The sequence below is a fragment of the Streptomyces sp. NPDC101132 genome (assembly GCF_044759225.1).
In the GTDB taxonomy this organism is placed as follows: Bacteria; Actinomycetota; Actinomycetes; order Streptomycetales; family Streptomycetaceae; genus Streptomyces.
This window is the reverse complement of record NZ_JBIVYX010000008.1, coordinates 300,980-356,517: the sequence shown is the minus strand read 5'-3', so window position 1 is coordinate 356,517 and position 55,538 is coordinate 300,980. Positions and strand designations below refer to the sequence as shown.

53 protein-coding genes and 1 tRNA gene (1 of these 54 cut by a window edge) are annotated in these 55,538 nt (G+C 74.6%); 30 read left to right on the top strand and 24 right to left on the bottom strand.

What is annotated here, in order from left to right; translation table 11 throughout:
* Positions 1 to 312, bottom strand: the start of a protein-coding gene (locus ACIQUR_RS20970) for a CaiB/BaiF CoA transferase family protein (RefSeq protein WP_403666162.1). 885 nt of this gene lie to the left of the window's left edge; 312 of the gene's 1,197 nt are visible here — the first part of the coding sequence; the start codon lies at positions 310 to 312; its stop codon lies beyond the left edge, outside the window.
* A 190-nt stretch (positions 313 to 502) separates the two neighbouring features.
* Entirely contained in the window at positions 503 to 1,726 is a 1,224-nt protein-coding gene (locus ACIQUR_RS20965) for a type ISP restriction/modification enzyme (protein WP_403666160.1), read from the bottom strand.
* Positions 1,727 to 1,850: 124 nt separating this feature from the next.
* Between ACIQUR_RS20965 and ACIQUR_RS20960 the strand changes: the two genes are divergently transcribed.
* A complete protein-coding gene (locus tag ACIQUR_RS20960) occupies positions 1,851 to 2,012 on the top strand; it encodes a hypothetical protein (RefSeq protein ID WP_403666158.1) in 162 nt (53 codons plus the stop codon).
* 18 nt (positions 2,013 to 2,030) lie between these two features.
* Here the strand turns inward: ACIQUR_RS20960 and ACIQUR_RS20955 are convergent, their stop codons facing one another.
* Entirely contained in the window at positions 2,031 to 2,780 is a 750-nt protein-coding gene (locus ACIQUR_RS20955; protein ID WP_403666156.1) for a GntR family transcriptional regulator, read from the bottom strand.
* 39 nt (positions 2,781 to 2,819) lie between these two features.
* Positions 2,820 to 4,151 carry a homogentisate 1,2-dioxygenase gene (hmgA, locus tag ACIQUR_RS20950; protein ID WP_403666154.1) on the bottom strand — a complete coding sequence of 444 codons (1,332 nt, stop codon included), beginning with the start codon at positions 4,149 to 4,151 and terminating at the stop codon, positions 2,820 to 2,822.
* 170 nt (positions 4,152 to 4,321) lie between these two features.
* On the opposite strand from hmgA, the gene ACIQUR_RS20945 reads away from it, so the two are divergent.
* From ACIQUR_RS20945 to ACIQUR_RS20910, 8 genes are all read left to right on the top strand, one after another.
* Positions 4,322 to 6,427 (top strand): right-handed parallel beta-helix repeat-containing protein, encoded by a 2,106-nt coding sequence (locus ACIQUR_RS20945; protein ID WP_403666152.1) that lies wholly within the window; start codon positions 4,322 to 4,324, stop codon positions 6,425 to 6,427.
* Positions 6,424 to 7,356 (top strand): hypothetical protein, encoded by a 933-nt coding sequence (locus ACIQUR_RS20940; RefSeq protein WP_403666150.1) that lies wholly within the window; start codon positions 6,424 to 6,426, stop codon positions 7,354 to 7,356. Before ACIQUR_RS20945 ends, ACIQUR_RS20940 begins: the two co-directional genes overlap by 4 nt.
* Positions 7,353 to 8,777, top strand: coding sequence for a hypothetical protein (locus ACIQUR_RS20935; RefSeq protein WP_403666148.1), 1,425 nt, complete (start codon positions 7,353 to 7,355; stop codon positions 8,775 to 8,777). Before ACIQUR_RS20940 ends, ACIQUR_RS20935 begins: the two co-directional genes overlap by 4 nt.
* A gap of 62 nt (positions 8,778 to 8,839) precedes the next feature.
* Positions 8,840 to 9,457: a TetR family transcriptional regulator gene (locus ACIQUR_RS20930; protein ID WP_403666146.1), complete on the top strand. Its 618-nt coding sequence runs from the start codon at positions 8,840 to 8,842 to the stop codon at positions 9,455 to 9,457.
* Positions 9,458 to 9,633: 176 nt separating this feature from the next.
* Positions 9,634 to 11,973: a molybdopterin oxidoreductase family protein gene (locus ACIQUR_RS20925; RefSeq protein WP_403666144.1), complete on the top strand. Its 2,340-nt coding sequence runs from the start codon at positions 9,634 to 9,636 to the stop codon at positions 11,971 to 11,973.
* 144 nt (positions 11,974 to 12,117) lie between these two features.
* The gene (locus tag ACIQUR_RS20920) at positions 12,118 to 13,587 is read left to right on the top strand and encodes a CitMHS family transporter (protein ID WP_403666142.1); all 1,470 of its coding nucleotides are present in this window, start codon (positions 12,118 to 12,120) and stop codon (positions 13,585 to 13,587) included.
* A gap of 148 nt (positions 13,588 to 13,735) precedes the next feature.
* A complete protein-coding gene (locus tag ACIQUR_RS20915; protein WP_403666140.1) occupies positions 13,736 to 15,148 on the top strand; it encodes an aldehyde dehydrogenase family protein in 1,413 nt (470 codons plus the stop codon).
* Positions 15,149 to 15,165: 17 nt separating this feature from the next.
* A complete protein-coding gene (locus tag ACIQUR_RS20910; RefSeq protein WP_403666138.1) occupies positions 15,166 to 16,245 on the top strand; it encodes a Zn-dependent alcohol dehydrogenase in 1,080 nt (359 codons plus the stop codon).
* A 237-nt stretch (positions 16,246 to 16,482) separates the two neighbouring features.
* Here the strand turns inward: ACIQUR_RS20910 and ACIQUR_RS20905 are convergent, their stop codons facing one another.
* Both ACIQUR_RS20905 and ACIQUR_RS20900 read right to left on the bottom strand, forming a co-directional pair.
* Positions 16,483 to 17,022, bottom strand: a complete 540-nt coding sequence (locus tag ACIQUR_RS20905; RefSeq protein ID WP_403666136.1) for a hypothetical protein — start codon at positions 17,020 to 17,022, stop codon at positions 16,483 to 16,485.
* A gap of 68 nt (positions 17,023 to 17,090) precedes the next feature.
* Entirely contained in the window at positions 17,091 to 17,744 is a 654-nt protein-coding gene (locus ACIQUR_RS20900; protein ID WP_403666134.1) for a TetR/AcrR family transcriptional regulator, read from the bottom strand.
* 67 nt (positions 17,745 to 17,811) lie between these two features.
* On the opposite strand from ACIQUR_RS20900, the gene ACIQUR_RS20895 reads away from it, so the two are divergent.
* From ACIQUR_RS20895 to ACIQUR_RS20885, 3 genes are all read left to right on the top strand, one after another.
* Positions 17,812 to 18,963, top strand: a complete 1,152-nt coding sequence (locus tag ACIQUR_RS20895) for an acyl-CoA dehydrogenase family protein (protein ID WP_403666132.1) — start codon at positions 17,812 to 17,814, stop codon at positions 18,961 to 18,963.
* Positions 18,964 to 19,053: 90 nt separating this feature from the next.
* Positions 19,054 to 19,287 carry a YiaA/YiaB family inner membrane protein gene (locus tag ACIQUR_RS20890; protein WP_403666277.1) on the top strand — a complete coding sequence of 78 codons (234 nt, stop codon included), beginning with the start codon at positions 19,054 to 19,056 and terminating at the stop codon, positions 19,285 to 19,287.
* Positions 19,288 to 19,422: 135 nt separating this feature from the next.
* Entirely contained in the window at positions 19,423 to 20,049 is a 627-nt protein-coding gene (locus ACIQUR_RS20885; RefSeq protein ID WP_403666130.1) for a TetR/AcrR family transcriptional regulator, read from the top strand.
* Positions 20,050 to 20,182: 133 nt separating this feature from the next.
* Here ACIQUR_RS20885 and ACIQUR_RS20880 read toward each other — a convergent pair whose 3' ends face one another.
* Positions 20,183 to 20,644, bottom strand: coding sequence for a MaoC family dehydratase (locus ACIQUR_RS20880; protein ID WP_403666128.1), 462 nt, complete (start codon positions 20,642 to 20,644; stop codon positions 20,183 to 20,185).
* 119 nt (positions 20,645 to 20,763) lie between these two features.
* Between ACIQUR_RS20880 and soxR the strand changes: the two genes are divergently transcribed.
* Complete coding sequence (soxR, locus tag ACIQUR_RS20875; RefSeq protein ID WP_399957384.1) at positions 20,764 to 21,207, top strand: redox-sensitive transcriptional activator SoxR; 444 nt, start codon at positions 20,764 to 20,766, stop codon at positions 21,205 to 21,207.
* Here soxR and ACIQUR_RS20870 read toward each other — a convergent pair.
* The 4 genes from ACIQUR_RS20870 to ACIQUR_RS20855 form a co-directional block, all read right to left on the bottom strand.
* A complete protein-coding gene (locus ACIQUR_RS20870) occupies positions 21,188 to 21,922 on the bottom strand; it encodes a 3-keto-5-aminohexanoate cleavage protein (RefSeq protein WP_403666125.1) in 735 nt (244 codons plus the stop codon). The genes soxR and ACIQUR_RS20870 overlap by 20 nt on opposite strands.
* A gap of 14 nt (positions 21,923 to 21,936) precedes the next feature.
* Positions 21,937 to 22,506 (bottom strand): hypothetical protein, encoded by a 570-nt coding sequence (locus tag ACIQUR_RS20865; RefSeq protein ID WP_403666123.1) that lies wholly within the window; start codon positions 22,504 to 22,506, stop codon positions 21,937 to 21,939.
* A gap of 176 nt (positions 22,507 to 22,682) precedes the next feature.
* Positions 22,683 to 24,020, bottom strand: coding sequence for a serine-threonine protein kinase (locus tag ACIQUR_RS20860; protein ID WP_403666121.1), 1,338 nt, complete (start codon positions 24,018 to 24,020; stop codon positions 22,683 to 22,685).
* A 153-nt stretch (positions 24,021 to 24,173) separates the two neighbouring features.
* A complete protein-coding gene (locus ACIQUR_RS20855; protein WP_403666119.1) occupies positions 24,174 to 25,415 on the bottom strand; it encodes an exo-beta-N-acetylmuramidase NamZ domain-containing protein in 1,242 nt (413 codons plus the stop codon).
* Positions 25,416 to 25,525: 110 nt separating this feature from the next.
* Here ACIQUR_RS20855 and ACIQUR_RS20850 point away from each other — a divergent pair, with 110 nt between their 5' ends.
* From ACIQUR_RS20850 to ACIQUR_RS20840, 3 genes are read left to right on the top strand one after another with little or no spacing between them, the layout of a single operon-like run.
* Entirely contained in the window at positions 25,526 to 26,284 is a 759-nt protein-coding gene (locus ACIQUR_RS20850; RefSeq protein WP_403666117.1) for an SDR family NAD(P)-dependent oxidoreductase, read from the top strand.
* Positions 26,281 to 28,098 carry a class I adenylate-forming enzyme family protein gene (locus ACIQUR_RS20845; protein WP_403666115.1) on the top strand — a complete coding sequence of 606 codons (1,818 nt, stop codon included), beginning with the start codon at positions 26,281 to 26,283 and terminating at the stop codon, positions 28,096 to 28,098. Before ACIQUR_RS20850 ends, ACIQUR_RS20845 begins: the two co-directional genes overlap by 4 nt.
* Before the next feature lie 58 nt (positions 28,099 to 28,156).
* Entirely contained in the window at positions 28,157 to 28,750 is a 594-nt protein-coding gene (locus ACIQUR_RS20840; RefSeq protein WP_403666113.1) for a TetR/AcrR family transcriptional regulator, read from the top strand.
* An 11-nt stretch (positions 28,751 to 28,761) separates the two neighbouring features.
* On the opposite strand, the gene ACIQUR_RS20835 is transcribed toward ACIQUR_RS20840, so the two are convergent.
* From ACIQUR_RS20835 to ACIQUR_RS20805, 7 genes are all read right to left on the bottom strand, one after another.
* On the bottom strand, positions 28,762 to 29,994 hold the full coding sequence (locus ACIQUR_RS20835; protein ID WP_403666111.1) for an acyl-CoA dehydrogenase family protein: 1,233 nt from the start codon (positions 29,992 to 29,994) through the stop codon (positions 28,762 to 28,764).
* Between the two features lie 6 nt (positions 29,995 to 30,000).
* Positions 30,001 to 31,023 (bottom strand): phosphotransferase family protein, encoded by a 1,023-nt coding sequence (locus ACIQUR_RS20830; RefSeq protein WP_403666109.1) that lies wholly within the window; start codon positions 31,021 to 31,023, stop codon positions 30,001 to 30,003.
* 189 nt (positions 31,024 to 31,212) lie between these two features.
* Positions 31,213 to 32,133: an MBL fold metallo-hydrolase gene (locus ACIQUR_RS20825; RefSeq protein WP_403666107.1), complete on the bottom strand. Its 921-nt coding sequence runs from the start codon at positions 32,131 to 32,133 to the stop codon at positions 31,213 to 31,215.
* A 92-nt stretch (positions 32,134 to 32,225) separates the two neighbouring features.
* Positions 32,226 to 32,522 carry a hypothetical protein gene (locus ACIQUR_RS20820; protein ID WP_403666105.1) on the bottom strand — a complete coding sequence of 99 codons (297 nt, stop codon included), beginning with the start codon at positions 32,520 to 32,522 and terminating at the stop codon, positions 32,226 to 32,228.
* A gap of 220 nt (positions 32,523 to 32,742) precedes the next feature.
* A complete protein-coding gene (locus tag ACIQUR_RS20815; protein ID WP_403666274.1) occupies positions 32,743 to 33,096 on the bottom strand; it encodes a DUF202 domain-containing protein in 354 nt (117 codons plus the stop codon).
* Between the two features lie 41 nt (positions 33,097 to 33,137).
* Entirely contained in the window at positions 33,138 to 33,536 is a 399-nt protein-coding gene (locus ACIQUR_RS20810) for a YidH family protein (protein WP_403666103.1), read from the bottom strand.
* A gap of 9 nt (positions 33,537 to 33,545) precedes the next feature.
* Positions 33,546 to 34,079, bottom strand: a complete 534-nt coding sequence (locus tag ACIQUR_RS20805) for an NUDIX hydrolase (RefSeq protein ID WP_403666101.1) — start codon at positions 34,077 to 34,079, stop codon at positions 33,546 to 33,548.
* A 56-nt stretch (positions 34,080 to 34,135) separates the two neighbouring features.
* Between ACIQUR_RS20805 and ACIQUR_RS20800 the strand changes: the two genes are divergently transcribed.
* Positions 34,136 to 35,791: an FAD-binding dehydrogenase gene (locus tag ACIQUR_RS20800; protein ID WP_403666099.1), complete on the top strand. Its 1,656-nt coding sequence runs from the start codon at positions 34,136 to 34,138 to the stop codon at positions 35,789 to 35,791.
* A 37-nt stretch (positions 35,792 to 35,828) separates the two neighbouring features.
* Here ACIQUR_RS20800 and ACIQUR_RS20795 read toward each other — a convergent pair whose 3' ends face one another.
* Positions 35,829 to 36,296, bottom strand: a complete 468-nt coding sequence (locus ACIQUR_RS20795; protein ID WP_403666097.1) for an ASCH domain-containing protein — start codon at positions 36,294 to 36,296, stop codon at positions 35,829 to 35,831.
* Positions 36,297 to 36,499: 203 nt separating this feature from the next.
* Between ACIQUR_RS20795 and ACIQUR_RS20790 the strand changes: the two genes are divergently transcribed.
* The 3 genes from ACIQUR_RS20790 to ACIQUR_RS20780 all read left to right on the top strand — a co-directional run bounded on the left by ACIQUR_RS20790 (position 36,500) and on the right by ACIQUR_RS20780 (position 40,954).
* Positions 36,500 to 37,444 (top strand): hypothetical protein, encoded by a 945-nt coding sequence (locus tag ACIQUR_RS20790; RefSeq protein WP_403666095.1) that lies wholly within the window; start codon positions 36,500 to 36,502, stop codon positions 37,442 to 37,444.
* Positions 37,445 to 37,634: 190 nt separating this feature from the next.
* Positions 37,635 to 39,170, top strand: coding sequence for an APC family permease (locus tag ACIQUR_RS20785; protein WP_403666093.1), 1,536 nt, complete (start codon positions 37,635 to 37,637; stop codon positions 39,168 to 39,170).
* Between the two features lie 320 nt (positions 39,171 to 39,490).
* Positions 39,491 to 40,954 carry an amino acid permease gene (locus tag ACIQUR_RS20780; RefSeq protein WP_403666091.1) on the top strand — a complete coding sequence of 488 codons (1,464 nt, stop codon included), beginning with the start codon at positions 39,491 to 39,493 and terminating at the stop codon, positions 40,952 to 40,954.
* Positions 40,955 to 41,127: 173 nt separating this feature from the next.
* Here ACIQUR_RS20780 and ACIQUR_RS20775 read toward each other — a convergent pair.
* Positions 41,128 to 41,212: transfer RNA gene (locus ACIQUR_RS20775), tRNA-Leu, on the bottom strand.
* 212 nt (positions 41,213 to 41,424) lie between these two features.
* Between ACIQUR_RS20775 and ACIQUR_RS20770 the strand changes: the two genes are divergently transcribed.
* The 3 genes from ACIQUR_RS20770 (at position 41,425) to ACIQUR_RS20760 (ending at position 44,162) form a co-directional block, all read left to right on the top strand.
* Entirely contained in the window at positions 41,425 to 42,750 is a 1,326-nt protein-coding gene (locus ACIQUR_RS20770; protein WP_403666089.1) for a M20/M25/M40 family metallo-hydrolase, read from the top strand.
* Between the two features lie 130 nt (positions 42,751 to 42,880).
* Positions 42,881 to 43,114: a chaplin ChpH gene (gene chpH, locus ACIQUR_RS20765; protein ID WP_399957482.1), complete on the top strand. Its 234-nt coding sequence runs from the start codon at positions 42,881 to 42,883 to the stop codon at positions 43,112 to 43,114.
* Between the two features lie 148 nt (positions 43,115 to 43,262).
* Complete coding sequence (locus tag ACIQUR_RS20760; RefSeq protein WP_403666087.1) at positions 43,263 to 44,162, top strand: chaplin; 900 nt, start codon at positions 43,263 to 43,265, stop codon at positions 44,160 to 44,162.
* A 36-nt stretch (positions 44,163 to 44,198) separates the two neighbouring features.
* Here the strand turns inward: ACIQUR_RS20760 and ACIQUR_RS20755 are convergent, their stop codons facing one another.
* Positions 44,199 to 44,387 (bottom strand): DUF5703 family protein, encoded by a 189-nt coding sequence (locus ACIQUR_RS20755; protein WP_403666085.1) that lies wholly within the window; start codon positions 44,385 to 44,387, stop codon positions 44,199 to 44,201.
* Positions 44,388 to 44,434: 47 nt separating this feature from the next.
* Here ACIQUR_RS20755 and ACIQUR_RS20750 point away from each other — a divergent pair, with 47 nt between their 5' ends.
* Positions 44,435 to 45,067 carry a hypothetical protein gene (locus ACIQUR_RS20750; protein ID WP_403666083.1) on the top strand — a complete coding sequence of 211 codons (633 nt, stop codon included), beginning with the start codon at positions 44,435 to 44,437 and terminating at the stop codon, positions 45,065 to 45,067.
* Between the two features lie 192 nt (positions 45,068 to 45,259).
* On the opposite strand, the gene ACIQUR_RS20745 is transcribed toward ACIQUR_RS20750, so the two are convergent.
* A complete protein-coding gene (locus ACIQUR_RS20745) occupies positions 45,260 to 47,524 on the bottom strand; it encodes an ATP-binding domain-containing protein (protein ID WP_403666081.1) in 2,265 nt (754 codons plus the stop codon).
* Entirely contained in the window at positions 47,521 to 48,507 is a 987-nt protein-coding gene (locus ACIQUR_RS20740) for an aldo/keto reductase (RefSeq protein WP_403666079.1), read from the bottom strand. The genes ACIQUR_RS20745 and ACIQUR_RS20740 overlap by 4 nt, the downstream gene beginning before the upstream one ends.
* A 93-nt stretch (positions 48,508 to 48,600) precedes the next feature.
* Between ACIQUR_RS20740 and ACIQUR_RS20735 the strand changes: the two genes are divergently transcribed.
* Both ACIQUR_RS20735 and ACIQUR_RS20730 read left to right on the top strand, forming a co-directional pair.
* Positions 48,601 to 49,650, top strand: coding sequence for an LLM class F420-dependent oxidoreductase (locus ACIQUR_RS20735; protein ID WP_403666077.1), 1,050 nt, complete (start codon positions 48,601 to 48,603; stop codon positions 49,648 to 49,650).
* Between the two features lie 253 nt (positions 49,651 to 49,903).
* The gene (locus ACIQUR_RS20730) at positions 49,904 to 50,692 is read left to right on the top strand and encodes a ferritin-like domain-containing protein (RefSeq protein WP_403666075.1); all 789 of its coding nucleotides are present in this window, start codon (positions 49,904 to 49,906) and stop codon (positions 50,690 to 50,692) included.
* A 106-nt stretch (positions 50,693 to 50,798) separates the two neighbouring features.
* On the opposite strand, the gene ACIQUR_RS20725 is transcribed toward ACIQUR_RS20730, so the two are convergent.
* Positions 50,799 to 51,782 carry a magnesium and cobalt transport protein CorA gene (locus ACIQUR_RS20725; RefSeq protein ID WP_403666073.1) on the bottom strand — a complete coding sequence of 328 codons (984 nt, stop codon included), beginning with the start codon at positions 51,780 to 51,782 and terminating at the stop codon, positions 50,799 to 50,801.
* Positions 51,783 to 51,839: 57 nt separating this feature from the next.
* Between ACIQUR_RS20725 and ACIQUR_RS20720 the strand changes: the two genes are divergently transcribed.
* From ACIQUR_RS20720 to mshC, 4 genes are all read left to right on the top strand, one after another.
* Positions 51,840 to 52,550, top strand: coding sequence for a histidine phosphatase family protein (locus tag ACIQUR_RS20720; RefSeq protein ID WP_403666071.1), 711 nt, complete (start codon positions 51,840 to 51,842; stop codon positions 52,548 to 52,550).
* Positions 52,551 to 52,634: 84 nt separating this feature from the next.
* Complete coding sequence (locus ACIQUR_RS20715; RefSeq protein ID WP_399947824.1) at positions 52,635 to 53,225, top strand: DUF3090 domain-containing protein; 591 nt, start codon at positions 52,635 to 52,637, stop codon at positions 53,223 to 53,225.
* Positions 53,189 to 54,061 carry an SCO1664 family protein gene (locus ACIQUR_RS20710; protein ID WP_403666069.1) on the top strand — a complete coding sequence of 291 codons (873 nt, stop codon included), beginning with the start codon at positions 53,189 to 53,191 and terminating at the stop codon, positions 54,059 to 54,061. The genes ACIQUR_RS20715 and ACIQUR_RS20710 overlap by 37 nt, the downstream gene beginning before the upstream one ends.
* 110 nt (positions 54,062 to 54,171) lie before the next feature.
* Positions 54,172 to 55,401 carry a cysteine--1-D-myo-inosityl 2-amino-2-deoxy-alpha-D-glucopyranoside ligase gene (gene mshC, locus ACIQUR_RS20705; protein WP_403666067.1) on the top strand — a complete coding sequence of 410 codons (1,230 nt, stop codon included), beginning with the start codon at positions 54,172 to 54,174 and terminating at the stop codon, positions 55,399 to 55,401.
* Positions 55,402 to 55,538: the final 137 nt, after the last annotated feature.

The window sequence follows — 55,538 nt, the reverse complement described above, 5'->3', positions numbered from 1 at the left end:
GGCCGCGCCCTGGGCCAGGTTCTGGACGAACACGTCGGCGCCGGCCAGCAGCTCCTCCAGGACCGCCAGGCCGCGCGGGTCCTTCAGGTCCAGGGCGATGGACTCCTTGCCGCGGTTGGCCCACACGAAGTGCGACGCGAGTCCCTGCGCGGCCGTGTCGTAGCCGCGGGCGAAGTCGCCGCCGTCGGGGCGCTCGACCTTGATCACCCGGGCGCCGAGATCCGCGAGCTGGCGGGTGGCGAAGGGGGCCGAGACGGCCTGTTCGACGGCGACGACCGTGATGCCGTCGAGGGGGAGGGGCTCGATGCTCATGGCAGGCACACCTACCTCCTCGGACCCCGCCTTGTCACCCCTCGACGGCGGACCGGAACGCACTCGACCCCGGACGGGACCCCCCTCGACGGCGGACCGGAGCCCCCTCGACCCGGACCGGAGCCCCTCGAACCGGACCGGAGCCCCCTCGACGGCGGACGGACCCGACCGGGAGCGCGCGGCCCCCGCGCTAGAGCAGCGCGAACTGCCCGTCCGGGCCTTCCTCCTGGTGGTCCAGGACCGACGCCGGGCGGCGGGCCGACGGCGGGGGAGGCAGGACACCCGCGGCCCGCAGCGCCCCGGCGTCCGGGCCGGGGGAGCCCGCCAGGGCCTCGGCCAGCGCCGCCCGCTCCGGGGCCCGTTCGGCCAGCAGGGCCAGCACGGTCACCAGGGACAGCAGCTCCGAGGTCCATTCCTGGGGCCAGACCGCGGGGCCCAGCGCCTCCAGCCCGTCCGCGCCCCGGTGCGCCACCCGGCGCTCGAACCACCGCTCCAGCACCCGCACCCCCGACACCTCGAACTCCCAGGCCCCGGCCGGCACGGGCGAGATCTGCCCGGCACCCAGGTGCAGCGTCTCCGTCTCCGGGTCGTACACCGGCGGCTCGGGCCAGGCGGGGACCGCGGCCCGTACGTACGGCCGCCGGCCGCCCGGCAGCCGCGGCACCTCGCCCCCGCGCGCGCCCCGCAACTGGAGCGCCAGCAGCCCCCGGCCCAGCTCCACCCCCGCCCGCCACGTCCCGGCGCCGGCCGGCAGCGGCACCACGGCACCCGACGGGCCGGGCCGGGCGGCGGCCAGCGCCCAGGCCAGCACGTCCTCGGGTGTGACATTGCACTGGTACACGTCACACAGCAACGCCACCAGCCCCGGCGCCAGGTTCGGCTCCCCGCCCCCCGGACGCCGGTACAGCGGCCGGATCCGCCCCGGCCGCCCACCCGGCGAGCGGCCCTCCGGCAGCACCGCCCCGGCCAGCAGGGCCGGACCGGCCGACTGGGCCACGTACCCCGGCTCCAGCACGAACAGCTGCCGGTCGTCCGCGATCCGCCACAGCTCCGGCCGCGCCACGTCGATCAGCCGGTGGTCCGGCAGCAGCCACTGCTCGTCGAACGGCTCGTGCAGCACCCGCACCGGCTCCGGGCAGGGCCCCGCCTCCCGCGCCAGCCGCACGGTCCCGGTGGACTGCCCCGGCAGCGCCGCCACCCCCGCCCGCACCCCGCGCGCCCGGCTCGGCCGGAACAGCCGCTCCCGCTCCGCCCCCTCGGCCGCCACCAGCGCGTCCCACCGGGCCCGCAGCGTCCGCGCGTCGGGCGCCAGCACCCAGGACCGGCCCAGCCGCAGCGGCGGCACCGACCACGGCATCAGATCGTCCAGCAGGGGCGCCCCGGCGGGCTGCGGCTCGTCGCTCACGCCAGGCATGCTAGCCGCGGTCGCCGCTGACCCGGCCCCATCCGAAGAGGCGCGATAGGCTCCAGGTATACGCAATCGTGCGCACGGGGGACCGCGCCCGGGCGTCTCCGGGCGTACGGGCGAGGAGGCAGTCATGAGCCAGTACGACGAGTACTCCACCCCCTCCCAGGCGGAGGGCGAGCGGCTCGACGAGGACATGGACGAGAAGGAGCGCGAGCAGCGCCGGCACCCGACGACCGCCCGCACCACGCCCTCGCAGGCCGAGGGCGAGCGCAGCGCCGACGACGAGTCCTGACGGCCCGGCGGTCCCGCCCTACCGCGCCTCGACCGTCACCGTGAACGAGAAGCGGTCCCCGCGGTAGCGGATCCGCGCGACGTCCACCACCCGCCCGTCCTCGTCGTACGTCACGCCCGTGTAGTGCAGGATCGGGCTCAGCAGCGGCACCTGGAGCAGCTCCGCCGTGACCGGGTCCGCCAGCCGCGCCTCCACGGTGTCCGTGATCCGGCTGATCCGTACGCCGACCACGTCCCGCAGCACCTTCGTCATCGGCCACCGCTCCAGGTCGGCCACGTCGATGGCGTCCGCCAGCTCGGGCAGGACCGCGTTCTCCGCCCAGTTGGTCGGCTCGCCGGTGGAGCCGTCACGGCGCAGCCGCCGGTACGTGACCACCTCCGGCAGCCCGCCGAAGAACTCGGCCAGCTCCCCGGGCACCGGCCCCGCCCCGTGCCCGAGGACCGTCGTCCGCTCGCCCGACTGCTGGGCCACGATCGCGTCGACCGAGCCCAGCAGCCGTACCGGGGCACCGCGCTGCGCCCCCGGCTCGATGAACGTGCCCCGCCGCCGGTGCCTGCTGATCAGCCCCTCCTGCTCCAGCTCCTTCAGTGCCTGGCGCATGGTCAGCACGCTCACCCCGTAGTGCTCGGCGAGCTGCTCCTCGGTGGGCAGCCGCAGCGAGGCGTCCGGGGTGCGCCCCAGTATCGAGGCGCGCAGCGACTGCGACACCTGGTACCACAAGGGCAGCTTGCGGTTCAGGACCAGCGAGTCGGGGGCGAAAGCGGTCACGCGGTGTTCTCCGTACGGGCGGGGCGACGTGCAGGCAGCCTACGGCCGGAAGTGCCGCTCCAGACCCTGCCAGACATCGTCGTACCCGCGCTGCAGGTGGTCGGCGTCCGCGGCCTGGGCGGTCGCGGTGACCGGCCAGCGGGTCTCGAACATGAAGGCCAGACCGTCGTCGATCTTCTGCGGCTTCAGCTCGGCGGCGCTGGCCCGGTCGAAGGTCTCCCGGTCCGGGCCGTGCGCGGACATCATGTTGTGCAGCGAGCCGCCGCCGGGCACGAAGCCCTCGGCCTTGGCATCGTACGCGCCCTCGATCAGGCCCATGTACTCGCTCATCACGTTCCGGTGGAAGTACGGCGGCCGGAAGGTGTCCTCGCCCACCAGCCAGCGCGGCGCGAAGACCACGAAGTCGACGCCGGCCAGCCCGGGGGTGTCCGAGGGCGAGGTCAGCACCGTGAAGATCGACGGGTCCGGGTGGTCGTAGCTGATGCTGCCGATGACGTTGAAGCGGCGCAGGTCGTAGACGTACGGCACGTGGTTGCCGTGCCAGGCGACGACGTCCAGCGGCGAGTGGCCGTACGTGGCGGACCACAGGTTCCCGCAGAACTTGTTGACCACCTCCACCGGGCCCTCCACGTCCTCGTACGCCGCCACGGGCGCCAGGAAGTCGCGGACGTTGGCCAGGCCGTTGGCTCCGATCGGGCCCAGGTTCGGCAGCTCGAAGGGCTGCCCGTAGTTCTCGCACACGTACCCGCGGGCGGTCTCCGCCAGCAGGTCGACGCGGAAGCGCACCCCGCGCGGGACCAGCGCCACGTGCCCCGGCTCGACGCGCAGCAGGCCCAGCTCGGTGCGCAGCAGCAGCCCGCCCCGCTCGGGGACGATCAGCAGCTCGCCGTCGGAGTCGCTGAACACCCGGTCCATCGGGGCGTTGGCGGCGTAGAGGTGGATGGCCATGCCGGTGCGCTGTGACACGTCACCGTTGCCGCCGACGGTCCACAGGCCGGCCAGGAAGTCGGTGCCCGGCGCCGGCTCCGGCAGCGGGTTCCAGCGCAGCCGGTTCGGGTCCGGGACGGTCTCGGTGAAGGGCGCGGAGCGCAGCGCGCCGTTGTCGATCCGGGCGAACGGCGGGTGGGCGGCCGACGGGCGGATGCGGTAGAGCCACGACCGGCGGTTGTGCGTCCGCGGCTCGGTGAACGCGCTGCCGCTCAGCTGCTCGGCGTAGAGGCCCAGCGGGGCGATCTGGGGGGAGTTCCGGCCGATCGGCAGCGCGCCCGGCACGGCCTCCGAGCTGTGCTCGTTGCCGAAGCCGGACTGGTACGCCAGCCCCTCCGCCGTCTTCCTGGCCTGCTCAACGCCCGCGCCCATGCCCGCGCCCATGTACGTGCTCCCGCTCTGCCGAAGGAATCCTATGGTCGACAGTAGGATTCCCGGCCCCGTCCGTCAACGGGTCCCCGTCCGGGGTGCCCGGGCGCGGGTTCGGAAAGTCCGCCGGATCGGTGGCGCAGAAGGGGCTCACAAAAGATGAACATTGCTCTACTCTCACGCGCATGTCGTGGATCCGCAGGTTCCCTGCCGTTCCGGCGGTGCTCGTCGCCGCCCTCCTCGCGCTCCTCGGAGTGCTCGCCGCCGCCCCCGCCGCCCAGGCGCACGAGGAGCGGCCCGTCACCTTCCCCGACGGCTCCGGATCGGTCCCGGTGTACCGGGCCGCCGAACCCGACCTGCTGGTCTGCAAGACCGACCGGGCCGAGTTCGAACGCCGGATCGCCGCCTTCCCGGCCGCCCTGAAGCAGCGGAACCTGGCCCTCTTCGAGCGCTGCCTCAAGAGCGGCCACCGCCACCTCCAGCAGGCCGTCGACGCCGTCGACCGGCCGGGCATGAACATCGCGATCCTGCCGGGCCTCTACGAGGAGGAGCCCTCCCTCCCCAAGCCGGCCGGCGCCTGCGCCCGCCTGAAGGCCCCCAACTCCTCGCTGGGCTACCAGATCCTGTCGTACGAGCAGCAGGTCCAGTGCCGCCACAACCAGAACCTGGTGGCCATCCTGGGCAAGACGAACCTCCAGATCGAGGGCACCGGAGCCGCCCGCACCGACGTGGTCGTCGACGCCAAGTACCAGAAGCTCAACGCCATCCGCGCCGACCGCTCCAACGGCATCTACTTCCGCAACTTCACCGCCCAGCGCACCACCTTCAACTCGCTGTACGTGCTGGCCGGCGACGGCTTCGTCATCGACGACGTGCTGACCCGCTGGAACGACGAGTACGGCTTCCTGACCTTCGCCAGCGACCACGGCCTGTACAAGAACTGCGAGTCGTACGGGAACGGCGACTCCGGCATCTACCCCGGCAGCGCCTCGGACATCAACGACGGCCGCGGCTACGACGTCCCCCGGCACTCCATCGAGATCACCGGCTGCCGCAGCCACCACAACATGGTCGGCTACTCCGGCACGGCCGGTGACTCCGTCTGGGCCCACGACAACGAGTTCGACCACAACATGGGCGGCGCCTCCATGGACAGCGCCTTCCCCGGCCACCCCGGACTGCCCCAGAACCACGCGAAGTTCGAGCGGAACCTGATCCACGACAACAACCAGGACTACTACCGGTACGTCGCCGACGGCACCTGCGCCAAGCCGCCCGCCCTGCGCGGCTACGAACAGGGCGTGGTCTGCCCGCAGATCTCCATGCCGCCCGGCACCGGGATCATCACCGCCGGCGGCAACTGGAACATCTACGAGGACAACTGGGTCTACGGCCACGACCGCGCCGCCTTCTTCCTCAGCGCCGTACCCGCCTTCATCCGCGGCGAGGAGCGCTGGTCCAAGCAGGCCGACACCTCCCACCACAACCGCTACGCCCGCAACCACCTGGGTGTGGACCGCTCCGGCGCCGCCCGCCCGAACGGCATGGACGTCTGGTGGGACGGCCAGGGCAAGGGCAACTGCTGGCAGCAGGGCCCGGACGGCTCCACCCCCGGCACCCTGCCCCAGTGTGGTGCGGCCCGCGGAGACGTCTCCGGCGGCTCGGCGCGGCTGGCCGGCGAACCGGTGAAGCTGGTGCAGCTGCTGGTCTGCGCCGACTACAACGTGCAGGCCCGGCGGCTCCCGGCGGGCTGCGACTGGTACGGCGCCACCGGCCTGGAGCGGGTCGAGACGCAGCTCGCGCTGGGCGTGGCCGCCGTACTGACACTGGTCGGCGGCGTGCTGTGGTGGCGCAGGCTGCGGGGGAGCCGGCTCGGCACCGTCTCCGCCGTCCTGGGCCTGGCCGGGCTCGCGCTGGACGTGGCCGGCTCCACCACCCCGCTGCTGGACACCCCCGTCCCCGCCCTCGGACTGCTGCTCCTGGGCGCCGGCTGGACCGGTGCGGGCCTGGTGCTGCGGCGGGGCGGCCGCCCGTGGCTCGGCTGGACGACCGTGGCGCTGGGGGCACTGACCCTGCTGGACGCCTTCGACAAGGCGGTGCTGATGATCCCGTGGATCCCGCTCGGCCCCGCCTGGATCCGCGGCCTGCTGGGCGTGGTCTGGGTCCTGTGGGCGGTCGTCGCCTCGGCCCGCCACACCGCCGGCCCCGCCGGTGAGCCGGCCGACGGCCGGGGAGCGGTCCCCGCGGGCCGGCCGGCGCGCGGCACCACCGCCGAGGAGGCCACCGCATGACCCGGCGCCGTCCCACGGCCGCGACCGCGCCCGCCACGGAACCGGCCTCCGCACGCGGGGCACACCCGGCCGTCCCCCACGCGCGGGCCGGCCGGTGGGCGGCCGCACTGGCCGTCGGGCTGCTCGTGGCCGGGGCACTGGGCGGGTGCGGGGGGCGGGCGACCACCCACCACAAACCCGGTACCAGCCACCAGGAGGCCTCCGGGCCGGCGGGCACCCTGCTGGCGGCCCAGGACGGCCAGGGCCACCGGCTGCGGCAGGTCGGCGCCGACGGCGCACCCGAGGTCCAGCTCGCCGTGCGCCCCGACACCGAGGACGGCTGGAACCTCCAGCTGACCGTGCGGAACTTCCGCTTCACCCCCGACAGCACCGGCGGCGGAGCCGTCCTGGGCGGCGGGCACGCCCACCTCCTGCTCGACGGCCGCAAGCTCGCCCGCCTGTACGGGCCCTGGCATCACCTGTCCGCGGCACAGGTCCCCGCGGGCGCCCACACGCTCACGGTCCGCCTCTACGCCGACGACCACACCGCGTGGGCCGTGGCCGGCAAGCCGGTCGAGGCGAGCACCCCCCTCACCGCCACCGGGGCCGGAGCCGGCCACGGCCACGCGCCCGCCCCGGGCGGCAGCCCGTCCGCCCCCGCCGGCACGGGCGCCGGCGCCACCCAGGTCGACCGCACGGTCACCATCGCCATCCGGGACGGCAGGGTCGAGCCCCCGCCCGGCCGCACCGAACTCGAACGCGGCCGGCGGGTCGCCCTCACCGTCACCAGCGACACCGCCGACACCCTGCACGTCCACGGCTACGACAAGGAACTCGCCCTGCCCGCCGGACGCCCCGCCACCCTCGTGCTCACCGTGGACCGCACCGGCCTCTTCGAGGTCGAGACCCACGACACCGGCCTCGTCCTCACCCAGCTCCTCGTCCGATGACCCCCCTGCGCCTCCTCGCCCCGCCCGCCGGCCGGGCCGCCGGCCCCACCGACGGCCCGCCCCCGGCCCCCGACGCCTTCCCCGAGACCCCCGGCCTCCCCGGCCTCGCCGACCCCCCCACCGACGCCACCGGCCTCCCCGGCCTCGCCGACCCCCTCCGCGCCCTCGCGCACGGCGTCGGCTCCCAGCACGACCTGCCGATCTCCCCCTTCTACGCCTTCGCCGGCGCCTTCACCGCCCTCTTCGTCTCCTTCCTGGCCCTCGGCCTGCTCTGGTCCCGCTCCCGCTTCCGCGGCGACGCCTCCGGCCTCCCGCTGCCGGGCGCCCTCCAGCGGGCGGCCGACGCCCCCGCGACCCGCACCGCCCTGCGGGTCCTCGGGGCGGCCGGCTGGGCCTTCGTCCTCCTGTGCCTGCTCCTCGGCCCCGACGACCCCGACTCCAACCCCGCCCCCGGTACCGTCTACGTCCTGCTCTGGGTCGGACTCGTCCCCGCCTCCCTCCTCCTCGGCCCCGTCTGGCGCCTGCTCAGCCCCCTCCGCGCCCTCCACTCCCTGCTGCCGCGGCCCGCCGCGCCCCGCCCGCTGCCGCCCCGGCTCGGCCTCTGGCCCGCCGCGCTCGGCCTCTTCGCCTTCACCTGGCTCGAACTCGTGGCCCCCGACCCCGCGTCCACCGCCACCCTCCTCGCCGCCCTCGCCACCTACACCGCCGTCCACCTCCTCGCCGCCGCCCGCCACGGCGAGGCGTGGTTCGCCCACGCCGACCCCTTCGAGGCCTACTCCACCCTCCTCGCCCGCCTGTCCCCCCTGGGCCGCCGCGCCGACGGGCGGCTCGTCCTGCGCAACCCCTTCCACGGCCTCGACGCCACCCCCGAACAGCCCGGACTCGTCGCCACCGTCTGCGTCCTGCTCGGCTCCACCGCCTACGACGGCTTCTCCGACACCCCCGCCTGGATCGACACCGTCCAGACCTCCCCCCTCGGCCGCACCCCGGCCGCCACCCTCGGGCTCCTCGGCGCCATCGCCCTCGTCGCCGCCCTCTACTGCCTGTGCGCCGCCGCCACCCGGCCCCTCTCGGGACCCGTCCCGCGCCCGCTCACCGCCTTCGCGCACTCACTGCTGCCGATCGCCCTCGGCTATCTCGTCGCGCACTACTTCTCCCTCCTCGTGACCGAAGGACCACGCACCGTCATGGTGGCACTGGGCACCGACAACGCCCTCCCGCCCGCCTCCCCGCTGGGCCCCGGCGGCCTCGCCGCACTCCAGGTCACCGCCGTCGTCACCGGCCACGTGCTGGGCGTCGTCGCCGCCCACGACCGCTCCGTACGGCTCTTCCCGCCCGCCCGCGCGGTCGCCGGCCAACTGCCGCTGCTGGCGCTGATGATCACGTACACCACCGGAGGGCTCACCCTGCTCCTCGCCTGACCCCCCGCAGCACCCCGTGCCGTGCGGCCCCCGCCCGGCCGCCGTCACACCGGAGCGGCATCATGGACCCCGTGTCTCCCGCGAACTCACTCCGCCGCACCCCGATCCAGCAGCGCAGCACCGAGCGGCTGGCCCGGATCCTCGACGCCTGTGCAGAACTCCTCGACGAGACGGGCTACGAAAACCTCAGCACCCGCGCCGTCGCCCTCCGGGCCGGCGTGCCCATCGGCTCCGTGTACCGCTTCTTCGGCAACAAGCGGGCCATGGCCGACGCCCTCGCCCACCGCAACCTCGACCAGTACGCCGAGGGCATCGCCGCACGTCTGGAGGCCCTCCCGGCCACCGACTGGCGGCCCGCCGTCGACGCCGTCCTCGACGAGTACCTCTCGATGAAACGCACCGTCCCCGGCTTCGGGCTGGTCGACTTCGGGGTGCCCGCGCCGCCCGGCAGCCCCGCCGCCGACACCAACCAGGTGGTGGCCGCGCGCCTCGCCGAACTCCTCTCCGCCCACCTCGCCCGCCCCGCCGACGTGCCCCTGCGGCGCGCGGTGCTCGTCGCCGTCGAGGCCACCGACGCCCTGCTCCACCTGGCCTTCCGCACCGACCCGCAGGGCGACGCCGAACTGATCACCGAGACCCGGGCGATGATGCACGCCTACCTGGCCCGCGTCCTCGACTGACGCCGCAGGACCCCCCCTCACCCCGTACCTCCCACCGCACAGACCTCCGCAGGACCTCCCACCGCACCGCCCGGCACCGCGCGCCGCACCCCGCGTCCCCCCACCGCGCGGCCCCCTCCCCGCCCCACGCCCCGCCCGGCGCCGCACACCCCTCCCCGCCGTCCCTACCGGTCGGTATGCTCGCACCGCTCGTGTGCCGCCAGCCCGCCGCCCCGGGAGGACCCGTGTCCGCAACGCCGCCCGCACCCCCCGCTCCGCCCGCCCCCGCCCGCACCGCCCTCCGCATCTGCCCCCTCTGCGAGGCCACCTGCGGACTCACCCTCACCATCGAGGGCACCCGCGTCACCGGCGCCCGCGGCGACCGGGACGACGTCTTCAGCCGCGGCTTCATCTGCCCCAAGGGCGCCGCCTTCGGCGAACTCGACGCCGACCCCGACCGCCTCACCACCCCCCTCGTCCGCGGCGCGGACGGCGAACTCCACGAGGCCGGCTGGGACGAGGCCTTCGACGCCGTCGCCGCCGGACTGCGCCCCCTCGTCGAGCGGTACGGCCCCCAGGCCCTCGGCGTCGTCCTCGGCAACCCGAACGTCCACACCATGGCCGGCGCCCTCTACCCGCCCGTACTCCTCCAGACGCTGCGCACCCGCAACCTCTTCACCGCCAGCACCCTGGACCAGATGCCCAAGCACGTCTCCAGCGGCCTCCTCTTCGGCGACCCCCTCGCCATCGCCGTCCCCGACCTCGACCGCACCGACCACCTGCTGCTCCTCGGCGCCAACCCCCTGGAGTCCAACGGCAGCCTCTGCACCGCCCCCGACTTCCCCGGCCGCCTCAAGGCCCTCCGCGCCCGCGGCGGCACCCTGGTCGTCGTCGACCCCCGCCGCACCCGCACCGCCCGCCTCGCCGACCGCCACCTCGCGATCCGCCCCGGCACCGACGCGCTGCTCCTCGCCGCCCTCGCGCACGTCCTGCTCGCCGAGAAGCTCACCGCGCCCGGCCGGCTCGAAGAACACACCGACAAACTGGCCGAACTCGCCGCCGCACTGGCCCCGTTCACCCCCGAGGCCGCCGCCGGCGCCTGCGACGTACCGGCCGAGGAGATCCGCACCCTCGCCCGGCAGCTCGCCGCCGCCCGCACCGCCGCCGTCTACGGCCGCATCGGCAGCTGCACCGTCGCCCACGGCACCCTCGCCAACTGGCTCGTCGACGTGCTGAACGTCCTCACCGGCAACCTCGACCGCCCCGGCGGCGTCCTCTTCCCGCTCCCCGCCGCCGGCCCCCGCCCCCGCCCCGCCGGCCCCGGCCGCGGCTTCGCACTCGGCCGCTGGCACAGCCGGGTCTCCGGCCACCCGGAGGCCAAGAGCGAACTGCCCGCCGCCGCCCTCGCCGAGGAGATCGACACCCCGGGGGAGGGCCGGATCAGGGCCCTGGTCGCCATCGCCGCCAACCCGGTGCTCTCCGCCCCCGACGGCCACCGCCTCGACGCGGCCCTGGCCGGCCTGGACTTCATGGTCAGCGTCGACCCGTACCTCAACGAGACCTCGCGCCACGCCCACGTCGTCCTGCCCCCGCCGCCGCCCGCCCAGAGCGCCCACCACGACTTCGCCTTCAACGCCTTCGCCATCCGCAACCAGGTCCGCTACACCCGGCCCGCCGTCCCCCTCGCCGACGGCCTCATGGACGAGTGCGAGATCCACGCCCGCCTGATCCTCGCCGCCTCCGGCCTGCACGGCGCGGACCCCCGCAGCGTCGACGACCTCGTCATCGCCACCACCCTCGGCAAGGCCGTCGCCGACCCCGCCTCACCCGTCCACGGCCGCGACCCCCACGCCCTCGCCGCCCTCCTGACCGGCGAGAACGGCCCCGAACGCCGCCTCGACCTGATGCTGCGCCTCGGCCCCTACGGCGACGGCTTCGGCACCGACCCCGACGGCCTCACCCTCGACCGGCTGCTCGCCGCACCCCACGGCATCGACCTCGGCCCCCTCACGCCCCGCTTGCCCGGCATCCTGCGCACCACCACCGGCCGCATCGACCTGCTGCCCGCCCCCATCGCCGCCGACCTGCCGCGGCTCCGCGCGGCCCTCACCCCCGACCCCGCCGCCTTCCTCCTGGTCGGCCGCCGCCACCTGCGCTCCAACAACAGCTGGCTGCACAACGTGCCCGCCCTGACCGGCGGCACCAACCGCTGCACCCTCCAGATCCACCCCGACGACGCCGCCCCCCTCGGCATCACCGACGGCACCCGCGTGCGCGTCACCGCCGACGGCGGCTCCGTCGAAGCCCCCGCCGAACTCACCGACACCCTCCGCCCGGGCGTCGTCAGCCTCCCGCACGGCTGGGGCCACGACCGCCCCGGCACCCGCCTCTCCGTCGCCGCCGCCGACCCCGGCGCCAACGTCAACCAGCTCCTCGACGGCACCCGGATGGACCCGCTCTCCGGCACCGCCGTGCTGAACGGCTTCCCCGTCACGCTGCTGCCGCTCCCCGCAGCCGCCCCCCTCACCCCCGCCTGACCAGGGCTTTTGCGCGTATTGCTCGCGGGCCGACGTCTTGTTCGCGCCGTCCCGCGAGCCCTACGTTCATCCGGACCGCGGCCCCCAAGGGCGTCCACCAGCGGCCCAAGCGGAACTCCCAGGGTGAACGTGAGGTTCCTTCCCATGCTGACCATTCTCGGCTTCGCCATGATCGCGACCTTCCTGGTCCTGATCATGATGAAGAAGCTGTCGCCCATCGCGGCGCTCGTGCTGATCCCCGCCCTCTTCTGCGTCATCGCCGGACAGGGCGCCCACCTCGGCGACTACGTCATCGAAGGCGTCGGCAAACTCGCGCCGACCGCCGCCATGCTGATGTTCGCCATCGTCTACTTCGGCGTGATGATCGACGTCGGGCTGTTCGACCCGGTCGTCCGGGGCATCCTGCGTTTCTGCAAGGCCGACCCGGTGCGCGTCGTCGTCGGCACCGCCGTCCTCGCCGCGATCGTCTCCCTCGACGGCGACGGCTCCACCACATTCATGATCACGGTCTCGGCCATGTACCCGCTCTACAAGCGGCTCGGCCTCAGCCTCGTCGTGATGACCGGGGTGGCCGCCACCGCGAACGGCGTGATGAACACCCTCCCCTGGGGCGGCCCCACCGCCCGCGCCGCCACCGCCCTCAAGCTCGACGCCGGCGACGTCTTCGTCCCGATGATCCCCGCCCTCGGCGTCGGCCTGCTCTTCGTCTTCGCCCTCGCCTACGTCCTCGGCCTGCGCGAGCGCAAGCGCGTCGGCACCCTCGTCCTGCCCGCCGCCGGGGACCGGGAGGCCGTCCTGGTGGGCGGCCCGGGCACCACCGGCACGGCCACCGCCCCGACGGGTACCTCGGCCGCCGCGTCCGGTACGACGACCGGCGCCGGCACCGCCGCGGGCGACGCCCCGCACCCCGCCGAGGCCACCATCCCGCACCCCGCCGCGGCCACCGCCGCCGACCCCGCCGAGGACCTCGCCCTCCAGGGCCTCGACCCGCACCGGGCCACCCTCCGCCCCCGCCTCTACTGGTTCAACGCCGGCCTCACCCTCGCCCTCCTCACCGCGATGATCATGGAGCTGCTGCCCATCCCGGTGCTGTTCCTCCTCGGCGCCGCCCTCGCGCTCACGGTCAACTACCCCCGCATGACCGACCAGAAGGCCCGCATCGCCGCCCACGCGGAGAACGTCCTCAACGTCGCCGGCATGGTCTTCGCCGCCGCCGTCTTCACCGGCGTCCTCTCCGGCACCGGCATGGTCAAGGACATGGCCGACTGGCTGGTATCGGCCATTCCCGACGGCATGGGCCCGCACATGGCCCTCGTCACCGGCCTGCTCAGCCTGCCGCTCACCTACTTCATGTCCAACGACGGCTTCTACTTCGGCGTCCTGCCGGTCCTCGCCGAGGCGGGCGCCGCCCACGGCGTGTCCCCCCTGGAGATCGCCCGCGCCTCGCTGGTCGGCCAGGCCCTGCACATGTCCAGCCCGCTGGTGCCCGCCGTGTACGTCCTGGTCGGCATGGCCGGGGTCGAGTTCGGCGACCACACCCGCTTCACCGTCAAGTGGGCGGCCCTCACGTCCCTGGTGGTCCTCGGCGCGGGCATGCTGTTCGGCATCATCTGACCCGCGCCCCGGCGCCCGCCCGAGGGGTCCGGCCGCCCGGGCCGGACCCCACCCCTGGTGGCCGAAAACTATCACCGCTAGTTTGTAGGGTGGTCGACCAGCACCCATCCCCCAGCCGCCGCTGGGAAGGGACCCCAGGGAGGACGCGATGAAGGCGCACGACGGCATGTACATCGGCGGGGAGTGGCGCCCCGCCGCCGGCACGGACACGATCGCCGTCCTCAACCCCGCCGACGAGCAGGTCATCGGCCACGTTCCCGCGGGCACCGCCGAGGACGTCGAAGCCGCGGTACGGGCGGCCCGTACCGCCTTCCGCGCCTGGGCCGCCACCCCGCCCGCCGACCGCGCCGCCCGGATCGCCGCCCTCCGCGACGTCCTGGTGGCCCGCAAGGCCGAGATCGCCGAGACCGTCACCGCCGAACTGGGCGCCCCCCTCGGCTTCGCCGAGATGGTGCACGCGGGCGCCCCGATCGCCGTCGCCTCCTCGTACGCCGACCTGGCCGCCTCGTACGCCTTCGAGGAGCGCATCGGGAACTCCACGGTCTACCTGGAGCCGGTCGGCGTCGTCGCCGCGATCACCCCCTGGAACTACCCGCTCCACCAGATCGTCGCCAAGGTCGCCCCCGCCCTCGCCGCGGGCTGTACCGTGGTCCTCAAGCCCTCCGAGGACACCCCGCTCACCGCCCAGCTGTTCGCCGAGGCCGTCCACGAGGCCGGCCTGCCGGCCGGCGTCTTCAACCTGGTCACCGGCACCGGCCCGGTCGCCGGCCAGGCCCTCGCCGCCCACCCGGACGTCGACCTGGTCTCCTTCACCGGCTCCACCGCCGTCGGCCGCGCCATCGGCGCCACCGCGGGCGGCGCGGTCAAGCGGGTCGCCCTCGAACTCGGCGGCAAGTCCGCCAACGTCATCCTCCCCGGCGCCGACCTCCCCAAGGCCGTCGGCCTCGGCGTCTCGCACGTGGTCAACAACTCCGGCCAGAGCTGCAACGCCCTGACCCGCATGCTGGTCCACCGCGACCACTACGAGGAGGCCGTCGCCCTCGCCGCCGAGGCCGCCGGCAAGGCCCGGGCCGGCGACCCCCGCGACCCCGCCTCCCGCCTCGGCCCGCTGGTCAACGCCCGCCAGCTGGAGCGCGTACGCGGCTACATCGCCAAGGGCGTCGAGGAGGGCGCCCGCCTGGTCGCCGGCGGCCCCGACGCCCCCCACGACAAGGGCTACTACGTCGTCCCGACCGTCTTCGCCGACGTCACCCCGGAGATGACCATCGCCCAGGAGGAGATCTTCGGGCCGGTCCTCGCGATCCTCCCGTACGAGGACGAGGAGCACGCCCTGGAGATCGCCAACGGCACCTCCTACGGCCTCGGCGGCGCCGTCTGGGCCGCCGACGCCGAGACGGCGGCCGCCTTCGCCCGCCGCATGGACACCGGCCAGGTCGACATCAACGGCGGCCGGTTCAACCCCCTCGCCCCCTTCGGCGGGTACAAGCAGTCCGGCGTCGGCCGCGAGCTCGGCCCGCACGGCCTGACCGAGTACCTCCAGACCAAGTCCCTGCAGTTCTGAACCCCCGGGAGCCGTCCGTGGTCCGCGCCGCCATCCTGCCCGCCGTCGGTTCGCCCCTGCGGATCGACGAGATCGACCTGCCCGAGCCCGGCCCCGGCCGGGTCCGGGTCCGGCTCGCCGCCGCCGGGGTCTGCCACTCCGACCTGTCCCTCACCACCGGCACCATGCGGGTCCCCGTCCCCGCCGTCCTCGGCCACGAGGGCGCGGGCACGGTGGTCTCCGTCGGCGAGGGCGTCACCCACGTCGCCCCCGGCGACGGCGTGGTCCTCAACTGGGCGCCCTCCTGCGGCGCCTGCCACCACTGCCGGCTGGGCGAGGTGTGGCTGTGCGCCACGGCCCTGACCGGGGTGGGCGCCGTGTACGCCCGTACCGCCGACGGCACCGACCTGCACCCCGGCCTCAACGTCGCCGCCTTCGCCGAGGAGACCGTCGTCGCGGCGAACTGCGTGCTGCCCGCGCCCGAGGGCATCCCGCTCACCGAGGCCGCCCTGCTCGGCTGCGCCGTGCTGACCGGCTACGGCGCGGTGCACCACAACGCCCGCGTGCGCGAGGGCGAGTCCGTGGCCGTGTTCGGCGTGGGCGGGGTCGGCCTGGCCGCCCTCCAGTCCGCCCGCATCGCGGGCGCCGGACCGGTCGTGGCCGTCGACGTCTCCGCGGCCAAGGAGGAACTGGCCCGGGCGGCCGGCGCCACCGAGTTCGTCCTCGCCTCGCCCACCACGGCCAAGGAGGTCCGGGCCCTGACCGGCGGCCACGGCGCGGACGTCGCGATCGAGTGCGTGGGCCGCGCGGAGACCATCCGCACGGCCTGGGACTCCACCCGGCGCGGCGGCCGCACCACGGTCGTCGGCATCGGCGGCAAGGAACAGCAGGTCACCTTCCACGCCCTGGAGATCTTCCACTTCGCCCGCACCCTCTCGGGCTGCGTCTACGGCAACTGTGACCCGGCCCGCGACCTCCCGGTCCTCGCGGACCACATCCGCTCCGGCCGCCTGAACCTCGGCACCCTGGTCACCGACCACATCACCCTGGACGACATCCCGGCCGCCTTCGACGCCATGCTCACCGGCAAGGGCGGCCGCTCCCTGGTGCTCTTCTGACCGCCGGGACACCGGCACCACCCCCCGGCTCCCGGACCCCGGCGGCGCGTTCCGCCGGGACCCGGGAGCCGGCGCCGTCCCCGCAGGGGCCTCCGCATCGTCCCCGTACGGTCGCTCCGGGGGCCACGGCTCCGGCCGTACGGGACCGGTGCCGGCCGTACGGGACCGGCTCCGGCCGTACGAGACCGGTGCCGGCCGTACGGGACCGGTGCCGGCCGTACGGGACCGGTGCCGGGGTCAGTCCTCAGCCGGGACGGGATCCTCGTGCCGCCGCGCCGCCACGACCCGTGCCGGCGCGGCCGCCACCCCCAGGTCGTGGCGCATCGCGGCCCTCATGGAACGCAGCAGCTCCCACACCTCCTCCCGGGCCCGCCCCGCCGCGTCCACGCTCTCCCCGGGCTCCGGCTCGCCGCGCTCCAGCCGCCTGACCTGGCCGTAGACGGCGTTCAGTGCCCGGTTGACCGCGCTCGCGCGGGCGAGCACCTCGTCCGGGGCGATCATCTGCGCCTCGGAGTACCGGTCCCGGTGGGCGGCCTTCGCCTCGTCGAGCGCGGCGATGTCGGCCTCCCCGACGCCGCGCTCCCGCATGACGTGCAGGTGGCGGTTGAGCGCCGTGGTGAACTGCCGGGCGTCCCGGTTGAGTTCGACGTAGCAGGTGCGGCGCAGCTGCCGGGTCTCGCGGGCTTCCTCCTGGGCGCGCACGAGCGCCAGTTCCCGCCGTTTCGCGCGCTCGGCCACGCGCTGGGTGAGGAACGAGCCCCCCAGTGTGCCGGCCACGCCCGCGACCGCGATGATCACCGCTCCCGGATCCAACGTCCCCCCTCGTGCTTCGTTTCGGCGGCCGGTCAGCTGCTGGCCAGGGTCTCGTACTGAATGGTGAGGCCGTCCAGGAGGGCGGTGAGGCCCGTTTCGAAGGCGCCCTCGTCGATCTCCTGCTGCCGTTCGGCCAGCAGGTGGGCGCGGCCCAGGTGCGGGTAGTCGGCCGGGTCGTACGCGGTGCGGTCGTCGACGAAGCCGCGGGCGAACGAGCCCAGGGCCGAGCCCATCACGAAGTACCGCATCAGCGCGCCGATCCGGGTGGCCTGCGCGGGCGGCCAGCCGGCCCGGGTCATCGCCCCGAACACCGCGTCCGCCAGCCGCAGGCCCGCCGGGCGGCGCCCCGGCCCCCGCGCCAGCACGGGGACGATGTTGGGGTGGTCGGCCAGCGCGCGGCGGTAGGAGACGGCCCAGTCGTGCAGGGCGGTGCGCCAGTCCCGGCCGTCGCCGTCCTCGAACATCGACAGGTCCACCCGCGCGCTCACCGCGTCCGCGACCGCGTCCAGGATCTCGTCCTTGGTCCGGAAGTGGTTGTACAGCGAGGGCCCGCTCACCCCGAGCGCGGCCGCCAGCCGCCGGGTCGACACCGCCTCCAGGCCCTCCGCGTCCACCAGCGCCCCCGCCGCGTCGACGATGCGTTCTCGGCTGAGGAGGGGCTTGCGCGGTCGGGCCATGCGGCACATAGTAAGGCCTCCCAACCAAAAACTAGCGGTGGTAATTAACCGCCGCCGTCGGAACCCGAGGTGCCCGGTGAACCTGGAGCTGAGCGAGGAGCAGGCCGCCGTACGCCGACTGGCCCGCGAGTTCGTCGAGCGCGAGGTCGTCCCGTACGCCGCCGCCTGGGACCGCGCCGAGCGCGTGGACCCCGGCATCGTCAAGAAGCTGGGCGACCTCGGCTTCCTCGGCCTGACCGTCCCGGAGGAGTACGGCGGCTCCGGCGGCGACCACCTCGCGTACGTCCTGGTCACCGAGGAACTCGGCCGCGGCGACTCCGCCGTCCGCGGCATCCTCTCCGTCTCCCTCGGCCTGGTCGCCAAGACCGTCGCCGCCTGGGGGAGCGAGGAGCAGAAGCGGCACTGGCTGCCCCGCCTCTGCTCCGGCGAGGCCCTCGGCTGCTTCGGGCTCACCGAGGCCGGCACCGGCTCCGACGCCGCCCACCTCGCCACCCGCGCGGTCCGCGACGGGGACGGCTACGTGATCGACGGCAGCAAGATGTTCATCACCAACGGCACCCTCGCCGACGTGGTGCTGCTCTTCGCCCGCACCGGCGAGGAGCCCGGCCACCGGGGGATCTCCGCCTTCCTCGTCCCGGCCGACACCCCAGGCCTGACCCGCCGCGAGATCCACGGCAAGCTCGGCCTGCGCGGCCAGGCCACCGCCGAACTGGTCCTCCAGGGCGTCCGGGTCCCCCAATCCGCCCTCCTCGGCCCCGCCGGCAAGGGCTTCTCCGTCGCCATGTCCGCCCTGGCCAAGGGCCGGATGTCGGTGGCCGCGGGGTGCGTCGGGCTGGCGCAGGCGGCCCTGGACGCGGCCGTCTCCTACGCCGGACAGCGCGAGCAGTTCGGCCGCACCATCGCCCACCACCAGCTCGTCCAGGAGCTGATCGCCGACATCGCCGTCGACGTGGACGCGGCCCGGCTGCTGACCTGGCGGGTGGCCGATCTCATCGACCGGGGGCGGCCGTTCGCCACCGAGTCCTCCACCGCCAAGCTCTTCGCCTCCGAGGCCGCCGTCCGCGCCGCGGGCAACGCCCTCCAGGTGCACGGCGGTTACGGCTACATCGACGAGTACCCGGCGGGCAAGCTGCTGCGCGACGCCCGCGTGATGACCCTCTACGAGGGCACCAGCCAGATCCAGAAACTCGTCATCGGCCGTGCGCTGACCGGCGTTTCGGCCTTCTGAGTTCTGAGTACGGCCCTGAGTACGAGCGCGGATGTGGCGCCGGCCACACCCGCCGATCCTGGGGCCATGACATCGATGAACCCCACGCCCATGCACCCGGCGCGCCCGGCCGGCACGCCGGGCAAACCGCAGAACACCGGCGCCTATTACGGGCAGGCCGTCGCCTCCTTCGCCATCGCGCTCGCCGCCGTGGCCATCGGGATCTACCAGCTGGACGCCGACGGCTGGGTCCGCGCCTTCCTCGGGATCGGCGTGCTGTACCTCACCACCTCCGCCTTCACGCTGGCCAAGGTGATCCGCGACCGCCAGGAGGAGGGACGCTAGGGCGCCCGGGGGCCGACCCCGCACCCACCGCGCCCCGCTCCCGCCTCCCTCCCCGCCCCGTCCCGTCCCCGAGATCGGGCTAAGCGCTTGCTCACCCTCCGGTAAGGTGGTCAGTCAACGGGGAAAGGGTGAGCGATGGACGGCGTGGAGGAGCAGGTCGGGGAGTACGTGCCCTGGTCGGAGGTCACCCCCGACGCGGCCCGGCGGCTGCTGGTCGCCGCCGTCGACGCCTTCGCGGCACGCGGGTACCACGCCACCACCACCCGTGACATCGCGGGCCGCGCCGGCATGAGCCCCGCCGCCCTCTACATCCACTACAAGACCAAGGAAGAGCTGCTCCACCGGATCAGCCGCATCGGCCACGACAAGGCCCTGGAGATCCTCCGGAGTGCCGCCGACGGCCCCGGCACCGCCGCCGACCGCCTCGACGCCGCCGTCCGGTCCTTCGTCCGGTGGCACGCCGCGCACCACACCACCGCCCGCGTGGTCCAGTACGAACTCGACGCCCTCGGCGACGAACACCGCACCGAGATCGTCGCCCTGCGCCGCGAGAGCGACGCCGCGGTCCGCCGGATCCTGGCCGACGGGGTCGCGGCGGGGGAGTTCGACGTACCCGACGTGCCCGGCACCACGCTCGCCGTGCTGTCCCTGTGCATCGACGTCGCCCGCTGGTTCGACGTGGCCGGCCGCCGCACCCCCGACGAGGTCGGCGCGCTCTACGCCGACCTCGTGCTGCGCATGGTGGGCGCCCGGACCGCCTGACGGCCTGCCTGCCTGGCGCCCGGACGGCCTGCCTGCCTGGCGCCCGGACGGCCTGTCGGCCTGCCTGGCGCCCGGACCGCCTGGCGCCCCGACCGCGGGTGTTTCCGGGCGGGGTCCGGGTGCCGCGAGTGCCTCAGAAGTAGTAGCGGGAGACCGTCTCCGCCACGCACACCGGCTTGTCGCCGCCCTCGACCTCCACGGTGACCGTGGCCGCGACCTGCACGCCCCCGCCCGCCTCGGTGACCGCGGTGATCACGGCCGAGGCGCGCAGCCGCGAGCCCACCGGCACCGGCGCGGGGAAACGCACCTTGTCCACGCCGTAGTTGATGCCCATCCGCATCCCCTCGACCCGCATCACCTGCGGGACCAGGCTGGGCAGCAGCGACAGCGTCAGGTAGCCGTGCGCGATGGTCGAGCCGAACGGGCCGGACGCCGCCCGCTCCGGGTCCACGTGGATCCACTGGTGGTCGCCGGTCGCGTCGGCGAACAGGTCGATCCGCTTCTGGTCGACCTCCAGCCAGTCGCTGGGCCCGAGCGGGGCGCCGGTCCCGGCGACCAGCTCCTCGGCGGACGTGAAGATCCTCGGCTCGGCCATGCCTCTGCCTCCCATGGGGGTCACTTGATTAAGCGCTTGCTCAGAATGGCTTGCCCAGGATGCTCGGGCGCGGCAGCCCTGTCAACGCGTCCACCGGACCGCCCAGTAGGGTCGGCGGAGTGCCCCAGATCCCAGAGAAGATCCACGAACTGACCGTCGGACAGCTGTCCGCCCGCAGCGGCGCCGCCGTCTCCGCGCTGCACTTCTACGAGTCCAAGGGCCTGATCAGCAGCCGCCGCACCACCGGCAACCAGCGCCGCTACAGCCGCGACACCCTCCGCCGCGTCGCCTTCGTCCGCGCCGCGCAGCGCGTCGGCATCCCCCTCGCCACCATCGGCGAGGCCCTCGCCCAGCTGCCCGAGGGACGCACCCCCACCCGCGAGGACTGGGCCAACCTCTCCGCACACTGGCGCGCCGTCCTCGACGAACGCATCGCCCGGCTCGGCCGCCTCCGCGACCAGCTCAGCGACTGCATCGGCTGCGGCTGCCTCTCGCTCAAGACCTGCGGCCTGTCCAACCCCGACGACGAGTTCGGCAACCGCCTCACGGGCTCCCGGCTGTGACCCCGTCCCGCACCGCCACCGCGGCGGCCACCAGCTGAGCGTTCGACACCGCCGGCCGGCCGTCGGGCAGACACCGCGTGTCCGCCACCCCGGCCCGTACGTCCAGCCCGCGCCCGGCGGCCCACCGCAGCACCGGCCACGCCGCCGCGTCCACCCCGTACGCCAGCACCGGCAGGCCCGGCACCCCCGCGGCCAGCCCGTCCACCACCACCCGGGCCGCACCCGGCGCCCCCGCGGGATCCCCGCCGGACACGGCCACCGCCACCCGCAGCACCCGGCCCCGCAACGGCGAACCCAGGAACCGCCCCAGGCCCGCGGAACCCGTACGCACCAGCGCCTCCACCCCCACACCGCGCGCCAGCAGCAGCCCCGCCAGCTCCTCCGCACCCGGCAGCGCCCAGTCCACCGCCGCCACGTCCGGCAGCTCCGCCCACTCCCGCACCCGGTCGCCCCCCACGTACGCGTCCACCCCGACCGGCACGCCCACCGCCGCCCGCACCTCCGCCAGCAGCGGCCCCAGCACCCGCGGCGACAGGCTCTCCCGCCCGCACGGGGTCCGCGGCCGCACCCGCACCTCACCCGCACCCGCCGCCACGGCCGCCACCGCCGCCTCGGCCAGCGCGGCCGGGGACAGCGGCACGGCCGGCCCGTCCACCGCACTCCGCGCCCCGTTCAGGGCCGCCAGGATCAGCACCACCCCACCATCCTGTGACATGTCACGCCGTACGGTCACGCCGCACGCCCCGCCACCCCCACCACCCCGTCGTCCAGCGCCCCCGCCAGCACCGGCGGCGGCACCACGATCCCGCACCCCCCGCACACCGGCCCCCGCCCCGCCCCGGCCGGCCACCGCAGCTCCGCCTCCCCGCACACCGGGCACCCCGTCCCCGGCACCTCCGCCTCCAGCGCCCGCACCAGCCGCCGCAGCACCTCGCCCAGCGCCCCCTCCGGCCGCACCCCCGGATCCGCGCAGGGCACCACCGCGGCACCGCTCCACGCCCACTCCGGCGTGCGCACCCCCACGTGCTTCTCACGCCGCCGCCGCTCCGCGAACTGCCGCTCGTACGCCAGCCACACGCCCCGCGCGTCCTCCAGCTCCTCCAGCGCCGCCACCAGCCGCAACGGGTCGCAGCCCCGGTCCTCCGGCCCGATCCCGTGCCGGTCGCACAGGTGCCACCAGGTCGCCCGGTGCCCGTACGGAGCGAACCGCTCCAGACACCGCCTCAGCGAATGCCGGCGCAGCGCACGGTCGTTGGACGCGTCGCGCACCTGCACCGCCAGACTCCGGAAACCCGCCATCGCGCAGCCACCTCCATCGCTCGTGCCCGGGTGCGCCGGGGGAGAGACGATCCGGAGGGCGCTCCGGCTCCATCGACGACACGATGGGAACCATCACCGGCGCTGTGCCCAACATGCCCGGACCCGGGCGGGCGCATGCCGAGCGCACGGGGCGCCCGGGTGGCATTGGCGCGATCTCAGCGGCCGATCCGGCCCGCCGCGACCACGATCCGGGCGAGTTCCTCATGGCAGATGTCACTGTGCGCCCCCGAGGGCGCCCCACCGCGCCGCACCACCGACGCCGCGTCGACACTGACGCATCCCGCACCCGGCAGCCCGTCCCGCAGCGCCGCCTCCAGCGTCAGCCGGACCGCCCCGCCGACCGCCCGCACGCCGTCGTGGCCCATGGCACCCCAGCGCTCGTCGAAGCCCGCGAAGGACGAGGAGTCCCCGGCCATCCGCGAGGCCAGCGGGTAGAACACCCGCAGCGCCGCGTCATGCCGCGAATAGCAGCACACCACCGGACCCGCCACCCGCCGCTGGAGCCCCCGCAGCGCCCCGCCACTGCTCCGCGCGTGCGGCAGCGAGTCCGCGAACGCGTAGTGCGAGAAGGCACCCTGAAGGAGCGTCAGAGAACGGACGTGGCGCGCGTCCGCCGGTACGCCCCGCAGCGCGTACGCCACCAGCCGGGCGCCGAAGCTGTGGCCGACCAGATGGACCCGTACGCCCGGCCGCGCCCCCGCCAGCTGCGCCAGCACCGGCCCCAGCCCCCGCTCGCCGACCTTGCCGGCCCGCCGCTTCATCTCGTAGTACGTCGCCTGGCGCAGCAGCTCCCTGCCGCCGCCCCACAGCCTCTTCAGCCCGCCGCCCACCGAGAACGAGGCCTCCGGCCCGGCGCCATCCGCCCCGGCCTCCCGCAGCCCCTCCGTGAGCAGCCGGCACAGCACCAGCGGGTCCTCCGCGAGCAGCGCGGGCACCGGACCGCCCGCGACGTCGTCCGCACCGTCCGCCGGCGCCACCGCGGCCGGCCCGCCCTCCGCCGAGCCCTCCGCCGCGACCTCCGGACCGGCGAGCAACTCCCGCACCAGGAAGCCGAATTCGGCGAACGCCTCCGCCGACTCCGGCTGCTCCCGCAGCAGTGCCGCGATCCGGTCCAGCTCCGCGCCGCGGCCCGGCCAGAACTCCCCGAGCGCCGCCCGCGTCCCCGCGTCGAGCTCCGGCCCGGGGGCCGGGGCGCCGGCCGCGGCGGGGGAGTCGAAGTCGGGGATCGGCTCGTCGGAGAACCGGATCGACGGCCACACCACGCCCACGTAGCCCAGCCGGACCCCCGGGGAGCCGGCCACCAGCGCGGGGAAGGGGGCGAAGAACCGGTCGTACAGCCGCGTCGAGGTGGACCGGTCGCTGTTCCAGCCGTGCGAGAACACGATCAGGTCGGTGGCGTCCAGCCCGGCCGGCGCCGCGCGCTGCCGCGGGTCGCAGTCCCCGTCGGCGTCGAAGGTCAGTTCCGTGTACGGTCCCACGCCCACACCCGACATGACGGCCCCCTCCCGCACCGCACCGTGCACCGGAGCACCAGCATCCCGCCGCCCCGGGCCCGCGGCCAGACCCGTGACCGACCGAGCCGCACGGTCACATGTCACCGTGTACGGTCACCCGTCACACCGGACGCCCCCGCCCCACCCGCCCCGTCACCCGTAGAGCAGGTACTCCTCCCGCACCCCGCGGAACCGTTCCAGCTCCGCCTCCCAGGAGGCCGTCACCTCGTCCACCCCGGCCCCCGCGTCGATCAGCGTCCGCACCCGGTCCGAGCCCGTCAGCCGGTCGATCCAGTGGTCCGGCCGCCACGCGAACCCGCTCCACACCCGCCGCGCCGTCACCAGCAGCCCGATCCCGGTCCGCACCGGGTCGAAGACCTCCCGGTCGTGCACCAGCAGCCGCACCCCGCCCACCGTCCGCCCCTGGAACTTCGAGAACACCGGCGCGAACCACGCCTCCCGCACCCACACCCCCGGCAACCCCAGCGCGTCCGCCGCCTCCGCCCACCGCCGGTCGATCCCCTCCGCGCCCAGCAGCTCGAACGGCCGCGTCGTCCCCCGCCCCTCCGACAGGTTCGTCCCCTCGAACAGGCAGGTCCCCGGATACACCAGCGCCGTGTCGGGCGTCGGCATGTTCGGGCTCGGCGGCACCCACGGCAGCCCGGTCGCGGCGAAGTCCATCCCGCGCCGCCACCCCGCCAGCCGCTCCACCCGCAGCCGCACCGCCCCGCCCAGGAACTCGCCGTTGAACAGCAGCGCCAGCTCCCCGGCCGTCATCCCGTGCGCCAGCGCCACCGGCTCCCGCCCCACGAAACTCGCGTACGCCCGGTCCAGCACCGGCCCCAGCGCCCGCACCCCGCCCGCCGGATGCGGCCGGTCGAGCACCACCACCCGCTTCCCCGCCCGCGCGGCCGCCGCCATGCAGTCGTACATCGTCCAGACGTACGTGTAGAACCGCGCCCCCACGTCCTGGATGTCGAACACCACCGTGTCCACGCCCGCCGCCTCGAACGCCGCCGCCAGCGCCCGCCCGTCACTGCCGTACGTGTCGTAGACCGGCAGCCCCGTCGCCGGGTCCCGCCGCACCGCCTCCGAACCCCCGGCCTGCGCCGTGCCCCGGAAGCCGTGCTCCGGCCCGAAGACCGCGACCAGGTCCACCCGGGGGTCGGCGTGCATCAGGTCCACGACGTGCCGCGCCCCGGGGCCGGTGCCGGTCGGATTGGTCACCACCCCCACGCGCCGGCCCGCGAGCGAGGCGTACCCGCTCCCGGCCAGCCGCTCGAAACCCGTCCGCACCCGCCCCGGCGCGGCGCCCGCCGCGCCCGCCGTTCCCACCGTGCTCACCGCGCCGGCCGCCCCCACGCCGGCCAGCAGTCCTCGTCTCGACAGGCTCATACCGGCCCACGCTAGGAGAACGCCCCCTTCCGGCCCGGCATACCGACCGGTTAGTCTGCCGCCGGGCCGGGCAACCGGCGCCGCCGGCCGACCAGGAGGAGTGGATCCGCGTGGGTGCGTTCGAGGGACAGCGTGTCGTCGTCACCGGAGCGGGCGGGGGCATCGGCGCCGCCCTGGCCCGCCGGTTCGCCGAGGAAGGGGCCCGGCTCGCCGTCAACGACCTCGACCCCGGACGGACCGCCGGCATCGCCGCCGAACTGGACGCCCTCGCCCTCCCCGGCGACGCCTCCGCCATCGCCCCGGCCGCCCTGGCGGCCTTCGACGGCACCGTGGACGTCTACTGCGCCAACGCCGGCATCCCCGCCGGCGGCGACGCCTTCGCCGACGAGGACGCCTGGGCCGCCGCCTGGGACACCAACGTCATGTCCCACGTCCGCGCCGTCCGCACCCTGCTGCCCGGCTGGCTGGACCGCGGCCGCGGCCGGTTCGTCTCCACCGTCTCCGCCGCCGGCCTCCTCACCATGATCGGCGCGGCCCCGTACAGCGTCACCAAGCACGGCGCGCTCGCCTTCGCCGAATGGCTCTCGCTCACCTACCGGCACCGCGGCCTCGACGTCCACGCCATCTGCCCCCAGGGCGTACGGACCGACATGCTGACCGCCGCAGGCACCGCCGGGGAACTGGTCCTGGCCCCCACCGCGATCGAACCCGCGGACGTGGCCGACGCCCTCTTCGAGGGCATGGCCAAGGGCCGCTTCCTGATCCTCCCGCACCCCGAGGTCGCCGACTACTACCGGACCCGGGCAACCGACCCCGAGCGGTGGCTTGGCAGCATGAACCACCTGCAACGGAACTGGGAGGGCGCATGACGGAACGGGCCGGCCGCACGGAGCCGGAGACGGCCGGGGCGTCCCGCTACGCCGCCCGCCCCTGGCTCGCGCTGCTCGGCCCCGCGCAGCGGGCGCCCGTCAGTCCGCCGCCCAGCGTGCTCGCCGCCTTCCGCTCCGCCGTGGCCCGCGCCCCCGGCCGCACCGCCCTCGCCTACTTCGACGGGCGCCTGAGCTACGCCGAGACGGACGCCCTCTCCGACGCGGTCGCCGGCCACCTCGCCGGCCGCGGCGTACGCCCGGGCGACCGCGTCGCCGTCATGCTCCAGAACACCCCGCACTTCGTGCTGGCCGTACTCGCCGCCTGGAAGGCCGGGGCCGTCGTCGTCCCGGTCAACCCCATGTACAAGGCCGGTGAGGTGTCACATGTGCTGCGTGACGCCGAGGTGTCGGCCCTGGTCTGCGCCGACCACGCCTGGGACGGCTTCCTCCGCGACGCCCTCGCCACCGCGTCCCCGGCCACCACCGTCCACACCGTGCTCACCGCCCGCGACCACGACCTCCAGACCCGCGACGACCCCCGCGTCCTCCCCACCCGCCGTCCCCCGCACCCGGCGGCCCCCGCGGCGCCGTCCGCCCCGGCCGCCCCGGTCGCCCCGTCCGACCGGCCGGCCCCCGCCGGCCTCCCCACCGCCCCCACCCCCACCGACCTCCTCACCGCCGCCCGCCAGGGCGGCCCCGCGCCCGAGGTCCCCGCCCCCGGCCCCGCCGACCCGGCCCTCATCAGCTACACCTCCGGCACCAGCGGCGCCCCCAAGGGTGCCGTCAACCCGCACGGCGCCCTCACCTACAACGCCGAACGCCAGCGCACCGCCCACGCCCTCCCCGAGGGCGCCCGCTACTTCGCCCTGGCCCCCCTCTTCCACATCACCGGCATGGTCTGCGAACTGGCCACCTGCCTCACCAACGCCGGCACCCTGGTCCTCACCCACCGCTTCGAACCCGGCACCGTCCTCGACGCCTTCAGGGAACACCGCCCCCACTACACGGTCGGCCCCGCCACCGCCTTCATGGCCCTGGCCGCCCACCCCGACGTCACCCCGGACCACTTCGCCTCCTTCCGGATCGTGTCCTCCGGCGGCGCCCCCCTGCCGCCCGCCCTCGTCACCCGCCTCCGCGACACCCTCGGCCTCGAACTCCGCAACGGCTACGGCCTCACCGAGACCACCGCCCACTGCACCTCCGTACCCGTGCACCGGACCGCCCCCGTCGACCCGGCCTCCGGCACCCTCTCCGTCGGAGTCCCCGGAGCCGACACCGTCGTCCGCATCGTCGACGACCACGGCGCGGAGCTGCCCTTCGGCGAGACCGGCGAGATCGTGGTCCGGGGCCCCCAGGTCGTCCCCGGCTACTGGCGCCGGCCCGCCGACACCGCCCGCGCCCTCCCCGGCGGCGAACTCCGCACCGGAGACGTCGGGTTCATGGACCCGGAGGGCTGGCTGTACGTGGTCGACCGCAAGAAGGACATGATCAACGCCTCGGGCTTCAAGGTCTGGCCCCGGGAGGTCGAGGACGTCCTCTACACCCACCCCGCCGTCCGCGAGGCCGCCGTCGTCGGCGTCCCCGACCCGTACCGCGGCGAGACCGTCAAGGCGTACGTGAGCCTGCGCCCCGGCACCGACGCCACCCCCGGCGCCCTGGCCGCGCACTGCGCCGACCGGCTGGCCGCCTACAAGTACCCGCGCACGGTGGAGATCCTCCCCGCGCTGCCCAAGACCACCAGCGGCAAGATCCTCCGCCGGGAGCTCCGCGACCGGGCAGCCGGACCCGGCCGGATTTCGCCGGTGGCCCCCTGACCCGGCACACTCGTCCGGCAGTCGTTCACGCACACGCACACGAAGGCAGGTGGCGGTCATGGCCAGGTCCACGGACACGGAGGACACCCCCGTTCCCCAGCGGCTGCTCGCCGCCGCCACCCGGCTGTTCGCCGACCGCGGCTACGACCGCACCTCCGTCCAGGAGATCGTCGAGGCCGCCGGCGTCACCAAGGGCGCGCTGTACCACTACTTCGGCTCCAAGGACGACCTGCTGCACGAGGTGTACGCGCGCATGCTCCGCCTCCAGCAGGAGCGCCTCGACGCAGTGGCCGGATCCGACGCCCCGGTCGAGCAGCGGCTGCGCGCCGCGGCGGCCGACGTCGTCGTCACCACCATCGAGAACCTCGACGACGCGATGATCTTCTTCCGGTCGATGCACCAGCTCAGCCCGGAGAAGAACAAGCAGGTGCGCGCCGCCCGCCGCCACTACCACGAGAGGTTCCGCGCCCTGATCGAGGAGGGCCAGCGGGCCGGGGTGTTCTCCACGGCCACCCCGGCCGACCTGGTGGTGGACTACCACTTCGGCTCCGTCCACCACCTGTCCACCTGGTACCGCGCCGACGGCCCGCTGAGCCCGCAGCAGGTCGCCGACCACCTGGCCGACCTCCTGCTGCGCGCCCTGCGCCCGTAGCGGCGCCGCCGTCACAGGTACCGCTTCAGCTCCCGCCGCGCCAGCGACCGCTGGTGCACCTCGTCCGGACCGTCCGCCAGCCGCAGCGTCCGCGCCGCCGCCCAGAGTTCGGCCAGCGGCTGGTCCTGGCTCACCCCGCCCGCCCCGTACAGCTGGACGGCCTGGTCGAGGATCCCGACCACCGCGCGCGGGGTGGCGATCTTGATGGCCTGGATCTCGGTGTGCGCCCCGCGGTTGCCCACCGTGTCCATCAGCCAGGCCGTCTTCAGCACCAGCAGCCGCAGCTGCTCCACGGTCACCCGGGCGTCCGCGATCCAGTTCTGCACGACGCCCTGCGCCGCCAGCGGCTTGCCGAACGCGGTACGCGCGACCGCCCGCCGGCACATCAGCTCGATCGCCCGCTCCGCCATGCCGATCAGCCGCATGCAGTGGTGGATGCGGCCCGGCCCCAGCCGCGCCTGGGCGATGGCGAAGCCGCCGCCCTCCTCGCCCACCAGGTGGTCCGCCGGCACCCGCGCCCCGTGGAACAGCACCTCCGCGTGGCCGCCGTGGTAGTGGTCCTCGTACCCGTACACCTTCATCGCGCGCCGCACCTCGACGCCCGGGGTGTCCCGGGGCACCAGCAGCATCGACTGCTGGCGGCGCACGTCCGGGCCGTCGGGGTCGGTCTTGCCCATCACGATGAACACCCGGCAGTCCGGGTTCATCGCCCCGGAGATGTACCACTTCCGCCCCGTGACCACGTACGCGTCGCCGTCCCGCTCGATCCGGGTCTCGATGTTCGTCGCGTCGGAGGAGGCCACCTCCGGCTCGGTCATCGCGAAGGCCGAACGGATCTCACCGGCCAGCAGCGGCTCCAGCCACCGCTTCTGCTGCTCCTCGGACCCGAACTGGGCCAGCAGCTCCATGTTCCCGGTGTCCGGGGCCGCGCAGTTGAGGGCCGTGGGCGCCAACTGGGGGCTGCGCCCGGTGATTTCGGCCAGCGGTGCGTACTGGAGGTTGGTCAGGCCGGCGCCCCGGCCCTCGCCCGGCGCCCCGTGACCGTCCACGAAGAAGAGGTTCCACAGCCCCTGCCGCCGTGCCTCCGCCTTGAGTTCGGCCACCACCGGGGGCGTGTCCCAGGGGGAGGCGAGGCCGGCGCGCTGCTCCTCCGCGACCGCCTCGGCCGGGTACACGTACGCGTCCATGAAGGCCAGCAGCCGCTCCCGCAGCTCCTCGGTGCGCGCGTCGTATGCGAAGTCCATGCCGGATCAGCCTTCCTGAAGGGTCGTCAGGCCGTGCTCGATGAACACGGGAACCAGGGCGCCGATCTGCTCGAAGCCCGCGCCGACCGTCTGGCCGAGCGTGTAGCGGTAGTGGATGCCCTCCAGGATCACGGCCAGCTTGAACCAGGCGAAGGCCGTGTACCAGGCGATGCCCGAGGTGTCCCGGCCCGACCGTGCGGCGTACCGCTCGACCAGCTCGGCGGGGGAGGGGTGGCCGGGGGCGCCGCTGGTGGTGCTCACCGGGGAGTCGCCCAGGCCCAGGTCGGAGCTGTACATCACGAGCAGTCCGAGGTCGGTGAGGGGGTCGCCGAGCGTGGACATCTCCCAGTCCAGCACCGCCGCGATCCGGTCCTCGGCGTCGACGAGGACGTTGTCGAGGCGGTAGTCGCCGTGCACCACCGTCGGCGCGGGGGAGGCGGGCAGCCGGCGGGCCAGGGTGGCCTGGAGCTCGTCGATGCCGGCCAGTTCGCGGCTGCCGGAGGCCGCGAGCTGCTTGGCCCACCGGCGCAGCTGCCGGTCGAGGAACCCCTCGGGCCGGCCGAAGTCGCCCAGTCCCACCTCGTCCGGGTCCACCCGGTGCAGGTCGGCCAGGGTGTCCACGAGCCGCAGCACCACGTCCCGGGTGCGGGCGGGGCCGAGCGGGGCCAGCTGTGCGGCGGTCCGGTACGGGGTGCCGTCCACGAGCTCCATGACGTAGAACGGCGCCCCGATCACCTCGTCGTCCTCGCAGAGCAGTACGGGCGCGGGCACCGGCACCCGGGTGCCGTGCAGGGCCCGGATCACCCGGTGCTCGCGGGACATGTCGTGCGCGGTGGCGAGGACGTGCCCGAGCGGCGGCCGGCGGACCACCCAGCGGGTGTGGCCGTCGGTCACCGCGTAGGTGAGGTTGGAGCGGCCGCCCTCGATCAGCCGGCCGGTGAGGGGGCCGGCGGTGAGCGGCGGCCGCTCGCGGTCGAGCCGCTCGCGGAGCCGAGCCAGGTCGAGGCCCCGGGGGCCGGCTGGGGTCATGGGCGCACCTTCCGTCGGGAGGGGTGGGCGGATCGTCGCTGCCGCGTCCCGCCCATCATGCCGACCAGTCGGTATGCCGTCCAGGGGGTGGCCGGATCCCTCCTCTCCGGAGAGCCCGCCCGCCCTGGCCCCCCGGCCCCGGCCGCCCGGCCCCCGGCGCGGCCGGGCGGTCGGGCGGTCGGCCCCGTGTCACGCGTGACAGGCGACCGGCGTCCCGCCGTTCATCTCGGTCATGTCCGTCAGCAGGGCGACCAGGTCCAGCCGCGAGCCGCCCGGCTCGCCCGCCAGCTCGGCGTACGCCCGGTGCAGGTTGGCCACCAGCCGCTCGGGCTCCCGCCATTTCGCGAACTCCCCGAGGTCCGCCCGGCGGGCCGCCTCCAGCGGCGTGATCCCCTTGGCCCGGCCCTCCTCCGCCAGCGTCCCGACGAACCGCAGGTACCGCTCGGTCGCGTCGTACGCCGAGGCGTCGGTCAGCGGCCCGTGCCCCGGCACGACGGTCCGCGCGTCCAGCGAGCGCAGCAGGTCCAGGGCGCGGAGCGAGCCGGAGAGCGAGCCGAACGGGATGAACGGGGTGCCGCCCGCGAAGACCAGGTCGCCGGTGAAGACCACGCGCCGGTGCGGCAGCCACACCACCGAGTCGCCCGTCGTGTGCGCGACGCCCGGGTGCAGCACCCGTACCTCGGTGTTCCCGATGTGCAACGTCACACTGTCGTCGTACGTCAGCGTGGGCGCGGTGATGCTGATCTCCCCGAAGTCCGTCCGGGGCCAGATCAGGTGCAGCTGGTGGCCGGCGTCGAGCTGCTCCCGCCGGCTGTCGTGGTGCGCCACCACGGTCGCCTCGGGGAACACGCAGTTGCCGTAGGTGTGGTCGCCGTGGTGGTGCGTGTTCACGATGACCGAGGGCACCGCCGCGCCGGCCGCCGCGACGGCCTCCCGCAGCCACAGCGCCCGCCGCCGGGTGGCGGCCGTGTCCACCAGCAGGGTCCGTCCGCCGTCGCCGACGAACCCCGCGTTGCTCAGGCACCAGCCCCCGTCGGGCTGGACGTAGGCGTACACCTCGGGCGTCAACTCGACGGTGTAGGGCTCTTCGACGGTCGTTCCTGCGGTCATCACGGCTCCCCGGGTCGTGGTGCGGGCGGCAGCATCCTGCCAGCCGCCCCGCGCCCCGGGGGAGGGGGCCCCGGTGCGGGGCCCCCGGGCGGTCAGTGGTCGTCCCAGTGCCCGTCGTGCGCGGCGTGCCGGTGTCCGTCGTGCAGGTAGTCCAGGTGGTCGCCGTGCTCGACGGCGGGGTGCCCGCAGCCCTCGCCGTGGGCGTGCTCGTGGGCCTCGTGCGCGACGTGCGCGGTCGTCTCGCACTCGTCCCAGTGGCCCGAGTGCTCGCGGTGCAGGTGGCCGTCGTGGGCGTAGTCGACGTGGTCGCCGTGCGGGACCTCGGCGTGACCGCAGTCCGGCCCGTGGGCGTGCTCGTGGGTGCCGTGCTCTTGGTGCAGGGTGGTCATGGGCCGAGGCTAGTCCGTAGTGCCCTGGTATGTCCTGACGGACCGGCGTGCCGCGGGACAAGCCCGACCATCACATCAGCCCACGACAGCGCCCGGCCGCGCCGCCCGGGATCCGCCGCCCGGGATACGCCGGCCGGGATACGCCGGCCGCACCGATCGGCCGCCGCACCTGCCGGCCGCACCGACCGCCGGCCGGGCCCGCCCGCCGCGGGACGCCCGCTCAGGACGCGAGGATCACCACCACCGCGAAGCCCGACAGCACCGCGATGCCCAGCCCGGCCGAGAGCGCGTGGTGGACGGGAAGCAGCGCGGGCCGCGGCGCGGCCAGCGCCCGGATCCGGCGGTGGGCCACCACCAGGAACCCCGCCCAGACCAGCGTGATCAGCGCGGTCCCCGCCACCGTGACCGGCGAACCGGAGCTCCGCAGCGCCTGCTTGAGCGCCAGCACCGCCACCACCGTGCAGGTCAGGGTGGTACGCCGCCACGCCAGCCGGGTCCGCTCCGGCTGGAGCCCCGGATCCCGCGCCGTCGCCCCGTCGTCCGCCGTCGGCCCGGCCCCGCCGGCCCCCGGCACCCCGCCGGCCCCCGGAGGCCCGCCCGCCCCCGGCACCCCGGTCACTGCCCCGCCGTCCAGCCCAGCAGGACGACCACGATCATCACCACCGCGACGAGCGCCACGCCCAGCGTCAGCACCACCGGGAACCGGGAGGGCGGCAGGTCCTCGCCCCGCCGCATGGCCCGCTCGCACCGCATCCAGTGGTTGACCGCCCGCAGCGCACAGGCCGCGCCGACGACCAGCAGCGCGACCGCGATCCCGACGCGTACGCCCCACCGCAGGTCCGGCAGGAACTGGTCCACCGCGAACCCGCCGCCCACCAGCGCCAGCGCGGTCCGCACCCAGGCCAGGAAGGTCCGCTCGTTGGCCAGCGAGAACCGGTAGTCCGGGGTGCCGCCCTCGTCGCGGAGCAGCTCCGGCGAGAACCAGAAGCGCACGTCCTTCAGGAAGTCGATCACCCGGGCAATCTACTGCGGCCCCTCCCCGCGCCCCGCCCGGAAGGCCCTCAGCCGCCGGTACGCGTCGAGCCCGTCCGGCACCCACGCCCAGCCGTCGAGCCGCCGCTCCAGCTCGGCCTCGTCGAGGAAGGCGTGCCAGGCCACCTCCTCCGCCTGTGGATCGACCGCCATGTCACACCGCACCTCGTGCACGTACGACCACCAGGACTGCCCGGTCGCCGGGTCCTCGTACAGGAACTTGAAGAGCGGCACGGGCTGCGGCAGCCCGGACACCCCCAGCTCCTCCTCGGCCTCCCGCAGCGCGGCCTCGGCGTAGCTCTCGCCCGCGCCCACCACGCCGCCGACGAACATGTCGTACATCGACGGGAACACCAGCTTCGTCGCGGTCCGCCGGTGCACGAACACCCTCCCCTCGGCGTCGCGGGCCTGGACGAACACGCACCGGTGCCGCAGCCCCCGCTCGTACATCTCGCCCCGGGTGGCCCGCCCCACCACCCGGTCGTTCTCGTCCACGATGTCCAGGATCTCCTCGGAAGCGCTCATGGATTCATCCAAGCACCGCTGTTGACGGGTTACCGCCGCGTAGCCAAGATCTGGCCATGGCGTACGACGCAGACGTGATCGTTATCGGAGCCGGACTCGCGGGCCTCGCGGCCACCGCCGAGCTGGTGGACGCGGGCAGGAAGGTGATCCTGCTCGACCAGGAGCCCGAGCAGTCCCTCGGCGGCCAGGCCCACTGGTCCTTCGGCGGCCTGTTCTTCGTCGACTCGCCGGAACAGCGGCGCATGCGCATCAAGGACAGCCACGCCCTGGCCCTCCAGGACTGGCTCGGCACCGCCGGCTTCGACCGGCCCGAGGACCTCTGGCCCCGCCGCTGGGCCGAGGCGTACGTCGACTTCGCCGCGGGCGAGAAGCGGTCCTGGCTGCACGCCCAGGGCGTGCGCTTCTTCCCCGTCGTCGGCTGGGCCGAGCGCGGCGGCTACGACGCCAACGGGCACGGCAACTCCGTGCCCCGCTTCCACATCACCTGGGGCACCGGCCCCGGCCTGGTCGAGCCCTTCGAGCGGCGGGTGCGCGCCGGGGTGGCCCGGGGCCTGGTCGAGCTGCGGTTCCGGCACCGCGTCACCGGCCTCGGCCGCAGCGCCGGCGCCGTGGACACCGTCACCGGAGAGGTCCTGGAACCCTCCTCGGTCGCCCGCGGCCAGTCCAGCAGCCGCGAGGTCACCGGCGCCTTCGAACTCCGCGCCCAGGCCGTGATCGTCACCTCCGGAGGCATCGGCGGCAACCACGACCTGGTGCGCGCCCAGTGGCCGGCCCGCCTCGGCACCCCGCCCGCCAAGCTCCTCTCCGGTGTGCCCGCGCACGTCGACGGCCTGATGCTCGGCATCACCGAACGGGCGGGCGCGCGCCACATCAACAAGGACCGCATGTGGCACTACACCGAGGGCATCGAGAACTGGGACCCCATCTGGCCCCGCCACGGCATCCGCATCCTGCCCGGCCCCTCCAGCCTCTGGCTCGACGCCACCGGCAAGCGGCTGCCCGTACCGCTCTTCCCCGGCTTCGACACCCTCGGCACCCTCGAACACATCATGCGCACCGGCCACGACCACACCTGGTTCGTGCTCGACCAGCGCATCATCGGCAAGGAGTTCGCCCTCTCCGGCTCCGAGCAGAACCCCGACCTCACCGGCCGCTCGGTCCGCGACGTGATCAACCGCGCCCGGCAGGCCGTGCCCGGCCCGGTCCGGGCCTTCATGGACCACGGCGTGGACTTCGTCGTCGAGCGCGACCTGTCCGCCCTGGTCCGCGGCATGAACGCACTCACCAAGGAGCCGCTGATCGACGAGGAGGCGCTGCGCCGCGAGATCGTCGCCCGCGACCGCGAGATCACCAACCCGTTCACCAAGGACCTCCAGGTCACCGCCATCCACGGGGCCCGCAGGTACCTCGGCGACAAGCTGATCCGCACCGCCGCGCCGCACCGCATCCTGGACCCGAAGGCCGGCCCGCTGATCGCCGTACGGCTGAACATCCTCACCCGCAAGTCCCTCGGCGGGCTGGAGACCGACCTCTCCTCCCGGGTCCTCACCGAGGGCGGCGAGCCGCTGCCCGGCGTGTACGCGGCCGGGGAGGCGGCCGGCTTCGGCGGCGGGGGCGTGCACGGCTACCGCGCCCTGGAGGGCACCTTCCTCGGCGGCTGCCTGTTCTCCGGCCGTACGGCGGGCCGCGCGGCGGCGGCGGCCACCGGCTGACCCGGCACCGGCCGGGCCCGGCGCCGGCCGGGGCCCGTCAGCCCCGGCCGTCCGCCGTCCCGGCCGTGCTTCCGTGCGCCGGGCCGACCCGCTCGACCACCCGGAACCGCTCGGCGACGACCACCGTGTCATCGGTGACGTGGTACTCCGGGTCGCCGACGGCCGCCCGGACCGGCTCGCTGTGCCAGAACTCCTCGTGCACGGCGCGCCACTCGGCCACGGACGTGTACCCCTCGCCCTCGTCGAGGGCGTGCCGCAGGTCCACGTCCGCCAGCCGCAGCACCCGTACGCCGGTCACCTCGACCACCGCCACCCCCAGCCCGGCGGAGTCCACGAGCAGCGCGCGGTCGCCCGGCCGCGGCAGCGGCTCGCCCTCCGCCTCGTACTCGTCCAGCAGCCCGGTCGTGGTCGTCTTCGCGCCGCCGAGCACCGCGGCGACCAACTGGTCGCGCAGCGGACCCGGAAAGCCCAGCAGGAACGGCGGGAGGTTCTCGTACGTGCTCACCGCGGCAGCGTAACCCGGCCGGCACCCCCGCCGCCGGGGCGAACCTTCCAGCCAACTACGCTGCATTCCGGACCAGTTGAAACGCGCCACGTAGTGGACTGGACCTTGACTCGGAGCAACCCCTACCGCTTTGCTGTGCGTGATCATTCGCTCGTAGACCGTAGTTGACACCGATGACCGTGTGCCTGGAGGGAAGTCCGCGGATGTCGCCGCCTCCGCCGCCGCCCTTCGGCCGCCCCCGCAAGAAGGACGACCAGTTCTTCGACCCCGCCCTCTGCGACACCGAACTCGTCGACGTACGCGGTCAGTTCACCCAGGGCCGCTGGGTCAAGGCCCGCTCCCTGCTGGTCGCCACCGGAGACGACTGGGACCGCCGCGGCCACCGGGTGGTCGTCCTCGCCGAGACCCCGGCCGCCGTGGCCTGGTCCCGCGAATGGCTCCTCGCCGAACCCGAGAGCGCCGACGCCGCGACCCTCCTCGCCTGCGCCCAGGTCTTCGCCGCCCTGCGCGGAAAGGGTTCGCCGGAGAAGGCCGAGCAGGCCTGCCGCGCCGCCGCGGCCCGGGAACCCGCCGACCCCACGCCCTGGCTCGGACTCCTGCTGCTGGCCCGCGCCTTCGGCCCGGCCGAGGAGTTCACCCGCACCTTCGACCAGGTCCGCGCCCGGCACCGCGAGCACCACCACGCCCACCACCTGATGGTCGCCCGGCTCGCCGAGCACGCCCCGGCCGCCGGCCCCGACCCGCTCCACGAGGTGTACGACTTCGCCGCCTGGGCCGCCGAGGAGTCACCGGCCGACTCCCCGCTCGCCGTGCTGCCGGTCATCGCCCACGCCGAGCGGTACCGCGTGCTGGCCGCCGAGGGACACGCCCCCGGCGCCGCCGACCACTGGTCGGGCCGACGCGCCCGCCAGGTGCTGCGCTCGGCCTTCGACTGGTGGCTGGAGTGGGAGCGCGAGGACCACCCGCGCAACCGCATCGACCTCAACTTCCTCGCCCACGCCAAACTCTGCGAGGGCCGCCCGGCCGAGGCCGCCGCCCTGTTCCACCGGATCGGCCGGCACGCCACCCCCGCCCCCTGGTCGTACCCCGACCTCGACCCGCACCAGGCCTTCCTGGCCGCCCGCAGCGCGGCCCTCGGCTCGGCCTGACCCCCGGCACCACCCGCCCCGCCCAAGCACCACCGCGCCCCACCCCCGGCACCACCCGCCCCACGCTCCACCCCCGCACCCGCTCCACCCCTCCGCAACGCAGCACGCCGCACCACGCCGCACCACGCCGCACCACCGTCGGGACCATCCCCAGCCCGACCCCACCCCCGTTCGGAAAGGACCACCCGCCATGGCGACGGGCAGTTCCAGCACGCTCCCCGGCACGGCCGAGATACGCACGTACAAGGGACAGGACCGCGCGCTGCGCGCCGACCGGCTCGGCACCGCCGGCCTCCTGCTCTCCGTACTCGCCGCCAGCGCGCCCCTGATGGTCGTCGCCGGTGTGATGCCCACCACGTTCGGCGTGATGGGCATCGTCGGACAGCCCCTGCTGTTCGTGATCCTGGGCCTCGTCCTGGCGCTCTTCGGCGTCGGGTACGCCGAGATGAGCCGGCACGTCCACAACGCCGGCGCCTTCTACGCGTACATCGCCCGCGGCCTCGGCCCCACCGCGGGCGCCGGCGCCTCGCTGGTCGCCCTGGTCGCGTACAGCGCCATGCAGGTCGGCGTCTACGGGATCCTCGGCTTCGAGGTCTCCGGCCTCTTCGCCACCTACCTCGACACCGAGGTCGCCTGGTGGATCCCCGCCCTGGCGGGCGTCGCCGTCACCGGCGCGCTGGGCTGGCTCAAGATCGACCTCAACGCCCGGGTCCTCGGCGTGCTGCTGCTCGTCGAGTGCGCCCTCGTCGTCATCTTCGACGTCGCCGCCCTTGTCGAGCCGGGCCCGGAGGGCCGCTCGCTCGCCGCCTTCGACCCCTCCGCCCTCGGCGGCGCCGGCCTCGGCACCGCCCTGTGCTTCTGCATCGCCGCCTTCGTCGGCTTCGAGCAGTCCCCGGTGTACGCCGAGGAGACCAGCCGCCCGCACATCGTCGTCTCCCGCGTGATGTTCCTCGCGGTCGGCTTCGTCGCCCTCTTCTTCGCCCTCAGCGCCTGGGCCCTGACCGTCGCCACCGGCCCCGGCGCCGTGGTGGAGACCTCCGCGAAGGCCGGGCCCGGCCTGCTCTTCGAACTGACCGGCGCCCGCCTCGGCACCGCCTTCACGGACGTGCTGCACGTGCTCTTCGTCACGGGCATGTTCGCCGCCATGCTCAGCTTCCACAACGTCGTCGCCCGCTACGCGTTCGCCATGGGCCGCGAGGGCCTGCTCCCCTCCGCCTTCGGCCGCACCAGCCCCACCAGCGGCGCTCCGGCCACCGGTTCGCTGCTCCAGACCGTGGTCTCCGTGCTCGTCGTGGCCGCCTTCGCCCTCACCGACGACAAGCCGGCGGGCGACCCCACCACCCCGGTCCTGCACCTGTTCACCTGGATGGGCAGCGTCGGCGCCTTCGGCGTCACCGTGCTGATGGCCACCGCCTCGTTCGCCGTCATCGCCTTCTTCGTACGGCGCGGCGCGGCCGGCGCCCAGGTCTGGCGCCTGGCCGCGGCCGGCCTGGCCGGACTCGCCCTGCTCGGCATCGCCGTCTACACCGTCAAGGACTTCGGCGTCCTGGTCGGCGCCGGCCCCGGCTCCTCCCTGAGCTGGATCCTGCCCGGCCTCATCGGCGCCGCCGCGGTCCTCGGACTGCTCCACGGCACGGTCCTGCGCTCCCGCAACCCCGAGGCGCACGCCCGCATCGGCCTGGGCAACGAGGCCTTCCGCCTCGACCAGGCCGCCGCACACGACTGACCCCCGTCGCGTACCACGTCACACGTCATCCGGCGCGTCACCGATACCGCGCCACACCCCACCGAACCGGGCGGACCGCAGCAGCGGTCCGCCCGGTTTTGGCTGATCCAGTCGCTCATGGTCTCCTTGTGGCCGTTGTACCCATGCCCAGGACCGCGCCCGCAGGCCCGAGTCCGGGCGCCGGGTCACCGACGGGGCGATCCCCGGAGGTGCGGAGCGACCGCCGGACCGGCGGACCTCCGGCACCGCGGGCGGACCACAACAGACCGCCTCCGTGCCGCCCGGACCTGCCTGTCCCATCCACGAAGGCGAAGTCATACATGAGTGACCGCACCCTGACCGCGGCCCAGACGACCGCGGCGACCCCGCACGTCGACGCCGGTGACGAGGGCTACAGCAAGGACCTGAAGTCCCGCCACATCAACATGATCGCGATCGGCGGAGCGATAGGCACCGGCCTCTTCCTCGGCGCGGGCGGCCGCCTCGCCGGAGCCGGCCCCTCGCTGGCCATCGCGTACGCGGTCTGCGGCGTGTTCGCCTTCTTCGTCGTACGGGCCCTGGGCGAGCTGGTCCTCTACCGCCCCTCCTCGGGCGCCTTCGTCTCCTACGCCCGCGAGTTCATGGGCGAGAAGGGCGCGTACACCGCCGGCTGGCTGTACTTCCTCAACTGGTCGACCACCACGGTGGCCGACATCACGGCCGCCGCCACCTACGCCCACTTCTGGGCCATGTTCAGCGACATCCCCCAGTGGATCCTCGCGCTGATCGCCCTCTCCGTGGTGCTGGCCGCCAACCTCATCTCCGTCCGCTACTTCGGCGAGATGGAGTTCTGGTTCTCGATCGTCAAGGTCGCCGCCCTGGTCGCCTTCATGCTGGTGGGCATCTACCTCGTCGCCACCAGCCACCCCATCGACGGCCACACCCCGGGCCTGTCCAGCATCACCGACAACGGCGGCCTCTTCCCCTCCGGTGTGCTGCCGATGCTGCTCGTGGTCCAGGGCGTCGTCTTCGCGTACGCCTCCGTCGAGCTGTGCGGCGTCGCGGCCGGCGAGACCGAGAACCCCGAGAAGATCATGCCCAAGGCGATCAACTCGATCATGTGGCGCGTGGGCGTCTTCTACGTCGGCTCGGTCGTCCTGCTCGCCCTGCTGCTGCCGTACACCGCCTACTCCGGCGACCAGAGCCCGTTCGTCACCGTCTTCGACAAGCTCGGCGTCCCCGGCACCGCGGGCATCATGAACCTGGTCGTGCTGACCGCCGCGCTCTCCTCCCTGAACTCCGGCCTCTACTCCACCGGCCGCATCCTGCGCTCCATGGCGATGTCCGGCTCCGCGCCGCGGTTCACCGCGCGCATGAACAAGGGCAAGGTCCCCTACGGCGGCGTGCTCTTCACCGCCGCCTTCGGCGTGGCCGGCGTGGCCCTGAACTACTTCGTGCCCTCCGACGCCTTCGAGATCGTCCTGAACCTCGCCTCGATCGGCATCCTCGGCACCTGGGCCATGGTCATGATCTGCTCGCTGCTCTTCTGGCGCCGCTCGCAGGCCGGCCTGGTCACCCGCCCCGGCTACCGGCTGCCCTGGGCCCCGTACACGCAGATCGTCACGCTGGTCTTCCTCGTCACCGTGCTGGTCCTGATGTGGAGCGACGGGGGAGTGGGCCGCCAGACGGTGATGTTCCTGCCCCTGATCGGCGCCGCGCTGGTCGGCGGCTGGTACCTGGTCCGCCGCCGGGTGGCCGCCATCGCCGCCGGCACGGACACCGCGACCGCGACGCGCAACCGCTGACCACGTCCCGCGACGCCGAAGGGCCCCGCGGGCCGGGACGCTCCCGGCCCGCGGGGCCCTTCGCGTTCCCCCGGGCGCCCGGTCACCGGTGACACCGCAATGTCACACGTGACCGCCGCACCCGGCCGGGTAACGGCGAGGACCCCAGCCGTGTCGACTGGGGTCCTCATCTGTGTCCGAGGGGGGACTTGAACCCCCACGCCCGATAAAGGGCACTAGCACCTCAAGCTAGCGCGTCTGCCATTCCGCCACCCGGACAAGGTGTCTGTCTCGCGTCCCTTCCGGGCCGCTCCGACGAAGAGAACATTACCAGGGATTCGGAGTGCTCCGATCACACCCCCCGCGCGCCCCCTCCGGGCCCGCTCCCACGCCCCGGTCCCCGCGGGTCCGGCCGGGTCCGGCCTTGGGCCGCGGCGCCGGGGGCGAGAGGATGAGGGGGATCACCGGCACCGAGTGTGGGAGGAAGCAGCGTGAGCGAGTCGAGCACCGGCAGGACCGTCTCCGGCGAGGACGAGGTCGTCGACCTCTGCCGGGAGCTGATCCGGATCGACACCAGCAACTACGGCGACCACTCGGGCCCGGGTGAGCGCAAGGCCGCCGAGTACGTGGCGGAGAAGCTCGCCGAGGTCGGCCTGGAGCCGCAGATCTTCGAGTCCCACAAGGGGCGCGCCTCCACCGTCGCCCGGATCGCGGGCGAGGACCCGTCCAAGCCCGCCCTGCTCATCCACGGGCACACCGACGTGGTCCCGGCCAACGCGGCCGACTGGACCCACCACCCGTTCTCGGGCGAGGTGGCCGACGGCTGCGTGTGGGGCCGCGGGGCCGTCGACATGAAGGACATGGACGCGATGACCCTCGCGGTCGTCCGCGACCGCCTGCGCAGCGGCCGCAAGCCCCCGCGGGACATCGTGCTGGCCTTCCTGGCCGACGAGGAGGCCGGCGGCACGTACGGCGCCCGCCACCTGGTCGACAAGCACCCCGACCTCTTCGAGGGCGTCACCGAGGCCATCGGCGAGGTGGGCGGCTTCTCCTTCACGGTCAACGAGAACCTGCGCCTCTACCTGGTCGAGACGGCGCAGAAGGGCATGCACTGGATGCGCCTCACCGTCGAGGGCACCGCGGGCCACGGCTCGATGACCAACAACGACAACGCCATCACCGAGCTGTGCGAGGCCGTCGGCCGGCTGGGCCGGCACCAGTGGCCGGTCCGGGTCACCAAGACGGTGCGGTCCTTCCTGGACGAGCTCTCCGACGCCCTGGGCACCCCCCTCGACCCCGAGGACATGGACGGCACCCTCGCCAAGCTCGGCGGCATCGCCAAGATGGTCGGCGCGACCCTGCGGAACTCCGCGGCCCCCACGATGCTCGGCGCCGGCTACAAGGTGAACGTCATCCCCGGCCAGGCCACCGCGCACGTCGACGGCCGCTTCCTGCCCGGCTACGAGCAGGAGTTCCTGGCCGACCTCGACCGGATCCTCGGCCCCCGGGTCAGGCGGGAGGACGTGCACGGCGACAAGGCCCTGGAGACCGACTTCGACGGCCGTCTGGTCGACGCCATGCAGACCGCCCTCAAGGCCGAGGACCCGATCGCCCGCGCCGTGCCGTACATGCTCTCCGGCGGCACGGACGCGAAGTCCTTCGACGACCTCGGCATCCGCTGCTTCGGCTTCGCGCCGCTCCAGCTGCCGCCCGAGCTGGACTTCGCCGGCATGTTCCACGGCGTCGACGAGCGCGTACCCGTCGACGGCCTGAAGTTCGGCGTGCGCGTGCTCGACCGATTCATCGACAACTGCTGAACGGTCGCCAAGGTGTTCGCACACCACGCGGAAGAGTGAATGCGACCATAAGCTCGTAGCCCTGGTTGGTCCTCCTCGTTGTTGGTGGTGCGGTCCGCGGCTGGGACCGCATTGCCTACTAGGAGGAATGATGATCAAGAAGGTTGTCGCTGCTGCGGCTGCCACCGGTGGCCTGGTTCTCGCGGGTGCGGGCCTCGCCGTCGCCGACGCCGGTGCCCAGGGTGCCGCTGTCGGTTCGCCCGGTGTGCTCTCCGGCAACGTCGTCCAGGTCCCGGTCCACGTGCCGGTCAACGTGTGCGGCAACACGGTCAACGTGATCGGCCTGCTGAACCCGGCCTTCGGCAACACCTGCGTCAACGCCTGACGTCGAAGTCTCACCCTTCCAAGGGTCTGAGCCCGGGCCCCGGAACGCACCTCCCGCGTTCCGGGGCCGCGGGCCATCCAGCACTTCGGCGTCCGGGCAGGGGAGCACGTACGCCGATCCGGAACGTACAAGCAGGGAACGAGCAGCAATGCGACAGGTCACCAGGAAGACTCTCTTCACCATGGCGGCCGCGGGCGGTGCCCTCGCTCTGGGTGGGGGCTACGCACACGCGGATTCCGGTGCCGTGGGGGGCACTTCGAATTCCCCGGGCGTTCTGTCCGGGAACACCATCCAGGCGCCGGTGCACGCACCCGTGAACGCCTGTGGCAACACCGTCTCCGTCATCGGTCTGCTGAACCCGGCCGCGGGCAACCGCTGCGCCAACACGGGCGGCGGCCACGGCGGCCACGGCGGGTACGGCGGCTCCGGCGACCACGCCGGCGGCGGATCCGGCTCCGGCGCGCACGGCGACGCCCACGGCTCGCCGGGGGTGGGCTCGGGGAACCTGATCCAGGCGCCGGTCCGGCTCCCGGTCAACGCCTGCGGGAACACGGCCGACGTGGTCGGTCTGCTGAACCCCGCGCTGGGAAACGATTGCGCCAATCTTCCGGGCCCCGGAAAGCCGGGCCATCCGGGCACTCCGGGCCATCCCGGACACCCCGGCAACCCTGGCACTCCGGGCCACCCGGGTACCCCCGGCACTCCGGGCCACCCCGGTAACCCGGGTACGCCGGGGACTCCCGGAACCCCCGGCACCCCGGGTACGCCCGGTCACCCCGGCACCCCGGGCACGCCCGGAACCCCCGGCAACCCCGGCACGCCGGCCCAGCCCGGCCCCGGCAAGAACCACACGGGGAAGCCCGGCACCCCGGACACGGCGAAGCCGGGCACCGGCCGCATCGGCACCGGTGTCCACGGCGTGCGCGGCTCCGAGCTCGCGCACACGGGCGCGGGAGCACTCGGCGCGGGCCTCCCGCTCGCCGGCGGCATGCTCCTCGCCGGAACCGTGCTCTACCGCCGCACCCGCGGCGACGGCGCCGCCGGCTAGCCGGCGCCCGTCACCCGGATCCGGGCCACCCCGGTCTCACCAGGTGGCCCGGAGCTGGCGGATGATCCGGCGGCGCAGCCGCACCCGGCGACTGCCGTCCCGGTGCAGGCTCAACCGGTCCAGCTCCCAGTTCCCGTACTCGGCATGGTCGGTCAGCAGACGGGTCGCCTCCTTACGGCTCACACCGCGCGGCACGTACACGTCGACGAATTCGTATTCCGGCATCGCATCTATTGTGCGGGCACGGGCCTCGTACGGATAGCGTCTGCACTATGTCTGATGCCGCTCAGCCCACCGCTGCCGAGGTACGCGCCGCCGCCGAGGCGGTCAAGACCGCGCTGGACCGTCACCTGGCGGCGGTCGAAGGCCGGTCAGGGGACGACGACCCGGCCGTCTACGCCGCCTTCAACGAACTGGCCGCAGCGGCCGAGGAGTACGACGAACTGCTCTACGAGCGGTACGACGAGGTGACCCCCTTCGAGATCCCCGCCGGCGAGGGCCAGGCCCCGTACAGCGGGCCCGCCGAACCCACCTCCTTCAGCGTCCTGATCCGCCGCGACTACCTGGTCGCCGAACCCCAGCGGCTGATCGCCCAGGCCGACCGCGTCGCCGCCCTGCACCACGAGGACGAGCCCGGCGACGGAGGGGGCACGGCCGAGGCCCTCGGGGTGCTCTTCGGCGAGTACGAACCCGACGAGATCGCCTCCCGCTACAAGGAGTTCGGACTCGAAGAGGGCGACTCCACGCTCTGGATAACGGCGGCCGAGGAGGCCCCCGAGCCCGGCGAGTGGCTCAACACCCCGTTCGACCACGCCGATCCGGGCAGCGTGCTGCACCGCATCGACGTCAGCTCGGTCTTCGACGACGAACTCGACGACGAGGAACTGGAACCCCTCGACCGCTGACCGCCCCGCCCGCCGACCGCCCGGACCCCGGGCCCGCCCACCGATCGCCCGGACCCCGGGCCCGCCCACCGATCGCCCGGACCCCGGGCCCGCACGACGGCCGGCCGGCCCGGCCACCACGAGAACGGCGCCCGGCAGCCCCCTCAGGGGCCGCCGGGCGCCGCTCGTACCGGCCGTACCGGCCCCGCCCGGCTACTCCTGCGCGGTCTGCGCCGCCAGCGTCCGCAGCAGGGCCGTCAGCCGCGTCGTACGGGGCTTCGGCAGCACCTCCGCCACGGCCCGCGGCAGTGCCTGGTCCACGCCGTGCACCACCGACAGGTGACGCTCGGCCCGGCCGAACGCCGTGTACACCCAGTCCCGCGACAGCGCCTCCGGCGCGTCGCCCGGCAGCACGACCACCACGGCCGGCCAGCGGCTGCCCACCGCCTGGTGCGCGGTCACCGCCCAGCCGTGCCGCACCGCCTGCTCCACCCGGTCCTGCGGTACGACGACCCGCTCGCCCGCGCAGTCCAGGTGCAGCCCCGCGGCATCCGCCGAGACCACCCGGCCCGGCACGGCCCGGCCCGGGGCCGGCACGTGCACCACCGGGTCGCCGGGGTCGAAGCCGCCGAACCGTCCGGGACCGGGGTTCAGCCGCTCCTTCAGCGCCGCGTTCAGCGCCCGGGTGCCCGCCGCGCCGCCGTGCCCGGGGGTGATCACCCGGACCTGGTCGGCGGCCACCCCGAAGGCGCGCGGCACCGAGTCCGCGACCAGCTGCACCGTGCGGTGCACGGCCTCGCCCGCGTCCCGCACCGGGACGATCACGACCTCCTTGCCGGGGGCGTCGACCTGGTTCAGCTCGCCCACGCCGATGCCGGACACCAGCTCGCCGACCGGGCCCGGGTCGGGGGTGCGCGAGGCGACCTGCGGGCAGACCCGGGCCGCGATCAGATCGCCGAACACCCGGCCGGCACCCGCCGATCCGAGCACCGCGGGATCGCCGCTCAGCACCAGCCGCGCGCCGTCCGGCACCGACTCCACCAGCGCCGCCGCCCGGTCCACGTCCAGCTGGGGGGCGTCCAGCACGACCAGCAGGTCCAGCGCGAGCGCGCCCTCCGCGTCCCGGCCGGGACCCTCCGTGCCGGACAGCAGACCGGCGACGGTGACCGCGCCGGCCCCCAGGCGGTCCCGCGCGTCGGCGGTGTGGGTGGCCGCGCAGGCCCGCAGGCCCAGGGACCGGGCGGCGGCCACCAGCGCGGCCGGTTCCGCCCGGGCGGCCTCGCCGCCGGTGTGGACGACCAGGCCGTGCCCGGCGGCCGCGCGGACCAGCTCGGCCGCGGACGGCGACGGCGCCTGTGCCGCGGCCCCCTCCCAGTCGGCGTCCCCGCCCTTGCCGAACGTGCCGATCAGCCGGAACAGGCCGTCCGCGAGGCTCTCCTCGGCCAGCGTGTGGCTCTCCAGACCGAGCAGGACCCGGACCGGAACCTCCTCGTCCGCCTCCTCGGGGTCCTCGGTGCCCCGCGCGGCCGCCGGTTCGCCGAGGGGCTCGTGGAAGACGATCACGGTGCCCTCGGAGACGGCCAGTTCCACCGCCCGCTCCGGGTCGGGCACCGCGTACTGCCCGAGCGCGGACGCCAGGACGGGCTGCTCCAGGGCCGTGTGTCCCTTGAGCGCCGCCTGCTCCAGCAGCCAGCCGGTCAGGGCGAGTACGCGCCGCTCGTCCCCGGGACCGCAGTCCGGGCCCAGCAGCGCGCGGGCGAAGCCGTCGGCCTGGGCGGGCCGCACGGACGTGACCGCCAGCAGCCGCCAGGGGTCCTCGCGCAGCAGCTCCGCCGCACCGGTCCCGAGCGCCTCGACGGCGGGCCCGGCCAGGGCCTCCGGGGCACCTCCGCCGGCCAGCACCTCGCGGACCGCGGCGAGGACTTCGGGGGTGGCGGCGGGTGCCGGGGCCGGGGCGGGGGCGCGTGGCGCCGGCGGGGGAGCGGGGGCCGCCCGGCGGGGCGCGGGCGCGGCGTCGTCGAACACGGGCCGGGCGGGCTTGCCGCCGCTCTCCACGGCACGTACCGCGGCCAGCAGGTCGGCCGCGGTGCCGCTCAGCTTGGCGCCGGCCTCGATGGGCGCGGTGCGCTCGGCCCTGCGCCGGGCGATGCGCTCCCGCTCGACCTTCTGCGCGGCCAGCTCGGCCTCGGCCTCGCTCAGCTGCGGTGCCCCGCCGCCCGCCGCGTCCGTACCGGCCTCCGCGTCCGTACCGCCCTCCGCGTCCTTACCGCCCTCCGCGTCCTTACCGCCCTCCGCGTCCGTACCGGCGGCCCCGTCCGCGCCGTCCGGCGCCCCGCTGCCGTCCTGCGCCTCGGCGTCCGGGGTGTCCTCCGGGTGCGCGGCGTCCGAGGGGCCGGCGGCCTCCGGCGCCGTCGGTGCCCCGGTGTCTCCGGGCTCCCCGGTCTGCGGCGCCTCGGGCGCCCCCGGCTCCGTGCTCACAGCTCGCTCCAGTCCTGGTCGGGATAGCGGTGCACCGGCGCGGACACGTCGTCCAGCGCCAGGCGGATCTCCTCGGGAAGACTAAGGGCCTCCACTGACAGTGCCTCCGTCAGCTGCTGCGCCGTCCGCGCGCCGACCACCGGCGCGGCCACGCCCGGCCGGTCGCGCACCCAGGCCAGCGCCACCTGGAGCGGGGTGACCGCGAGCCCGTTCGCCGCCGTCACCACCGCGTCCACGATGCGGCTCGCGGTGTCGTCCAGGTACGGCGCGACGAAGGGCGCCAGGTGCTCGGAGTCGCCCCGTGAGCCCACCGGCGCGGCGCCGCCCCGGTACTTGCCCGTCAGCACCCCGCGCCCGAGCGGGGAGGACGGCAGCAGCCCGAGGCCCAGGTCCAGGGCGGCGGGCAGCACCTCGCGTTCGACGCCCCGCTGGAGCAGCGAGTACTCCATCTGCGTGCTCGCCAGCGGGGTGCGCGCGCCCGGCGCGGCGAGCTGCCAGGTCCCGGCCTTGGCCAGCTGCCAGCCGGACAGGTTCGACACGCCGACGTACCGGGCCCGGCCGCTGGTCACCGCCAGGTCCAGTGCCCCGAGGGTCTCCTCCAGCGGGGTGTGCGGGTCGAAGGCGTGCAGCTGCCAGAGGTCCACGTGGTCGGTGCCGAGCCGGGCCAGCGAGTCGTCCAGCGCGGCCAGCAGGTGCCCGCGGGAGCCGTCGGACCGCCGGTCGGGGTCGGGCACGCTGCCCGCCTTGGTGGCGATCACCAGGTCGCGCCGGGGCACGAGCCCGCCGATGAGCTGCCCGAGCAGGTACTCGGCGTCCCCGCCGCCGTACACGTCGGCGGTGTCGACCAGCGTGCCGCCCGCCTCCCAGAAGGTCTTCAACTGGTCGGCGGCGTCGTGCTCGTCGGTGTCCCGTCCCCAGGTGAGCGTGCCGAGCCCGATCCGGGACACCCGCAGGCCGGTGCGGCCGAGTTGCCTCTGCTCCATGAGCGCTGAGACTACTGGGGGCACTGACGGATCGGACCCGTGCGCGCTACAGTCCCGGCACCAGGACGTTACTGATCGGTAAGGGGACAGGTCATGAGGCTCGGCATCAACCTCGGCTACTGGGGCGCGGGCATGGACGCCGACAATCTCGCCGTCGCGCGGGAGGCGGACCGCCTCGGCTACGACGTCTGCTGGGCGGCGGAGGCCTACGGTTCCGACGCGCCGACCGTGCTCTCCTGGGTCGCCGCGCAGACCGAGCGCATCGACGTGGGCTCGGCCATCATGCAGATCCCGGCCCGCCAGCCCGCTATGACGGCGATGACGGCGGCCACCCTCGACTCGCTCTCGGGCGGCCGGTTCCGGCTGGGCCTCGGCGTCTCGGGCCCGCAGGTCTCCGAGGGCTGGTACGGCGTCAAGTTCGACAAGCCGCTGGCCCGCACCCGCGAGTACGTCGAGATCGTGCGCAAGGCGATGACCCGCGAGCGGCTGTCGTACGACGGGGAGCACTGGACGCTGCCGCTGCCCGGCGGCCCCGGCAAGCCGATCAAGCTGACCGTCCACCCGGAGCGCGAGCACATCCCGCTCTACATCGCGGCGATCGGCCCGAAGAACCTGGAGCAGACCGGCGAGATCGCCGACGGCGCCCTGCTGATCTTCCCGGCGGCCGAGCACCTGGAGGCCACCGCGCTGACCCACATCCGGGCGGGCCGCGAGAAGGCCGGGCTGACCATGGAGGGCTTCGACGTGTGCCCGACGGTCCCGCTGGCGGTGGGCCCGGACGTGACCGGTCTGGCCGACATGTTCCGCCCGTACACCGCGCTGTACGTGGGCGGCATGGGCAGCCGGAAGCAGAACTTCTACAACCAGCTCGCGCAGCGCATGGGGTACGAGAAGGAGGCCGCCGAGATCCAGGACAAGTACCTGGGCGGCGACAAGGCGGGCGCGGCCGCGGCCGTACCGCACCAGCTGATCGACTCCACGACCCTGCTCGGGCCGGTGGAGCGGATCGCGGACGGGATGAAGGCGTACGCGGAGGCGGGGGTCACGACGCTGACGCTGGCCCCGGCGGGCTTCACGCGGGACGAGCGGCTCGCCTCGCTGCGGGCCGGCGTCGAGGCGCTGGAGCTGGCGGGCCTGGCCTAGGCCCCGGGCCGGGAAGAGGGCCGCGGCCGTGGTGGGGGCTCGGGGGTCTTCCCCGCCACGGCCGTCACCGCGAACAACGCGCCAGGGGCCCGGGTGGTTACGGGCCACCCGGCCCCGGACCTCAGCCGGACCTCCGCCGGGCCCCGCCGCGGGCGTCATCCGTTCGGCCGAGTCCGTCCGGCACCCGGTTGCCCGGGCACCCCGCCGGCAGTTGACTCGTAGGCCGGGGGTGACCGCGAAAGAGGTGGCAGTCATGCTCTCGGCCCGAAGCCTGTTCCAGGAGATCATCGACAACGACGAGTCCTACGCGCTCTTCTGCTCCATCGCGGCCAGCGGGGAGACGCAGGGCGGCTGGGAGAACGCCCGGATCGCCGCGCTCGTGCCGGTCGGCATGGCGGACATGGCCCCGAAGATCACCCGGCACGGCGCCGACGAGGACAAGCACGGCAGGATCTTCCGGCAGCTGCTGAAGAAGCGCGGCCTGGAGCCGGTCCCGGTGCCGCCCGAGACGGACTACACGATGCTGCTGGAGAAGAACGGCATCGGCCTGGCCCACTCGAAACTGCGCGCCGAGGAGCGGCTGACCGAGGAGGACATCGTCGTGTACCTCTCGCACAGCCGGGTCACCGAGCAGCGGGCCGCGGACCAGATGGTGATGCTCAGGAAGCACTTCGGGGACCACCCCGAGGTCGGCCGGGCCATCCGGATGATCAGCAACGACGAGGACAACCACCTCGCCTACTGCCACGAGGAGCTGCTGCGGCTCAACCACGAGGGCCACGGCCGCACGATCCAGCGGGTGCTGCGGGAGAGCGCGCTCGCGGAGATCGTCGTCTACCGGGACGTCAGCCTCGCCGTGATGGAGCACATGGGCCGGATCCTGAAGTGGCCGAGGGCGAAGTCCGCCGCGCTGGCCGCCGGCATCCGGGGCATGCACGGGTACGAGCGCTTCGCCGGCTGGCACCGGGCGGTGGGCCTGGCCATGCCGGAGCGGCGCGACGCCCTCGGCGGGCCGTTCACCCCGGTGCCGGAGCCGGTCTGACCCGGGGCCGGTCCGAGCCGGGCCGGAGCCGGTCCGAGCCGGAGCCGGTCCGGCCGGGGGCCGGGCAGGTCCGGGCCGGGCCGTCCGTACCCGTACGGGGCCCGGGCTACAGCCAGCCGCGCCGCTTGAAGAGCCGGTGGAGCCCCCACACCGTCAGGCCCATCAGCAGCAGCACCCCGGGGTAGCCGAGCCGCCAGCCCAGCTCCGGCATGTGGCTGAAGTTCATGCCGTAGATGCCGGCCACCATCGTGGGCACCGCGGCCATCGCCGCCCACGCCGAGATCTTGCGCATGTCGTCGTTCTGGCGCACGCCCATCTGGGCGAGGTGGGCCGCGAGGGCGTCGCTGAGCAGCCGGTCCAGGCCCTCGACGTACTCGTTGGCCTTGGTGAGGTGGTCGGCCACGTCCCGGAAGAACGGCCGGGAGTGCTCGTGCACGAAGGGCACCCCCGGGCCGGTCAGCCGGGCCATCGGCTGCGCCAGCGGGGCGGTGGCCCGGCGGAACTCCAGGACCTGGCGCTTGAAGCCGTAGATCCGCGCGGCGGTGTTCCTGGGGTCCCCGCCGTCCGGCTGGAACACCTCGGTCTCCAGCTCCTCCAGGTCGGCCTGGAGCTCGGCCGCCACCTCGATGTAGTGGTCGACCACCATGTCGCTGACGGCGTACAGCACGGCGGTCGGCCCGTGCCGCAGCACGTCCGTCTCCCGCTCCAGGCGGCTGCGCACGGGCGCCAGCGCGCCGCCCTGGCCGTGCCGCACGGTGACCACGAAGGAGTCGCCGACGAAGACCATCAGCTCGCCGGTGGTGACGGTGTCCCGCCGCACGTCGTACAGCACCGGCTTGAGGACGACGAACAGCGAGTCGTCGTACACCTCCAGCTTGGGCCGCTGATGCGCGGTCAGCGCGTCCTCGACGGCGAGGGGGTGCAGGCCGAACTCGCTGCTGACGTGTTCGAACTCCTTCTCCGTGGGCTCGTGCATGCCCACCCAGAGGAAGGCGTCGCCGGCGGCCCGTGCCTCGTCGAGGGCGTCGGAGAGGTCCGCCGGCCCCGCCACCCGCTTCCCGTCCCGGTAAATCGCGCTGTCCACAATCATTCGGGCATTCTTCCCCGGCCCCGCCCGGGGCGCACGCCAGCGCCTACGCTGGGGGCCATGGCGACCTTGATCCTGGTGCGGCACGGACGCTCGACCGCGAACACCTCCGGCGTGCTGGCGGGGTTGACCCCCGGCATCGCCCTCGACGAGCACGGCGCCGCGCAGGCGGCGGCCCTGCCGGGCCGGCTGGCGGGCCTGCCGCTGGCCGCGGCGGTGACCAGCCCGCTCCAGCGCTGCCGGGAGACCCTGGCCCCGCTGCTGGCCGCGCGGCCGGAGCTGCCGCTGCACACCGAGGAGCGGATCGGGGAGTGCGACTACGGCGACTGGTCGGGCCGCAAGCTCGCCGAACTGGCCGACGAGCCGCTGATGAAGGTGGTCCAGCAGCACCCGTCCGCCGCCGCCTTCCCGGGCGGCGAATCCATGCGGAACATGCACTTCCGGTCGGCGGAGGCGGTGCGCGAGTGGAACGCCCGCGTCGAGGCCGAGCACGGCCCGGACGCGCTGTTCCTGATGTGCTCCCACGGGGACGTCATCAAGTCCCTTGTGGCGGACGCCCTCGGCCTGCACCTCGACCTGTTCCAGCGGGTCTCCGTCGAGCCCTGTTCCGTCACCGTGATCCGCTACACCCGGACCCGGCCCTTCCTGCTCCGGCTGGGCGACACCGGCGACTTCGCCTCGCTGGTGCCCCGCGAGCCGGCCCCCGAGGACGCGGCGGAGCCCGGCGATGGCGGGAACGCGGTGGTGGGGGGCGGTGCGGGCGCGGGTTGATCCACCGGCGCAGTAGGGTGGATGAACCTGAAACGTAATCTGCCCGCCCTGCGCTGTCGGCGCCGATGAATCTGGAGACTGGACGTGCCCCGTCAGGTGTTCCTCTACGACCCGCCGGACCGCTTCGTGGCCGGCACGGTCGGTCTGCCTGGACGCCGTACGTTCTTCCTCCAGGCCTCCGCCGGCCCCCGCGTCACCAGCGTCTCCCTGGAGAAGACCCAGGTCGCCGCGCTGGCCGAGCGGATGGACGAGCTGCTGGACGAGGTCGTCCGGCGGACCGGCGGCAACGCGCCCGTCCCGGCCGTGGCCCCCGCGGAGGCGGCCGACACCGCGCCGCTGGACGTCCCGGTGGACGAGGAGTTCCGCGTCGGCACCATGGCCCTGGCCTGGGACGGCGAGGAGCAGCGGATGATCGTCGAGGCGCAGGCCCTGGTCGAGCTCGACGCGGACTCCGAGGAGGACCTCGCCGAGGCCGAGGAGCGGCTGCTCCAGGACGAGGAGAACGGCCCGCCCATGCTGCGGGTGCGGCTCACCGGGGCGCAGGCCCGCGCCTTCGCCAAGCGGGCCCTGGACGTGGTCAACGCCGGGCGGCCGCCGTGCCCCCTGTGCAGCCTGCCGCTGGACCCGGAGGGACACGTATGCCCGCGCCAGAACGGATACCGCCGCGGAGCGTGACGGTGGAGCCGAGCGTGCCCGCCGCCGGGGAAGCGGGACGGACCGCGACCGAGGAGCTGCTCGCCCTCGGTGAGCTGACCGTGCGCGGACGGATCCGCGAGGCGTCGAACGCGGTGCTGCTGTGCGATGTCACGCGTGACGGTGCAACGTCACCGTGCGTGTACAAGCCCGTCGCGGGGGAGCGCCCGCTGTGGGACTTCCCCGACGGGAACCTGGCCCGCCGGGAGGTCGCGGCCTACCTGGTCTCCGAGGCCACCGGCTGGGGCCTGGTCCCGCCCACCGTGCTGCGCGACGGCCCCTACGGCGAGGGCATGGTCCAGCAGTGGATCGACGCCGGCCCCGACGCGCCCGAGGAGGCCCTGCTGGCCCTCGTCGAGGGCGAGGAGCCCGGCGAGGGCTGGAAGGCCGTGGGCTTCGCCGACGTCGGGGAGGGCCGCACCGCCCTCCTCGTCCACGCCGACGACGAGCGGCTGCGCCGCCTCGCGGTACTCGACGCCGTGATCAACAACGGCGACCGCAAGGGCGGGCACCTGCTGCCCGGCCCCGGCGGGCGGCTCTACGGCATCGACCACGGCGTCACCTTCAACACCGAGGACAAGCTGCGCACCCTGCTGTGGGGCTGGGCGGACGAACCCCTCACCGACGAGGCCCTGGCCGTCCTGGACCGGCTCGCCGCCGCGCTCGCCGCGGGAGCCCCCCTCGCCACCCGGCTGGCCGAACTGATCACGCCCGACGAGCTGGCCGCCGTACGGGGCCGAGTGGGGCGGCTGACCGCCACCGGACGGCACCCCAAGCCCAGCGGACAGTGGCCGGCGATCCCCTGGCCACCGGTCTGACCTCCGCAAACGGGCCATGCACAGGAGCGGGGCGGGCGCAAGAGCGCCTATCCGGCCAACCGCCCGGATCCCGTTCGTTTCCGGAACAGGTGTCCGGTTAGGCTCAAGGCATGCATGCCTGGCCCGCTTCTGAGGTTCCCGCCCTGCCCGGCAAGGGCCGCGACCTCCAGATCCACGACACCGCGACCCAGGGGAAGATCACCCTCGACCCCGGTCCCGTCGCCCGCATCTACGTCTGCGGCATCACCCCGTACGACGCGACCCACATCGGTCACGCGGCGACCTACAACGCGTTCGACCTCGTGCAGCGCGTGTGGCTCGACACCAAGCGGCAGGTCCACTACGTCCAGAACGTGACGGACGTCGACGACCCGCTGCTGGAGCGGGCCGAGCGCGACGGCCACGACTGGACCGAACTCGCCGAGCGCGAGACCGCCCTGTTCCGCGAGGACATGACCGCCCTGCGGATGCTCCCGCCGCAGCACTACATCGGCGCCGTCGAGGCCATACCCGGCATCGTCCCGCTCGTCGAGCGGCTCCGGGACGCGGGCGCCGCGTACGAGCTCGACGGCGACGTCTACTTCTCCGTCGAGTCCGACCCCCAGTTCGGCACGGTCTCCCACCTGGACGCCGAGGCGATGCGGCTGCTCTCCGCCGAGCGCGGCGGCGACCCGGACCGCCCGGGCAAGAAGAACCCGCTCGACCCGATGCTGTGGATGGCCGCCCGCGAGGGCGAGCCCAGCTGGGACGGCGGCACGCTGGGGCGCGGCCGCCCCGGCTGGCACATCGAGTGCGTCGCCATCGCCCTGGACCACCTGGGCATGGGCTTCGACATCCAGGGCGGCGGCTCCGACCTGGCCTTCCCGCACCACGAGATGGGCGCCTCGCACGCCCAGGTGCTCACCGGCGAGTTCCCGATGGCCAAGGCCTACGTGCACGCGGGCATGGTCGCGCTGCACGGCGAGAAGATGTCGAAGTCCAAGGGCAACCTGGTCTTCGTCTCGAAGCTGCGGCGCGACGGGGTCGACCCGGGCGCCATCCGGCTGGCCCTGCTGGCCCACCACTACCGCGAGGACTGGGAGTGGACGGACCAGGTGCTCGCCGACGCCGAGGCGCGCCTGGCGCGCTGGCGCGCGGCCGTGTCCTGGCCGGACGGCCCCTCGGCCGACGCGCTGGTCGAGGAGGTCCGCGAGGCCCTCTCCGACGACCTGAACGCCCCGGCGGCCCTCGCGGCCGTCGACCGCTGGGTGGCCCTCCAGGAGTCCACCGGCGGCTCCGAGGGCTCCGCCCCCGGTGTGGTGTCCCGCACCGTCGACGCGCTGCTGGGCGTCGCGCTGTAGCCCGGCGCCCGCCGTACCCGACCCGGCCCCGGGGGGGGCGCCCCCCCGGGGCCGGCGGGGGGGGGGGGGGGGGCGGGGGCCCCCCCCCCCGGCGCGGGCGCCCGGGGGGGCGGGGCCCCGGCCGCCCCCCGCGCCCC

Bases quoted from the DNA above. Each gene is read 5' to 3' on its own strand.
- ACIQUR_RS20965 (WP_403666160.1), bottom strand. From the start codon at position 1,726: ATGCCTGGCGTGAGCGACGAGCCGCAGCCCGCCGGGGCGCCCCTGCTG.
- ACIQUR_RS20960 (WP_403666158.1), top strand. From the start codon at position 1,851: ATGAGCCAGTACGACGAGTACTCCACCCCCTCCCAGGCGGAGGGCGAG.
- hmgA (WP_403666154.1), bottom strand. From the start codon at position 4,151: ATGGGCGCGGGCATGGGCGCGGGCGTTGAGCAGGCCAGGAAGACGGCG.
- ACIQUR_RS20945 (WP_403666152.1), top strand. From the start codon at position 4,322: ATGTCGTGGATCCGCAGGTTCCCTGCCGTTCCGGCGGTGCTCGTCGCC.
- ACIQUR_RS20940 (WP_403666150.1), top strand. From the start codon at position 6,424: ATGACCCGGCGCCGTCCCACGGCCGCGACCGCGCCCGCCACGGAACCG.
- ACIQUR_RS20935 (WP_403666148.1), top strand. From the start codon at position 7,353: ATGACCCCCCTGCGCCTCCTCGCCCCGCCCGCCGGCCGGGCCGCCGGC.
- ACIQUR_RS20930 (WP_403666146.1), top strand. From the start codon at position 8,840: ATGGACCCCGTGTCTCCCGCGAACTCACTCCGCCGCACCCCGATCCAG.
- ACIQUR_RS20925 (WP_403666144.1), top strand. From the start codon at position 9,634: ATGCTCGCACCGCTCGTGTGCCGCCAGCCCGCCGCCCCGGGAGGACCC.
- ACIQUR_RS20920 (WP_403666142.1), top strand. From the start codon at position 12,118: ATGCTGACCATTCTCGGCTTCGCCATGATCGCGACCTTCCTGGTCCTG.
- ACIQUR_RS20915 (WP_403666140.1), top strand. From the start codon at position 13,736: ATGAAGGCGCACGACGGCATGTACATCGGCGGGGAGTGGCGCCCCGCC.
- ACIQUR_RS20900 (WP_403666134.1), bottom strand. From the start codon at position 17,744: ATGTGCCGCATGGCCCGACCGCGCAAGCCCCTCCTCAGCCGAGAACGC.
- ACIQUR_RS20890 (WP_403666277.1), top strand. From the start codon at position 19,054: ATGCACCCGGCGCGCCCGGCCGGCACGCCGGGCAAACCGCAGAACACC.
- ACIQUR_RS20885 (WP_403666130.1), top strand. From the start codon at position 19,423: ATGGACGGCGTGGAGGAGCAGGTCGGGGAGTACGTGCCCTGGTCGGAG.
- ACIQUR_RS20880 (WP_403666128.1), bottom strand. From the start codon at position 20,644: ATGGCCGAGCCGAGGATCTTCACGTCCGCCGAGGAGCTGGTCGCCGGG.
- ACIQUR_RS20870 (WP_403666125.1), bottom strand. From the start codon at position 21,922: ATGTCACAGGATGGTGGGGTGGTGCTGATCCTGGCGGCCCTGAACGGG.
- ACIQUR_RS20865 (WP_403666123.1), bottom strand. From the start codon at position 22,506: ATGGCGGGTTTCCGGAGTCTGGCGGTGCAGGTGCGCGACGCGTCCAAC.
- ACIQUR_RS20860 (WP_403666121.1), bottom strand. From the start codon at position 24,020: ATGTCGGGTGTGGGCGTGGGACCGTACACGGAACTGACCTTCGACGCC.
- ACIQUR_RS20855 (WP_403666119.1), bottom strand. From the start codon at position 25,415: ATGAGCCTGTCGAGACGAGGACTGCTGGCCGGCGTGGGGGCGGCCGGC.
- ACIQUR_RS20845 (WP_403666115.1), top strand. From the start codon at position 26,281: ATGACGGAACGGGCCGGCCGCACGGAGCCGGAGACGGCCGGGGCGTCC.
- ACIQUR_RS20840 (WP_403666113.1), top strand. From the start codon at position 28,157: ATGGCCAGGTCCACGGACACGGAGGACACCCCCGTTCCCCAGCGGCTG.
- ACIQUR_RS20835 (WP_403666111.1), bottom strand. From the start codon at position 29,994: ATGGACTTCGCATACGACGCGCGCACCGAGGAGCTGCGGGAGCGGCTG.
- ACIQUR_RS20830 (WP_403666109.1), bottom strand. From the start codon at position 31,023: ATGACCCCAGCCGGCCCCCGGGGCCTCGACCTGGCTCGGCTCCGCGAG.
- ACIQUR_RS20825 (WP_403666107.1), bottom strand. From the start codon at position 32,133: ATGACCGCAGGAACGACCGTCGAAGAGCCCTACACCGTCGAGTTGACG.
- ACIQUR_RS20820 (WP_403666105.1), bottom strand. From the start codon at position 32,522: ATGACCACCCTGCACCAAGAGCACGGCACCCACGAGCACGCCCACGGG.
- ACIQUR_RS20805 (WP_403666101.1), bottom strand. From the start codon at position 34,079: ATGAGCGCTTCCGAGGAGATCCTGGACATCGTGGACGAGAACGACCGG.
- ACIQUR_RS20800 (WP_403666099.1), top strand. From the start codon at position 34,136: ATGGCGTACGACGCAGACGTGATCGTTATCGGAGCCGGACTCGCGGGC.
- ACIQUR_RS20790 (WP_403666095.1), top strand. From the start codon at position 36,500: ATGTCGCCGCCTCCGCCGCCGCCCTTCGGCCGCCCCCGCAAGAAGGAC.
- ACIQUR_RS20785 (WP_403666093.1), top strand. From the start codon at position 37,635: ATGGCGACGGGCAGTTCCAGCACGCTCCCCGGCACGGCCGAGATACGC.
- ACIQUR_RS20780 (WP_403666091.1), top strand. From the start codon at position 39,491: ATGAGTGACCGCACCCTGACCGCGGCCCAGACGACCGCGGCGACCCCG.
- chpH (WP_399957482.1), top strand. From the start codon at position 42,881: ATGATCAAGAAGGTTGTCGCTGCTGCGGCTGCCACCGGTGGCCTGGTT.
- ACIQUR_RS20760 (WP_403666087.1), top strand. From the start codon at position 43,263: ATGCGACAGGTCACCAGGAAGACTCTCTTCACCATGGCGGCCGCGGGC.
- ACIQUR_RS20755 (WP_403666085.1), bottom strand. From the start codon at position 44,387: ATGCCGGAATACGAATTCGTCGACGTGTACGTGCCGCGCGGTGTGAGC.
- ACIQUR_RS20750 (WP_403666083.1), top strand. From the start codon at position 44,435: ATGTCTGATGCCGCTCAGCCCACCGCTGCCGAGGTACGCGCCGCCGCC.
- ACIQUR_RS20740 (WP_403666079.1), bottom strand. From the start codon at position 48,507: ATGGAGCAGAGGCAACTCGGCCGCACCGGCCTGCGGGTGTCCCGGATC.
- ACIQUR_RS20735 (WP_403666077.1), top strand. From the start codon at position 48,601: ATGAGGCTCGGCATCAACCTCGGCTACTGGGGCGCGGGCATGGACGCC.
- ACIQUR_RS20730 (WP_403666075.1), top strand. From the start codon at position 49,904: ATGCTCTCGGCCCGAAGCCTGTTCCAGGAGATCATCGACAACGACGAG.
- ACIQUR_RS20725 (WP_403666073.1), bottom strand. From the start codon at position 51,782: ATGATTGTGGACAGCGCGATTTACCGGGACGGGAAGCGGGTGGCGGGG.
- ACIQUR_RS20720 (WP_403666071.1), top strand. From the start codon at position 51,840: ATGGCGACCTTGATCCTGGTGCGGCACGGACGCTCGACCGCGAACACC.
- ACIQUR_RS20710 (WP_403666069.1), top strand. From the start codon at position 53,189: ATGCCCGCGCCAGAACGGATACCGCCGCGGAGCGTGACGGTGGAGCCG.
- mshC (WP_403666067.1), top strand. From the start codon at position 54,172: ATGCATGCCTGGCCCGCTTCTGAGGTTCCCGCCCTGCCCGGCAAGGGC.